Source organism: Segatella sinensis (assembly GCF_040095255.1).
Classification (GTDB): Bacteria; Bacteroidota; Bacteroidia; order Bacteroidales; family Bacteroidaceae; genus Prevotella; species Prevotella sinensis.
The window spans coordinates 1-57,671 of the sequence record NZ_JBBNGE010000015.1 but is presented as its reverse complement, the minus strand read 5'-3'; the positions used below and the strand labels follow the sequence as shown (position 1 = coordinate 57,671).

Genomic DNA, 57,671 nt, shown 5'->3' with positions numbered 1-57,671 from the left:
TTTAGGTCTATTTTCTAAAAAGTAGGGCATTTCATAAAGTTCAAAGCTCAATGTTCAAAGTTCAAAGTAAATAAACTATGGAAGAAAAAGATAATTTGCAGCTCCCCGAGAACGCATTCCGCGAACTCAAGGATGGGGAGGAATACAAGCCGCTGATGTCGCCAGACAAGGTTTATCCCGAGGTAAACGGATGGTCGGTGACTTGGGGTATCGTGATGGCCGTCATCTTCTCTGCCGCCGCAGCCTATCTGGGCTTGAAGGTGGGTCAGGTGTTCGAGGCAGCCATCCCAATCGCCATCATCGCCGTGGGCGTAAGTACTGCCACCAAGCGAAGCAAGGCGCTGGGCGAGAATGTCATCATCCAGAGCATCGGAGCCTGCTCGGGTGCCGTAGTGGCAGGAGCCATCTTCACCCTGCCAGCCATCTACATCCTGCAGGCTAAATATCCCGAAATGACAACTTCGTTTATGAAGATATTCATGGCTTCTGCCCTGGGAGGAGTCTCGGGAATTCTTTTCCTGATACCTTTCCGCAAGTACTTCGTAAGCGACATGCACGGAAAATATCCGTTCCCTGAAGCTACAGCCACCACGCAGGTGCTGGTGAGCGGAGCTAAGGGAGGTGACCAGGCTAAGCCCCTGCTCATCGCCGGACTGGTGGGTGGTCTTTACGACTTCATCGTAGCCAGTTTGGGATGGTGGAACGAGAACTTCACTTCCCGTGTGGTAAGTCTGGGATGCGACCTTGCCGACAAGGCGAAGCTCGTTTTCAAGGTGAACACAGGTGCAGCCGTATTGGGATTGGGTTACATCATCGGATTGAAATACGCATTCTTCACCTGCCTGGGTTCGCTCGTGGTATGGTGGCTGATTGTACCAGGCATGAGTGTCATCTTCCACGACAGCGTGCTGAGCGCCTGGGATCCCAGCATCGTAAAGACCGTGGGTGCGATGAGTCCGGAGGAAATCTTCCGTGCCTACGCGCGCAGTATCGGTATCGGCGGTATCGCCATGGCAGGTATCATCGGCATCATCAAGAGCTGGGGCATCATCAAGAGCGCCGTAGGACTTGCCGCCAAGGAGCTGAAGGGCAAGAGCGATGTGGATGAGAACGTGAAGCGTACCCAGCGCGACATCTCTTTCAAGATTATCGCCATCGGATCGCTCGTCACCATCCTCATCACCTTCCTCTTCTTCTGGTTTGGTGTGATGGATGGCAATCTGCTCTTCGCCGTCATCGCCATCCTGCTGGTGGCAGCCATCGCCTTCCTCTTCACCACCGTGGCAGCCAATGCCATCGCCATCGTGGGTTCCAACCCTGTATCGGGAATGACCCTGATGACGCTCATCTTCGCCTCTGTGGTGATGGTGGCTGTAGGCTTGCGAGGTCCTGGCGGAATGCTTGCCGCCCTGATTATGGGTGGTGTGGTTTGCACCGCTCTCTCTGTGGCAGGTTCGTTCATTACCGACCTGAAGATTGGTTACTGGCTGGGTACTACGCCTAAGAAGCAGGAGGGATGGAAGTTCCTCGGCACCCTGGTGAGTGCGGCTACCGTGGGCGGTGTGATGATGCTGCTCAACGAGACCTACGGATTCGCTTCCGGCTCTCTGGCTGCACCTCAGGCGAATGCGATGGCTGCGGTCATCGACCCGCTGATGAATGGTGTGGGTGCACCTTGGATTCTCTACGGCATCGGAGCCGTGATTGCCATCGTGCTTACCTACTTCAAGATTCCAGCCCTGGCTTTTGCCCTGGGTATGTTTATTCCATTGGAGCTGAACGTTCCGCTGCTGGTAGGTGGTGCCATCAACTGGTATGTTACTTCGCGCAGCAAGGATGCCAAGGTGAATGCGGAGCGTGGCGAGAAGGGTACGCTCATCGCCAGCGGTTTCATTGCCGGTGGAGCCTTGATGGGTGTGCTCAGCGCCCTGCTGAAGTTTGGCGGCATTGAGGCCAGCATCGCAGACAGCTGGTGGGTTAACCCAATGTCAGAGGTCTGCTCGCTCATCGCCTACATCTGCCTGATCGGCTTCTTCATCAGAGCCTCCAAAAAATAATCTGATTCTAAAAAAAATAATCTGATTAAAAAGAATAAAAACAAAAAGAGGGTGTGTCAAAAGTCCAAGACACACCCTCTTTTTCTTTTTTATCCCATTTCAGCAAATTCGGCAGGTTTCATGCCAAACTGCTTCTGGAAACATTTTGTGAAATAGCTAGGACTGCTGAAGCCCACCATGTAGCTCACTTCGCTGATGCGATAGTGCTTCTCACGCAGAAGGCGAGCAGCCTTCTTGAGCCTGATTACCTGAATCATCTCGTTAGGCGTAACATCAGCCAAACCGCGAATCTTGTTAAACAGCGAGCTTCGGCTCATTCCCAACCGGGCTGCCAGGAACGCCACGTTCATCTCCGGATTCGAGAGATTCTCCTCTATCACCTTCTCCATCTGCACCAGGAAATCATTATCAATCTTGGTTGGCGCAATCTCCTGGATAGGTTCCAGCGGCGTATGCGAAAACTTGCTCTTCAGCAGCCTGCGCATCTCTATCAGATGGTTCACACTCGCCTCCAGATACTTCATCGAAAAAGGCTTTTCGATAAAGATGTCGGCTCCGCAATTCATACCTTCTGCCTTGCTGGCATCATCGGTCTTTGCCGTGAGCATAATGAATGGCAGATGACTGGTCTTCGGATTCGTTCTTACACTACGGCAGAACTCCGGGCCATCCATTTCCGGCATCATCCAGTCGCTCACTATCAGCGTTACATCACATTTGTTCAGAATGCGCAGCGCCTGCTTGCCGTCTTCTGCCGTCAGCACCCGATACGTCTTGGCGAAATGTGCTTGCACGAAGTTCCTCATGTCCTCGTCATCATCCACTATCAGCATCGTAGGACGATAACCCTTCTGGGCATCTTTCGCATTCTCTGCGGTTGATGCATCTTCAGGATTTCCGTCTGCTTCCATCACCGTTTCAGCCTCCTCTGAGATAGGATTCTTCAAGGCATCCTCTTCCTTCTCTACCACGGCATCTTCCTGGTTAACAGGCAGGGTGACGATAAACGTGGCGCCCTTTCCTTCTTCCGATTTCACCTCAACCATTCCGTGATGAGCCTCCACCAGATTCTTCACGATGTTGAGTCCGATACCGGTTCCCGGCTTGTTGTCGTGAGCCTGATAGAAGGCGGCAAAAATCTTCTGCTGTTCGTCAGGACTGATTCCCATGCCATTATCCTCTACCGAGATGATGAAATGCTCGCCGTCTTCGGCAAGTCGGCACGAGAGATGCACGTAATCACGGGTGTACTTGGTGGCGTTGGTCATCAGATTACTGATTACCTTGGTAATCGCCTCGCTATCGATGATTGCCGAAAAATCGTCGGCAGGATAATCCACCTCCAGTCGGGCTCCCTTCTGCTGCAGGGTTGGCTCGAACCGTTCTGCCACCGCATGCATCAGCTTGGAAATATTCTGCAATCGGAAGTGAACCTGCAGTCCCTTCTGCTGCACCTTGTTGAAATCGAGCAACTGGTTGACAAGCGTCAGGAGTCGCTGGGCATTTCTGTCTATCACGTTCAGGGTCTGGTTCATCGCCTCACCATCCTTCACACTCTCGCTGATCTTCTGCCATTGCTCCTTCAGGTTCTCCAGCGGTCCGATGATCAGCGTAACCGGAGTACGGATTTCGTGGGCAATCATGGTGAAGAACTGCAGTCTGGCATCACGCATCTCCTGCTCCTGCTTCACCTCCAGTTGGTCGAGTTCCTCCTGATGGCGGCGCTTCTCTCTCTTCACCCTCGACTGGGTGTAGAACCAGATGAGCCAGCCGATAACCAGCAGATACAGAATCTTGGCAGGTAACGACCACCAGAAAGGCGGATGCACCACAATCTTGAGCTTCGCTTCATTCTGCGACCACACGCCGTCGTTATTGGCAGCCTTCACTCGGAACGTATAGGTTCCGGCTGGCAGATTGGTGTAGGTAGCACGATGCTCGCTCGTAGTAACCCAGTCCTTGTCGAATCCATCGAGCATGTAGGAATAGAGGTTCTTCTCCGGAGAAACATAACTCAAAGCCGCAAACGAGAGATTGATCATATTCTCATCATACGAGAGATCCAGCTGCTCGATGTGGTTCAGCGACTCCGGCAATTTCTCGGACCCCACTTCCACGTGTTTATTGAAAAGCTCGAGAGAGGTGATTGCCACCGGAGGCACCACGTGATTGATCTTTACCTGATAAGGATAGAAGGTATTGAATCCCTGCGTAGTACCCAGATACACTCTGCCGTCAGAAGCCAAAAGGCGGGCATTCGGCATAAACTGGTCGCAGGTGAGTCCGTCATAACGGTTGAACAGCAGCGTAGGTTCTCCGGGAATCCACTTGATGAGTCCCTTGTCAGAAGAGAGCCACATCTCATCCTGATTGATGATGATGGATGCAAAATCCTGACTAGGCGCATCGATGGCGATGCGGCGGAAGGAATCTGAGGATGGCTGATACTCGCACAATCCCATATTCGTAGCCACGAGAAGTCTGCCCTTGGAATCTTCCTGCACGCAGTTTACCTGATTGCTGCAGATAGAAGTGGTGTCATTCGCATCATTCAGATACTGCTTCCAGGTCTTGTTCCTCCGGTAGCACCAGAGTCCATTTCCCTGAGTAGCAAACCAGATGTTGCCCTTCTTATCTTCCTTGATGTCGATGGTAAGGCTATTGAATGATTTCACCATTCGGAATGCCTGATTGGTTTCATCCAGCATACAGGCTCCGCTCATGGAAGTAGCCCAGAGCTGGCGCCTGCTGTCTCTGAACAGGCAATAGCAGCTGCCGCTCAAGGCTTCATCTAAAGCAGGAAAAGGCTTCAGCGCCCCGGAAGACAGACTCATCCTGAAAACTCCGTTGCCATAAGTTCCTATCCAGAGATCATCCCCTTCAGCCAGCAATCCGTGTACATTATACCGTGCTATTGCCTGCTTGCCGGGGAAATCAACAAAGCCATCCGTTGCCGGATCAAAGCAATCCACTCCCGCATCATCGGTAGCAACCCAAATGCGATGTCGGGCATCCTCGGCAAATCTTCCTACCACATTACCTTTCTGTCCGCCAACTCCGGCTGAATGCATCTCGAATCGGTTTCTCATGGTAGGAGAAGGAATGTAACTTACTCCGCCATAGAAGGTTCCTATCCAGATGCCGCCCTCCTCATCCGAAGTGATGCTATACACGAATCGCTCGGCAGAACTGCGGCTCGGATTATCCACTTCCGAAACCATTCGCCAACTGCGTTTCTGGATATCGTATTCCACCAATCCATCATCGCTACCAATCAGCACGTTGATATTCCGGTCGTTATAGAGCTTATGGATGTGATGCACGGAATTGCTTACCGAGGCATTGATCAGCTGGGTGGTAGTACCATCGGTATCCACCTGAAACAACCCATCGTTCCAGGTTCCCACCAGAATGCTTCCATCCGAATTAGCGAGCATGGCTATTCCATAGAGCCGGGATGCATCTCCCTTTAAAGGTACCATCGCAAAGCTGTCATTCGCCTTATTGAGTCGGACAAGTGATGATGGAAGATGATTGCAGAGTGCCCACACTTGGTTGTTGACATCCACCAGGGTAGCCACTACTTCTCCCTTGCTTCCCTTAATCTGATAATTTCGACATTCATGGTTTATGAGATTGTATCTGAAGAGTCCCTGTCCTTGAGTAGAAACCCACACATTTCGATTTCCATCAATAGAAAAAGAAGTAATGGTGGAAGTTATCTTATCGCTTAATTTCTGAAACTGTTCGGTTTTAAAGTTAAAGAGGAAGGCACCCTTGGAAGTACCCACCAGCAGCCCTTCATCGCAGGCTTCCAGCGCACTTACATACTGGTCGAACTTCATTTGCAGGTTATAGAAATTCTGCACCTGATAGCCATCATACCGACAGAGACCGTTATCGGTACCAAACCAGATGAATCCATTCTTATCCTGCACGATGTTTCTCACGGCATTGCTCGGCAATCCCGTGTTCATCGTGATGGTACGCACTTGCGGCTCCCTCACCGCATTCCTGCTCCAGGCAGAAGCAGGCGTCATCGCCATCAGAAAGACGGCAGCTAGGATTGTTATGATCTTTCTCATTGTTCTTGTCTTTTCGATTATTGGTGCAAAATTACAAAATTATATTCAAAAGAAAGAGTTCTTAGAAAAGAAAATGACAAGAGATTAACCTATCATCTTTATTTGCTGTTTACCTGATTCCATTTCGGCGGATTCACGCCCAGCAGATTCTTCACAAAGAAGTCGTAGCGTTTGTGCTCGCCATAGAGTTCGCCCATGGTATGATGGGCTCCCGGAATCACCACGAGTTCGAAATCCTTGTTCGCCTTCTGCAGGGCATTCACCACCTGATAGGTGCTCGATGGATCTACGTTGTCATCTATCTCGCCTACCACCAGCATCAGAGGGCGCTCCAGCTTGTGGGCATTCTCCACGTTGCTGCACTCCACGTAACTGGAATCAACCGGCCAGCTCATCCATTGCTCGTTCCACCAGATTTTATCCATCCGGTTGTCATGACAGCCGCAGGCACTATAGGCAGCCTTGTAGAAATCGCCATGCAGCAATACGGCGGTAGTACTCTCCTGTCCGCCTGCCGAACAGCCATAGATAGCCACATTATCAGCATCCATATAAGGATACTTCTTGGCTGCAGCCTTGATCCAGAGCTCACGGTCTGGGAATCCGGCATCCTTCAGGTTCTTGTAGCAAACCTCCTCAAACTTCTTGCCGCGATAGGAAGTTCCCATCGCATCGAGCTGGACTACGATGAAACCGAGTTCGGCAAGCGAAGTGGTGTACCAGTTGTATGGCATGAAACTCTTAGGAGTATAGGCATCGCCCGGACCCGAATAGATGTATTCGATAACCGGATATTTCTTGTTCGGATCGAAATTAGTAGGACGCTGGATGATGCCCCACATATCGGTCTTGCCATCACGCCCCTTAGCCACAAACACCTCAGGAGCTACCCATCCGTGCTTCTTCAAAGTAGCAATATCAGCCGTCTCCAGGGTCTTGACGAGCTTGCCCGTCTGCGCATCTCTGAGCACGGTAACAGGAGCGGCATCCACATTAGAATAGGTATCCAGGAGATAACGGTAATCATAGGTATATTGGGCACTATGATTGCCCTCTTCAGGAGTGAGCGCCACCATATTCTTGCCGTCGATACCTATTTTATAATAATGTACCAGATATGGGTCCTCATTCCTGTTCACACCACTAGCCGAGAAATAGATTTCTCCCTTCTCTTCATCTACACGCTGGATGCCACGAACAAACCATTCGCCCTTGGTAATCTGTCGGATAACCTTCGACTTCTGCACATCGTAGAGATAGAGATGATTCCAGTTGTCGCGCTCGCTCATCCAGAGCAGCTGCTTGCCATCCTTGATAAACTGACGCCACAGACGACCATAGTTCACGAAAGTATTGGCACGCTCCTCTACCACGGTACGCAGCTTGCCGGTTTCGGCATTCATCGCCAGCATCTGATAGAGATGATGACCACGCTGGTTGTACTCCATTGTCACCTCCTTGCTGTCAGGTGTCCATTGCATCCACTCCAGTTCATACTGGTTTTCTATCTGATGCTTGTCAGCCTCCACCTTCTTTCCGGTAGCCACATCGATGATGACCGGATAGTGCTGTGGCAGAGCATCGCCCGGCTTGGCATACTCCTGCTTGTGGAGAATAGGCTGCAGCTGGTCGGCAGGCGAAGATTCTACGTAGTAGGCATAGCGTTTCTCTACCGGAACACGCTTGCATACGAAGATGTGCTTGCCGTCTGGGCTCCATTGGATGCGGTTGCTGTAATAACATCCGATGGTACCATCCTGAGTAAGGATTCGCTTGGCTTCGGTATAAGGTTTTCCTGCCTCATGAACCACCACGTTGTAACCTTCGATGTAGGCTTCCATCTTGCCGTCGGGCGAAAGTACCGGATAAGCCTCCTTCTCCTCATCTACCTCCATCCAATGGCGCTCGTGGTGTCTGCCAAACTGAGGCTTGTAGGCAGGACGAGGCTTGATGCCCAGCGCCTTCTCCATCGCTTCCTGCGAATCATAAGTCTTCATCTCATCCTTGTCGGCATCATAGGAAACGAACTTCCTGCCCTGAGGAGTAGAAATCTGATAATGCAGTACGTGGGTGGAATCGCACCAAGCCGATGATCGTGCCCAATGGAACACGGAGTCGGCAGAGAACTGATGACGAAGAGCATAAGCTCTGTTGTAATCTTCTAATGTGCCCTGGGCTGAAGCTGTAGCTGCCGGCATCGCCAGAGCTGCACTCAACAGCGAAAGACCTAAAATCTGATTCTTCATTATGTTTAAAATTTTACTTGTTGATTTCTTTATCGTATATGGGAAGTTAGAGAAGTTAAGGGAAACTTCTTTAACTTCTATCAATTCCCATCGCTTACAAAACTTGAATTATTTCCCAGTATAGAAATCGGTGATGCGTCGGATGGCACGCTGGCAAACCGGACAGAAATCATCCACTTCGTTGATTCGCATACGGCAGACCTGTGCCGGGCGGTAACATCCCTTGCTCTGGTTGCCCGCCCCCTCGAACACACCTATCTTGAAGACGGCTTCATTGAGTTTCTTCTGCTCCTTCTCGTTTCTGATATTCTTATGATCCGGAAGTTTGGCAAGCGGCGTAGGAATCTTCACGCCCTTCGGCATCATATCCGCCCACTTGCTCTGGAAATCCTTCAGCGTGGTGAGGTTCGGCTCCCAAGGCTCGGTATCACTAGGATACATCGGGTCGTACTCATCGGTACTGTACTCATCGCCCAAGCCCGCATAGCCATGACCGAACTCATGTACCAGTACCTTCTTGAACGTAGGATGATCAGAGGTAGAAAGCGTAACCTGGTTGTAGATGCCGCCGCCACCATACGTAGGAGAATTCACCAATACGATGATCTGCTCGAAAGGCACATTGCTCAAGGCATCATAGATGCGATGAATCTTGCTCGTAGTGAGATAACGGTTCGAATAGAAAGTATCGTAATGAGAGCAAGCCATCGTGTTCTTCCATTTCCCTTCGTGTGGAATACTTGGTCCCTCATCGAGCGATGGAGCCGCAACAGCCACCACGTTGAATCTCGACTTGAGCGAAGCGAAAGGTTCGCGCTCGAAGATGGCATCGGCAGCCCGCTGCGCATCCTGATAGAACTTATCCATCTGGTCCTGGCGATAACCCTCGGCGATGATGGCGAGGTCCACACAGTCGGCAGCCTCTCCGCTCTTCACGATGTAGCGGTAAGGGATGCCATTCTCGCCCAATGGTCGGATGAGGATATCCTGAGGATTGATGGTATGGCGCAGTTCTGCGGTCACCTTCTGATGCGTATCGCTCAGGGTGATGCTTACATCCACCGGCTTCTTCGGGAAAGGCACGAGGAAACTGCTCTCGAATGATTTCTGCAGATGCTTCGCCTCCTGTGTGAGCTGCCACTCCTGGAAGAGTGTAGAGAAGGTGTTTACATAAAGCACCTTGTTGGTGCCATGCTCATACACGGTCACCTGTCCGTTTCCGTTCAGGAATTTCTCATCCAGTCTTGTCTTTCTTCCCGCCCAGGTAGGGTTGCTGTAAGCTTGTTCGAAATAGATAGCCTGGTTCACGCTATCGCCCGCCACGATGTAATCCAGTCGCAGCGTCTTGTTTTCAAAGTTATCTTCAAACTTCTGTGCCTGCATCGGCATCGCCATCATCAGGGCGAGGGATGCAGTCAATAATCCTTTATTCTTCATGTTATATTTTTACAAAATTCCATTATAAAAAGAGATGCGCCATTACGTAAGCCTTTACAAATGTGTCATCAACCATTCTGCCAAAACCTTGCAGTAATGATCATGGTCTTCTACGAAAGGCATGTGGCGGCTTCCCACGAAGAGTTCCCATTTACTGTTAGGCAAAGCATCATGCATGGCCTTGGCGATGGCAGGAGTACAAAGATCTTCACTACCACTAATTACCAAGGTAGGGATGTCGATGCTCTTCATCTTCTCCAAATACTCAAAATCCTTTAAGTCGCCAGTAGCATTTAGCTCATTAGGTCCCCAACCATAAATATACGACAAGGTACCAGCCTTTTTCTCTCTTCTCAGGCATTCAGGCGAGTCGGCAGTAACAGGTGCAGCACAATGTTGCTCCATATAGTGAGCAATTGCACTTTTGTATGCCTTACTGTCAAAATCCCCCGTAGCCTCAGCCTTGGCTATGGCCTTTTGCTCTTTTTCCGGTAAGTATTTTACCAAGCGATGTTGCTCCTTTACCCACATCGAAGCCGATGGATTGGTACTGGAGAGAATGAGTGAGCGAATCCCATCGGGATGACGTTCATAGACGTACGCCAAAGCCAACATACCTCCCCACGACTGTCCCAAGAGATGTATTTGGTCAAGATGTAAGTATTTACGGAGCGCATCTAGCTCATCCACCCACGTCTCAGTCTTCCAAAGTTCCGGATGACCTTCTACATACGATTTTCCACAGCCCAACTGGTCGTACATAATGACCTGATGACCAGTCTCGGCAATTTGATCCAGCACCTCGAAATAGTTGTGGGTACTGCCTGGTCCACCATGCAGCAAGATGATAGGTGCCTTACCTTCCTGGCGTTCGCCCACAATTCGATAATAAACCTGATGTCCTCGGAAAGGCATGTATCCCTCCTCTACTTTCTGCTTTTGCCTGGTGAATGCAAAGTTCTTGGCACGCAACAAGTCTGTATAATCGCAAGTATAAATGTTTTGCTTCTTGTGCTTGCTTATCTGTAATTGAGTAGCAGGGAAATACTGTGCCAACAGATGATACATATCAGGATCCATCGCCAGCAATTCCTCACGGGTGTTAATCCAGTTATGCTTGCCGTCAGCACGTTGTACCTCAGCATTTACATTAAACCAGTCTTGTACAGCCTCTGCAAAATATTCCATCCCATTGTCCAATCGATAAGTATTGGCATAAATGCCACGAGCTTTCGCCTTGGCAAGAAGCGAGTCTAGCTTTTCATTGATGGTAGGATCCACCTGATAGATACCTATCAAATGAATGGAATGCGCAAACTCATGGATGAGGATATCCTCGGCATGATACTTATCTATTTGGTAAGCAAGGATGTTCTCTTCCGCACAGGTTGTGACAGGTACTTCCATCGTACCTTCCATTCCTCGAGCCCGCACATCCATATTCACCGTAGTGTCATTGATCATGAAATGATGTTCTGGGATGTCGGTCTCGCCCTCATATCTAGCCATAATAGCCACACGAGTTCCATGCTTTTTCATCGCTTCCAACACCTCTGGTTTTAACATACTCGTCATAGCATAGAGTGTATGATGCGCAGCCACTATACATGAGTCTGGCACTCGCCATGACGTTACGATCGGAATGCCATTCACATCCACGTATTTCTTATAAAATTTATCTAAATGCATAGATTTGGGTGGTGCCGTTATCTTGCATTCCGGGATGCGTAGCTCTGCATCCCCCGCATACTCTTTGAGTTGTTGCGCCTGCATCGGCAACGCCATCATCAAGGCGAGTGATGCCGATAATAAAGTCTTATTCTTCATTTTTTTTATTTCATTCTCTTTAATAATGATATTTACTTCACCCTTACCTCATAAGGGAATCGGCGGGAAGAAGGATCAAGCGAATGATTCGCAGGAGCACCCATCACCACGAGATAGAGCGCCTTGAGAGGCTGGGACTTTGGAGTCACAAGCGAAACCTTTCCATTCATCGCTTCGCCCATCGGGCTGTAGATGCATTCATCGGTATCGGCAGTTACTCCCACCAAACCATAACGGTAACCGATGGTTCGTGCCATCTTGTCCTTGGATGCCTTGAACACCTTACCATCGGCATCGAGGGCTCTGAAATCTACAGTAACCTTCTTGCTAGCTTTCGGGATTTCCAACTTGATGGCATTGAAACCATAGTTCTCAGGAACCGAAGCTGTATCCGGACGGAGATAACCATTCTTCTGCTTCAGCATCCTGGTATCAAAGGTGCAGGCATAAGGACGGGTCTCCTTACGGGCATAACCGAAATCGAAGTTCACGAGATGACGGTAGCAGTCGAACATCTCATCATTAAACTGCTTCTGACTCATCTTATACTTCCGCTTGTAGGTAACAACCGGGTCCTCTCCTACTTTTCCCTCACGATAGAGCTGTGCGATGCTTTCCAATCCATGCTTCTCTGCCCACCATTCTATCACGTATGGCGAATGATAGATGTTGTCCAGATGCAGATAACCCTTATGGGTAAGCTGTCTGAAGGCATCGAAATGATACTTCTCATCTGTTATCCAGTCGGGATTCACTCTCCAGAGCATCCATTGGGATGTCATCTCGAAGAAGCCGCTTCCTCCCCAGGCTTCGCCCGTTTTGTCTGCCATAATCTGAAGCTGGAAACTGTGTCCCAACTCATGAGCCAGACAATTGAGTTTTTGATCTTGAATACGATTAGGTGTTACCCAGAGCGCTCCGATAAAGTCATCGTAAGTTCCGCCATAAGCTGTTCCTTCCAGCGAATAGTTCACCATCACCATCATCTTATACTTATCGCAGATGCTGCCCGGCAGAGAAAACTTCAGGGTATCACGGAAGAAACGGTAGAATCGTTCTACCTGAGTCTGCAGATTACCCAAGTCGAATTTCATCGGCTTACCTTCGAGCGAAGGAGGATTCTGCGGATTGTCCCCGAATGGCTTTTCCCAAAAATACACGATATTCTGGGTCTGTGCACTATGTCGCCAGCACCATCTCTCATCATCCTTGTTGAAATCATAGGGTTTCAGGGAATCCGGTACGAAGATGAGTTTCTGTGGTGCAGAAACAGGATTTACGGGTCTGGTGGCAGGAGCCTCAGATGGATCCTGCTGTGCCATGGCTGCAGTAGCCCAAGGCAAGGTTGCCGCTGTGAGTATCAGCGATAAGAAGATTCGTTTCATTTCGGTTATGATTTTTGCGTTATATTTATATTTCGGCACAAAAGTACAGATAATCTCGCAAATACGGTCGCAATATCGTCTAAAATGATACAAATATCGTATTCCAGTACCATTTTGATGTATAATACGATGAGAAAAGATGTATAAAAAGAGGATCTTCCCCATTTTATCTATGTAAACAATATTCTTAAGAAAGTAAATCTGGCAAAAACACCCGAAAAATGGGGAAAGAAGAGATTGAGAATTTTTCCTTAAGGGTTTTTATTTTTTTCCTTAAGGGAAAATAGTTTTTTCCTTAAGGGAAATGATTTCTTCTCTTAAGATTTTTTCCAGGCACGCTTAAACTGTAAAGTAAAAATGGCAACCGGAACCCCAGTTGCCACTTTTTTACTTTCTAACTATTTAGCTTTCTTCGAAAGTCTCACCATCAATACACTATGAGCAGGGATTGTTGCCTTGGTATTCTGAGCTGTAGTACCAATGTCTTTATGTTTCCAAAGGTCTCTGATTACATATTCATTGGCATGAATGTTCACCTCGTTGGCAAAATAGATGGTCTGGGCTTTCCAGTTGTAGTCCAGTTTCCAAGGGAAATCGGTACGGTTCAGAAAGCAGACAGCCAGTTCTCCGTTGCTCAGAGGCTTTGCCCAGATTTCCTTCTCTCCCATATCCATGAATCGGCGTCCCTGCTCGCCCATAGGGTCCTGGTCAACGGCAATCACTTCCTTGTTGGTCAGTATCTCATGGGTATCCTTATCCATCTTGGTCAAGTCGTTGCCCGCCATCAGCGGAGCTGCCAGCATACACCACATAGAGAAATGAGTGATATACTCATCCTTGGTCATGCCACCATTACCCACTTCCAGCATCTCGGCATCATTCCAATGACCCGGTCCGGCATACGGATAAAGATCAGCCATCTTGTCAATGACGTTGAGTACTCCTACGCCACCCCAGTCGAAGAGACATTGGTAGCAATCTCTTATATCGGCAGTAACGCGCCACAGATGTCCGATACCCTTACCCCATTTCCAAGGTTCATGCTCGCCCCATTCGCAAATACTGAGAATCATAGGTCTTCCCGACTCCTTGATGGCATCACTCATCGTAGCATAAGCTGCCTGCGCATTCTGTCCCTCATCAGAGCACCAGTCATACTTCAGAAAATCCACACCCCATTTGGCATACATCAAGGCATCCTGAAACTGATGACCACGGCTGCCAGGGCGACCTTGACAGGTGTAGCTTCCGGCACAGGAATAAAGTCCGAACTTCAAACCCTTACTATGAATATAATCTGCCAGGTATTTCATTCCGTGAGGAAAACGGTCGGGATCTGCCTGAATGAAGCCAAGTGAGTCGCGTTCTACCTGCCAGCAGTCATCAATGACAACATACTGGTATCCCGCATTCTTCATACCCGTCTTCACCATCTTATCTGCCATGTCCATAATCAGCTTCTCGCTGACATTACAACCAAACTTATTCCATGAGTTCCATCCCATAGGAGGAGTTTGAGCCTGCGCCAGATAAGCAGAATCAGAAACTTCCTTTGGCTTTCCAAAGAACATCTGTGCCTGCATCGGCATCGCCATCATCAGGGCGAGCGATGCAGCTAGTAAAGTCTTATTCTTTTTCATTTTAAATATTTGTTTGCTTTTTCTCTAAATTATTGCTTTATTCAGAAGATACAATTTAATTACGAACTGTACAAACTAAAGAAAATGTCCCGTTACATGCCACAAAAGCGAAACATGTAACGGGATTTTTTCTCGAAATATAAAGGCAGATATACCTTTATTTATCATTAACGGTTAGAATCATAACCAGGATTCTGATTCAACTTACCGTTTGTTTCCAACGCTCTCAGCGGAATAGGGAAAATAGCAGTATGCCCATCTTTTACTGCTACATGATTAAACCAATTTTTGGTGCTATAAGTACCAAAACGAATCATCTGTGTACGACGCTGAGCTTCGCAAGCAAACTCAAATCCCCATTCATCATAAAGACCACCTAACAAGACTGGCGTTTGGTCTCCAGGATCATCTATATTATTATCCCAATCAAGAGTACCATACTTTATCCTTGTATCACCTTCCAGATCAGTTACAGTAACAGTTGCTTTGGCTGCATCATCGAAATCACGCTTGCGCAGTTCCGTAACTATTCTAGCAGCCTCTTCCTTATTCTGTCCTAACCTCAACAAACATTCAGCCTTATCAAGCAAGACCTCTGCATAACGAAAAAATGGAAAATCATTACTCCAACCTCCATTAGTAGTCTGAGGATCATTACCATATTTCCATACACGGTAGCCATAATCAACACTTGTATAATTCTGCCCATCCTTAATACATGTCAAAGAAGGAAGATAATTCTTGCAAGTCCAAATCAATTTACCATCTGCCGAACGCTGTTCACCCATCAGCCATGTATCTTCCAAGCGCTTATCACCTTCTTGGTAAGCATTGATAAATTGAGGGTTCGCGCAGCTGCCACCCCAAAAGTAATCAGAAGAATTACCAAAAACCAACTTAGCAGTAGAAGGGAACCACTTATGTTGCATATGGAATCCTTTGAATTTACTATCGTATGGAACAGCAAATATGATCTCTGGACAAGAAGATCCATTATCGTAAGCGAATATTGCCTTATAGCTGGTAGCCAGAGAGAATTTCTTACTCTTGATAATCTGCTCACAACACTCTAGACACTCTTTCCAATATTCTTTTCCGGTATACACCTTACCATTAAGGTATACACGAGCTAAAGCGGTAAGAGCTCCCCATTTGGTAAGACGCCCATAAGTAGCAGCATTAACTTCCTCGCTTAACAGCGGAATAACTTCCTTTAACTCATTTACGACAAATTCGAAAACTTGCTGACGAGTAGCCTGAACAGGCACTTCATCATCAAATTTAGTAACGATTGGCACATTACCATGCGTATCAAGCAACATCATGTACCATACGGCACGAATAGCGCGAAGTTCTGCTATAGTACTTTCTTTCAAATCACCTGTTTGTAATTCATTACTTTCAATCTGACTCAATATTCGGTTGGCATTGTTGATGGCTCCATATGGAGTATCATAAGCATTCTCACACTGCCATTGCTCAGAATTCCATTCATGCTGGTGCATACGACGATAAGTACCGCCATCATCCCAGCCATTTGGACGTGTCGGAGTTATGATAACATCTCCTGATTCCTCCTGTGCATCGAACAAACCCTGCCAGTCCATAATGTAAGTCAGAGGACTATAAGCACTGGCCATCAAAGAGGCTACATCCTGATCGGTGGGAGTAAAAGTAGATTCCGTAACCTCGGAATAAACACTCTCATCTAGGTTGAAACAGCTAGAAAAGCCTAGTAAGGTTAATGCCGAAAAGGCAAGAACACTAATTTTATATCTTTTCATAATCATATCAATTTAATGTTAGAATGTTACGTTAATACCAAAGGTAAAAGAACGTGTTGTTGGATACTTGTCACGATCATCTGTACCCGGTGTTAATCCGGTGATATCTACCTCAGGATCTATACCTTTATAACCCGTAATAGTACAAAGATTCAAACAACTTGCATACAAACGGAGATTCTGAATATATTTTACCTTCTTCATGTTAAAGGTATAACCCAATGTAATATTGTCAATCTTCCAGAAATCTCCATCCTCTACATATTCACTTACATAGCGTTGTGCATCAGCCAATCTAACAGATTTGCCTGTCTTAGAATAACTCTTGTTATCCTCAGAGATAGCTATTGAAGGACGCAGGTCAAATGCACTATTAAGCACATTATACTGAATAGTTGGATTAGCATAGAACATCTCCTGGAAGTTCAAAATCTGGAATCCAAACTGACCACGCATATTGATGCTCATGTCAAAGTTCTTGTAACGGAACGTATTGTTGAAGTTTACAAAGTGCTTTGGCACACCATTACCCAGAACCTGTCGGTCTTCTGTCGTTGCATTCTTTGCCAAGTCGTAATACTTGCCACCAGTCAATTCACCGTTAGCATCACGTTCCAATCGTTCTACAACCCATAAACCTGCTTCATTGACCCCAACAGACTTCAAACCATAGAAATTACCAATAGGATCGCCCACTTTTACACGATGGGTCTCTGTCTGGATTGGCTCTCCGGTATATCCAGTAGTAAACCAATCTGTAGACATCTGGAATTTATCATTACTGATAGACCGAAGTTCATTACTGTTGGTAGAATAAGAGAAGTTGGTGTTCCATTCAAAGTCTTTAGTACGAACAGGAATGGCATTCACCAATATTTCAATACCTTTATTACGGATCTTACCTACGTTAGCCATAATAGTACTATACTGGTATGGAGGAACGGGCACAGAATAATTCCACAATGCATCCTTGGTATCACGCTGATACAAATCGATAGCTCCACTCAAACGACCACCGAAAAGTTCGAAATCAAGTCCAAGATTATACTCATACTTTTTTTCCCAACGGAGATCAGGGTTAGCATTACGGGTTGGAGTCAAGATTTTTACCCACTCATTGTTATAGAGGAAATAACCATCATAGCCCAAAGAAGCCAATGATTTGTATGGATCATTGATATCAATACCTGTAATACCGAAACCCGCACGAATCTTCAGATTATCAATCCAGGTATATTTCTTCATGAATTTCTCATTATTGAGACGCCATCCTGCAGAAACTCCCGGGAAATTTCCCCACTTATGATCAGCACCAAACTTAGAACTACCCTCATGACGAATAGAGGCCATCAAGAGATAACGGTTGTCATAATTATAAGTAACACGACTGAATACACCAATCAATTTGGTATCATACTTGTAAGATTCAATGGTGGCAGTTCCATCTTGCAAGCCCTTACCTGATTCCATTTTGTTATAGCTATAGCTATCTGTTGGGAAATTTCGATTAGTAGCCCTATAATTTTCCGTACGATTATCCTCATAACTATAACCTACAATCGCCTCAAAACTATGTTTCTTTATCTTCTTATGAAAATTGGCCGTAAGTTCTACATTATTATAGATATAGTCTTCAGTATATCGAGATGCAAATCCATTGTAACCACTTTCTGTTGTAGTTGGATGTTTCTTAGTTTGATAGTAACCATTCAACACACTCTGTCCTTTACGGGTTACCGAACCTTTAAAAGACAACTCCTCAATAGGACGATAAATCATAGAGCCTGTAAAACGAATGTTTCTACGACGAGACATACCATTAGTTTCCTGCTGCAGAGATACCGGATTATCATAGAAATAAACAGGGCGCTCTACATAGGTACCATTCTCATCGTAAATAGGCTGTGTTGGGTTTTGGATACAAGCATTACGATAAGCAGAACCAACATTGTAACCATATGGAGATTTGCTCTCATAAGCCATAACTGCAATATTCGTAGTTAACTTGTCATCAAACATACGATGAGTCAAATCTAAACGAGCACGAATATTCTTACGATCAGTTTTCTTCATCGTTCCTTCACGCTCAGAATATCCCAAAGATGCCACATAGCTACTATTCCTGTTTCCACCACGATAAGTAAGATTGTGATTATGAGAAACAGCAGTACGACTCACTTCATCAAGCCAATCTGTTGAAGCACCATAATCCTGATCATTTGCTCCGGAAGGTGCATAAAGAGCATTACCGTTTTCGTCTTTTTCAGACCAACGATAACGAAGTTCATCTGCGCTTAAGAAATCTGGCTTTTTTGCCATTTTAGATATAGAGAGATAGCCATTATACTCTATCGTAGTTGGCATCTCGCGATTTCCTGCCTTGGTTGTTATGATAATTACACCATTTGTACCACGGGTTCCATAGATAGCTGTAGCTGAGCCATCCTTCAAGACATCAATTGATTCGATTTCCTCCGGGGCCACAGTAGAAAAACTACCAGGAACACCATCCACCAAGATTAAAGGAGCACTAGATCCCATCAAGGAAGAATTTCCACGAAGCATAACTGTTGTATTGCTTGTTGGGTCACCAGAAGGCAAAGAAATCTGCAAACCTGCCACCTTTCCCTGTACTAACTGACCGGCATCAAGCACAGAACCCTTATTAAAAGCATCTGCCTTCACACTAGCAACGGCACTAGTAACATCTGCTTTTTTCTGAGTTCCATAACCAATTACGACAACTTCATTCAAGTCACGAAGATCTTCTTGCAAAACTATATTTGATTTCTGACTTGCAAGGAAACTTTGGGCACGATAGCCAATATAAGTGACTTCGATGGTAGCTCCACGCTTAACGCTGAGACTATACTTACCATCGATATCTGTAACAGTACCATTCTTGGTACCTTTCTCCATAACAGTAGCACCGATAATCGGTTCTCCATTGGTATCCTTCACTACGCCCTTTACGGTAATTCCGTTCTGCTGAACATTTTCTACCTTTGGGCTTGATAAGGTCTCACTTGCTGCTAGAGTAGGTAATGCTCCTCCACATGCAAGGACCAAACACGCGATGGCTTTTACATAAGCTTGGCTATGTACAAAGCCTGAAATATTTTGTGTCTGTCTCATATTCTATTCATGCTAGGTTTATTTTAAATTTCGATTGCAAAGTAACACAATATTTTGCATATCGTGCCGTATTATCGTCTAAAAGAATGAAAATATCGTCCAAAACGAGCGATTTAGACGATATTTTCATTCTTTTAGACGATTTTGCTACTCTTAAATGTTGTTTATTCTAAATGATGTCTTTGTTGTCTTTAATGTTTTATTGTTTTGTTGTTTCTATGTCTTTATTGTTTCATCGCCTTCTTCAGTTTTCCCACAGCGGCATGAATCATATCGTGGGTTCCACTTCCGTCGGTCACGTACTTCTGAACCATTCTGCCATAACTGATAGCTTCCTTGAGTTCCTCGCTGGTGTTGTCATCCGGCCAGCCGGCACGGCGAAGCAGACCGGAGAGTTCTCGGAGGTCTTCCATCTCGGCAAGGTTGCCAGGGCGCATCGTGTTGATGGCACGGTTCAGGATGGCAGTAGTACCTTCCAGTTCATCCTGGGTTACCTTCTTCTTGCCCTTTGCCACCAGCTCTTGTGCCTGAGCCATCACTTTCTGCATGCGCTCATAACCGAATGGTGCCCATGGAGCATACTCCGGAACCTTCTGCGAAAGGGCATTCCACTTTTCCTGGTCAGCCTTGCGCTCTGCGGCAAGATTCAGGAGAGAATTCAGTTCGGTGAAATCTATCTTCACCTTCTTGCTCTTCTTGCTCTTGGCATCGGTCAGGTTGATGCGGTAGTAGTGGGTACTGTTAGCGTTGCGATAATAGTCTGGCTGGAATTCCTTGCCATCCAACTTCAGGGTAAGGAGATTGGCTCCTGCACCTGTGGTCACGCCGTTCGATTCGCCCACGGTGATATTACTCAATCGGGAGTCGATGTTCAGCGTAGCCTGATTCCAGGTCTGTGCGCCTGTACCCGCCATCACCAATGGTCCGTACATCAGGGTTCCTACCCAGGATGTCTTCAGCGGAGTACCGTCCAGACTTGCCACATCGCTCGAAAGCTTGTCGGCACCATATTCGATATGCTTGCTGAATGGCATGTCGATTTCTACGACATCTCCCACCTTCCAGTGCTTCTGCTCCAGTTCTACATAGGTGCTAGGCTGATAGCTCTTTGCCACTTCCTTGCCGTTCACCTTGATGGAGAAACCTTGCGTAGCCCAGTATGGTACACGGAGTTTCATGGTGAAATCGCCCTCGCCTTCCGTTATCTTGATGGCTGAATGCTGTGCCGGCCATAGGCAATCCTGCTTAATGGTCACGCCCTTCTCCTTCCAGTGGAGGGTGGTCGGCATATAGAGTCCCACCCAGAGGGTGTTGTCGTTGGCGAAATATGCCGACTGCTGGTACTTGGTATGGTTTTCAGAACCAGTACCGCCGCAGCAGGAGCTCTGAGGAGTCTCGTTGCCGAATGGTTTGGTGGCATTCAATCCTACCGCATACTGATAGCAGGTCTGATACTGGTCCGGATTGAGGGAACCGATAATCTGATTGTACAGCGTGCGCTCGATATAGTCGAGATACTGCGCATTATCAGGGTTATAACAGTTCAAATCCTTGCTCAACTTGACGAGGTTATACGCGCAGCAGGTTTCGTTGATATCCGGATAAGCCTCCGATTCGCCTTCCTGCAGTCCATTGGTTGCCATACTCAGAATCTGGGTATATGGCTGGCGGAACATCTCTCCATTTCCTACACCACCCATCGCATACATGTATCTGCCCTGCACCAGTCTCCAGAAGTTCTCAGCCAGATTGTAATAGTATGGCTTCTGATTGCTCTTGTAACTGCGCAGCGCTCCGATAATCATCGGAATATGCTGGTTGGCATGGCGGGTGCGGATGTCATCGATGTTCTTGCTCAGCGGATCATAGAACTTAGGCGCATCGAAACAGTTGGCAGCCTCGAGGAGTTTTGCCTTCTCATCCGGATTGGAAACCATCTCAGAAAGACGGGCGAGCGATTCGCTCATACCTCCCACCTCACCGGCGATGTACATGTCCCACATCTCGTAACGGTTGCCCGGCTTGGCTCTACGCTCATCCTGGGTGCCGTCCTGCTTTACGTAAGTGCGGTAGTGCATGCGGTTCCATACCCAGAGTCCCATATCCTTGGCGATGAGGAGAGCCTTATCGCAGATTTCCTTATCATCAAAGTAGGTAGCGATATCTATCAGACCGGCAAGTTGCTTGTGTACGCTATAATAAGGTGCCCAAACCCAATCGGAGTTGTTGTAAGCACGATACATTTCAATCAGAGCACAATGCTGAGCCGGAATGGCGTTGATATAGCCGTAACCATAAAGTTCAGGGTGCTTCTTATACTCATCAAAAGCAGCCCAGGTGCCCTTCATCTCCCGGAGTTCAGTCTCAGGAGCGAAATCACGAGCCTCCCAGTTGCGCTTCAGATCCTTGTTATATACAAAGGTCATCTCCTGATACTGTCGCAACTCATTCACCATCCGGGTGATATTCTTGCGGAGGATAGCCTTCTGCTCAGGATTGGTTGCCACGGCGTATGCCTGTGCGATAGCCGACATATAGTGACCTGATCCATGACCTTTGAGCTTGGTGTCTGGAGAATCCCAGCCATCGCTCTTGGTATAACCCTCCGTGCTCAAATCATAGGTATCGCGATAGTTGTAGAGCTGTTGGGTAACATCCCAGGAACAGATCTCACGGATAGCCTCATCACGGTTGTGGGTAAGTCGGTTGTCACCATCTATGCTCACATCAGCGAGCGAGAAGGTATGAGCCACTTCCTTTTCAGGAGTCTGATAGCCTTCAGCCACCACCTTGATTTGTGCCTTGACAGGATAACCATTGTCGGTAGTCTCATCACCTATCACAAAACCATCTATCTCATATTGGCTTCCCGCAGGATGCTTCTGCGCATCAGCCTCAGCCTGCTCATCAGCAAGCGGAGCGTTAGCCCAGCGTACCTGACGATACTCTGAATAACCATCAGAATAGGTTACCCACACGAGATTAGGAAGTCGGGGAACTGTGCCCTCCGGACAATCCACTGCTACCGCAGCCACCTTGGAGATGGTGCGATAAACAGTGGCTGCCGTTGTCAGGGATGGCAAACTGACTACACCTATCAATAATGTAAACTGCTTTAAATCCATATCTTCTAGGTTTATTATTTGTTTCGTTTAATTTTCTTACTGCAAAATAACTAAAAAAAAACGTTCCTTCGTAAAATTATCGTTCACAAAGATGATAAAATCGTCTATCGAATGCATTTGATACGATTTTTGCAGTCTTTTGGACTTTATTCCCATCCAATCACCTATTCTCTTTGTATTTTTGCAGCAGAAACGAAAAAGATTCGCCGAAAAGGCTAAAAAGTTTCCCACAATAAACAAACGTTTTCTCCAAATAAGCAAATAACAAAAAAGACAAAACATAATAAACCTAGAAAGTTATGGTAAAGAAACTCTTCTTCATCGCCACCTTATTATATATAGGGGCTACGGCATCAGCAGAAAACTATCAGGTGAAATCGCCTGACGGAAAGATTGTGGCTGAACTGAGCACTGACAAAGCTCTCTCATTAAGTTTTAAATACAACGGCTCCAAGCTCTTGCAGGAGTCTTCAATAGGTGTAGTGCTAAGCGATGGAATGGACTTGGGCAAGAACCCGAAGGTTGCGAGCCGCAAAATCTCCAACCACAGGGAAACCATCCAGGCACCGTTCTATCGCCAGCCAAGCATCGAAACCAGCTATCAGGAGCTGAATCTGAAACTGAAGAATGGTTTCGGCATTATTCTCCGAGCTTATGATGAGGGAGTGGCTTACCGCTTCTATACCCAGCGAAAAGGCAAGACCATCATTCTGAATGAAACCGCCGCCTACCAGTTTGGCAAGGACAAGAAGGCATGGTTGCCATACACTACGACTCCCGAAAAGCCTTTTGCCATGGCTTTCCAGAATATCTATCACGAGACTCGACTCGATACCGCCAAGCAGGATTTAGCCTTCCTGCCAGCAACCATAGATTGCGGCAAAGCAAAGGTCACCATCCTGGAGAGTGATCTGCAGAACTATCCGGGTATGTGGCTGAAGGCTAACGGCAGCAAACAGGATCAAGAGAAAGGAATCCTGAGAGCCGCCTTCGCTCCCTACCCTAAGGAAATGGCCTACTATCCATGGAGACACATGAGCTATGTGAAGAGTGCCAACGATTACATCGCCATAAGTTCTGGCAAGAGAAGCTATCCTTGGCGCATCTTCGCCATCACAGAACACGATACACAGATGCCGACCAACAATCTGGTGTATGCCCTGGCTGCTCCCAACAAGATTGGCGATACTTCCTGGATCAAACCGGGAAAGGTAGCTTGGGACTGGTGGAACGACTGGAATCTGAAAGGTGTGGACTTCAAGGCGGGCATCAATTTCGAAACTTACAAGTATTATATAGATTTTGCTCATAATCATGGTTTGGAATACATCGTCCTCGATGAAGGATGGTACAACTCGAAAGAGGGAAGTATTCTGAAACCAATAGAAGATATCCAGTTGCCTAAGCTCATAGAATATGGTAAGAGCAAGGGCGTGGATATCGTGCTCTGGGCAGTCTTCAACGTGATGGACGAGAATCTGGAAACCATCTGCAAGACCTATGCTGATATGGGCATCAAGGGATTCAAGGTGGATTTCATGGACCGCGACGACCAGACCGCCATCGAAATGGTAGAACGTCTGGCTGCCTGCACCGCCAAGCATCATCTCATCCTCGACCTGCACGGCATCTACAAGCCACACGGCTTGAACCGCACCTACCCCAACATCCTCAACTACGAGAGTGTTTTCGGTATGGAAGAGTGCCGCTGGACGGAAGCCAAGAATGATATGCCGCTCTACGACGTCACCTTCCCATACATCCGAATGATGGCAGGACAGGTGGATTTCACACCGGGAGCGATGAGAAACGGAACCCGCGACAACTGGAAGGCTATCTATACCAAACCGATTTCGATGGGTACCCGATGCCATCAGGCTGCCTGCTACATCGTACAGGACAGTCCGTTTACGATGCTCGCCGATACTCCTACCAACTATGAGGCGGATGAGCCATACACCCGATACATCGCTTCATTGCCAGTAGTCTTCGATAAGACCATCGTGCCACAAGGCGAAATCGGAAAGTATATCGTTACTGCCAGAAAGAAGGGCAACGACTGGTATGTAGGAGGTCAGAGCAACTGGGATGAGCGCACGCTCACACTGAAGTTCGATTTCCTTACGGATGGCGATTACGAAGCAATCGTTTTGAAGGATGGCATCAATGCCAACCACGATGCCGAGGATTACAAGATAGAGAAATCCGACATCCATCAGAATTCAGAAATGAAGATCCATCTTGCTTCTGGCGGTGGATTCGTCATCAAGGTAATCAAGAAATAAACATTTAAAAAAGAAGTTGATATGGTTAATAAGAATATAATTGTAACACTATTCGTAACAGCAGCTTTCTGGGCAGCGCCTGAGACAGGTGCTGCCCAGAAAGCTGCCTACAACACTCCGGGAGCAGGCAACCCTATCCTGCCTGGTTATTTTGCCGACCCAACCATCAAGAAGTTTGGTGACACCTATTATATATATGCTACTACCGATGGTAGCGGAGCCGGTTTCGGACCGGCACAGCTCTGGTGCAGCAAGGATTTCAAGAACTGGACCCTAATGCCGATGAACTGGCCGGACAGCCACTGGATCTGGGCACCGGATGTAATGCAGAACGAAACCGACGGCAAGTATTACTATCTCTACTGCCAGCCATGCAAGCTCCATCTGGGTGTGGGCGATACACCTCGCGGTCCTTGGAAGAATGTACTGGGCGAGAGCGAAGCTGTACTCGTACCGGATAGATTCGTAAAGAATGCCATCACCCTCGATGGTCAGACCTTCCGAGATGATGATGGTTCGGTCTATATGTATTGGGGCACCTGGGGTATATACAAGGGCTTCGGTTGCGGAGCAGGTAAGCTGAATCCTGATATGAAATCGTTCAGCGAAACCAAGCTTATCCCGAACACCGAGGTTACTCACTTCTTCGAGGCTCCTTTCGTCTTCAAGCGCAACGGTATCTACTACTTTCTCTACTCCTGCGAGCATTGCGAGGATGCCAGCTATCGTGTGGATTACGCCACAGCCAAGAGTCCGCTCGGTCCTTACACCTACCACGGAACTATCCTCAAGACCAATGCCGATGGAACCGTTCATGGTCCGGGACACAACAGCGTGCTCCAGGAAGGCGACAACTACTACATCGTATATCATCGCCACGACAATCCGCATTCCAACCGTGGATTCCATCGTCAGGTGGCAATCGATAAACTCGAATTCAATACAGACGGTACCATCAAGGAGGTCGTTCCAACCCACGAAGGCCTTGATCTGAAACCGGAAATGAAGGTGGCAAAGAACCTCGCCTTCGGCGCCAAGGTTACAGCTTCTTCCTATTACGACAACGATTTCCGTCCGGAATATGCGGTTGATGACAACAACGGCACACTCTGGCGCCCTCGCACCACCGGACCAGCCTGGATCCAGCTCGACCTGGGCAAGAAGCAGAGCATCAAGAGCATCTGGACTCAGTTTGAATACGGAACACAGTTCTATCAGTATCTCATCGAGACATCGAATGATGGCAAGCACTGGCAGACCTTCTCCGACAAGCGACAGAACCGTCTGGCTGGTTCGCCGATGGTAGATTTCGGAAATGCCAAGGCGCAGTACATCCGTCTCACCTATACTGGCGGACAGAAGAAAGGTTTCGGTGGCGCCATCTGGAACATCAAGGTTTACGGTTCCGTAGAAGATTCTGCCCCACAGCAGTGGCTCGGTCTGACAGCAGCCGATTTCGATGGTACAACCTGGCATAACAACGAGGGAATGCTTGCCGGCAAGTTCTCGCTCCTTCAGGGCACCGCCCTCAGAGAGCGCATGGCTGGCAAAGATGCCATCACCCTGCAACCGGGTGCCCAGCTGGTGATGACTCATCAGCAGCTCGGCAAGACACGCAAGCATACCCTTACCGCCCAAGCTTTCTACAACGGAAGCTGGCATCAGATAGATGAAAACGATCCTCGACTGAATCTTTCTGAAGGAAAACTGGAAATTCTTGCAGGCGAAAAACAATTTACCCTCACCAATCTCCGTTATTATAACTGGGAACAGGAGGCGGCAGAAAAGGCTTTCGATGCCCAGAGCAACATCGTGCGTGAGGCTGTAGCCGACAAGAACAGTCAGGGACTGGTGATAGATATCAGCGCTGACTACTACAACGAGGGCGATACCGTGCCTTACATCAAGAACGGCAGCCCGCTGAATGTTCACCTCAAGGGCGAGTTCGAGACGCAACACGATACAGCAGCCATCATCAAGACCATAGAGGGCAAGAAGGCATTCGCCTTTACCGGCAAGGAGAGTTACAGAAGCAACTTCATGCTCCCAGCCACTATCCGCGACAACGCACCATACACCATCGAGGCATGGATTCTGAATCCGGAGATTGCCGAGAATGAATGCGTAGCCGATTTCACCTCATCTCACGATGAACTGGAAAAGCTGATGCTGGTAAACGGCACCGAACCACGTTGCGGTGTGATGAACCACTACGGATGGTATGAGGATGCCGGCTACAAGGAGATGAAGACCCTGGAAGGCAAGTGGCAGCACGTATATGTCTGCTTCGACGGCAGAATCGAGAGCATCTACATCAACGACAAGCTCGTCAGTCAGAAAGACATCCAGCTCCTCGTCAAGCCATCACAGTTTATGCTTCTGGGCAAGAACGCCGAAGAAGCATGGCCTTTCTCAGGCTATCTGCACTCATTGAAACTTTGGGATGAATACATCCCTTACAACAAATAAACAAAATAAACTAGCAATACATGAAGAAAATTTTGATGACATCAGCCTTGGCAGCATTGGCATTGATGCCTGCTTCGGCACAGAAGGTGAACAAGAGCTCGGGTGGTTATCCTATCACACCGGTGCCTTTCACATCAGTAAAGGTTTGGAACAATACGTTCTGGGGACAGCGTATCGAGACCTCTCGCAAGGTAACCATCCCGCTGGCTTTCAGCAAGTGCGAATCAGAGGGCAGATACAAGAACTTTGAGCGCGCTGCACATCCTAGCGATAGTTACGATGTGGGCAAACTGATGCCTTACAGCTTCGACGATACCGACCCATACAAGACTATCGAGGGCGCTAGCTACGTGCTCCAGACTTATCCAGACCAGAAGCTAAAGGCTTATATCGACAGTGTGCTCGACATCATCGCTCCGGCTCAGGAGGCTGACGGATATCTCTATACCGCCCGTACACAGAACCCGAAGCATCCTCACTTCTGGGCAGGCGACAAGCGCTGGAGCATGGAGGAAGACTTGAGCCATGAGCTCTACAACCTCGGTCACATGGTGGAGGGTGCCGTGGCTCACTGGCAGGCTACAGGTAGCCGCAAGTTCCTCGATATCGCCATCCGCTATGCCGACTGCGTGGTTAAGGAGGTAGGTCCTAACCCAGGACAGGCTTGCGTGGTACCGGGACATCAGATTGCCGAAATGGCGCTCTGCAAGCTCTATCTCGCTACAGGCAACAAGAAATATCTCGAAGAGGCTAAGTTCTTCCTCGACTACCGTGGAAAGACATCGATCAAACAGGAATATTCTCAAAGCCACAAACCAGTATTGGAACAGGACGAGGCTGTAGGTCATGCCGTACGTGCCACCTATATGTATGCTGGTATGGCAGATGTAGCAGCTCTCACCGGCGATACCGCCTATATCCACGCCATCGACCGCATCTGGGACAACATCGTGAGCAAGAAGCTCTACATCACCGGAGGTATCGGAGCTACTAACAACGGCGAGGCTTTCGGCAAAAACTACGAGTTGCCTAATATGAGTGCCTACTGCGAAACCTGCGCAGCTATCGGCAATGTTTATGTCAACTACCGTCTCTTCCTTCTCCATGGCGAGAGTAAGTATTACGATGTATTGGAGCGTACCCTCTACAATGGTCTCATCAGTGGTGTGAGCATGGACGGCGGCGGCTTCTTCTACCCTAACCCATTGGAGAGTATGGGTCAGCATCAGCGCCAGGCTTGGTTCGGCTGTGCCTGCTGCCCAAGCAACATCTGCCGCTTCCTGCCATCCCTCCCAGGCTATGTATATGCCGTAAAGGATAAGAATGTATATGTCAACCTCTTCCTCAGCAACTCTTCTTCTCTGAAAGTGGCTGGCAAGAAGGTTTCCCTGAGTCAGGATACACAGTATCCTTGGAACGGAGATATCGCCATCAAGGTGGATGACAACAAGGCCGGTCAGTTTGGCATGAAGATCCGCATCCCTGGATGGGTAAAGGGACAGCCAGTTCCATCTGATCTCTACTACTACAGCGACGGAAAGCGTCTGGGCTATACCATCACCGTAAACGGCAAGAAGGTAGAGGCTAAGGTAACAGAGGATGGCTATTATACCATCAACCGTAAGTGGAAGAAGGGCGATGTGGTTCGCGTTCACTTCGATATGGAAGCACGCACCGTACGTGCCAACAACAAGGTAGAGGCAGACCGTGGCTGCATCAGCATCGAGCGTGGTCCTATCGTATATTGCGCAGAGTGGCCAGACAACCAGGGCTTCGACATCATGAGCATCCTGGAGAACCGCGAACCTCAGTTCGCTGAGGGCAAGCTCTCTTACGATGGTTTCATCGACACTAAATATAAGAATGTATTGACACTCTACAAGGGTCAGAACATGGAGACCTTGACCGAGAACGTGCAGACTCTCGCCTACGACAAGAGCGGCAAACTGAGCACCAAGGACCAGACACTGACCCTCATCCCATATTTCGCCTGGGCTCATCGTGGCAACGGCAACATGAAGGTATGGTTGCCACAGGATGTCAAGGCAGCAAAGCCATCAGCTCCTGCAACTCTCGCCGCACAGGCTAAGGTAGAATTCTCTTCTCCAGTGCCAGCCAAGAGCAGCATTACCGACGGACTGGTTCCTGCCGATGAGAACGACCGTTCTATCCCATACATCCACTGGTGGCCTAAGAAGAACACTACAGAGTGGATTACCTACACCTTCCCTGAGAGCAAGGAGATCAAGACCAGCACCGTATATTGGTACGACGACCAGCCATGGGGCGGTTGCAAGGTGCCAGACAGCTGGAAGCTCTACTATCAGGACGAGGCAGGCAACTGGAAGGAAGTTCCGGGAGCCGATGCTTATCCATGCAAGCGTGGTGTAGCCTGCATCGTGAATTTCGACCCAGTGAAGACCAAGGCTGTAAAGCTCGAGCTGAAGCAGCCAGAAACTCATTCCTGCGGTCTCTTCGAGTGGAGCGTGAAATAATATTTGTTGATAGTTTATAGTTTTACATGAGAAGGGTGCGTCATGGATTTATGACGCACCCTTTTTTTGAAGTCGTAAGCGGCTCCGCATTTATACCTTGCATCATTCAAATCCCGGCGGATTTGCCCCCCGCCAGGCGTTCCGGCGGATTTGCAATCCGTCGCAATAGCAAGCCACTTTCAAAAATACTCTTCACTCTTCACAGAAAGGTCATAAATATCTGTAGCTTAAAAACTTGCACGGATGAAGAGATTACGTCACTCTTCACCACTCTTCACCTCTCGCACCTCCAGTGTTTATCGGGGTTTCAGCCGATTTGGTGAAGAGTGAAGAGTAAAAAGAAGAGTGGTGCTTTTATAAAAAAAACTCACGACGTATCGTTTTGTGCCTGGCAATGGCAAGTTATTGCCCTGGTAAGGGGCAATGTTGTGCCATAGTGAGGCAATAAGCACTACAAGCCGCTTTACGCCTCGTCAGTACTATCATAGCGACCTCTCAGTAACGTCTTTGCGCCTTGTAAGTACTATCGTTGCAGCATCGGTTTTACATAAAAAGTCTTCAGAGTAACCTTTACTTATTTGCCGGAAGAATTAATAAAAACAATGCCGGCCCATCTTTTTCAAGATGCACCCGGCATTTTTTCTTTCATCCGATAGCGAATTCAAAAAAATATCCGTATCTTTGCAGCAGTTTTTAAATACAAAGAAAAATGAAAAAAGCAATATTCTCTTTGCTCCTCATGGCAGCATCTGTCATCGGAGCCAGCGCTCAGGGCAGCGCAACAACAGCCCAGAACCCACAGGATGTGGATGTACTCTATGCCAAGAATCTCCTGGCTGTAGGAACAGAGGCCCCAGCCTTCCCTGCTCTCAAGAAGGGAACATGGACGGTATTAGATTTCTGGGCTACCTGGTGTCCTGATTGCCGTAGAGAGATTCCTACCGTCAAGGAGATGTTCCAAAAGTACGGCACCCGTGCCAAGTTCATCGGTGTATCCATGGATACCGACAAGCAGAAGCTCGACAACTACACTCAGGCAAACGGTGTGGAATGGGAGCAGTACAGCGAGTTCAAGAAGTGGAAGGAAACCCAGATTTCCAAGGATTACAAGATTTCCTGGCTTCCTACCATGTACCTCATCAACCCGGAAGGCAAGGTAGTTTATACCACCGTACTCGCTGAGCGTATGGCAAAGAAACTGGCTGAAATCTTCCCAGAGAAGTAAGAAAGAAAAATGGCAACCGAATGAATTATTTCCGGTTGCCATTTTTTTGAGATAACATAGCAAAACGCTATTTCTTCCTCAAACTTTCGCGGTATTTCAATGGCGACATGTGGAGATGCTCTCTCACATACTTGCCAAAGAAAGATGTGTTGGAGAAACCAAGAATGCCTGAAATCTCCTTGATGGTCTTCGAGGTGGAACGGAGGAGATAAGTGATGTCGGCAAGCGTATATTCCGTAATCCACTCTATCGCCGTCTTGCCCGAATGGCGCTTGCAGATGATGGAGAGATACTTCGGAGTGATGCAGAGTTTGCGGGCGAAATTCTCCACCGGCTGATGCTTCACCTCCGCCTGCTGCAACAGCTCCAGGAACTGGTCGAAAAGTTCGCTAGAACTGGAATTCAGCTCTTCCTTCGGCATATCCTCCAGCAGCATGTTGCTCACCGCCAGGAGCGCACTCTTCAAGAGCGTCTCCACAATCTCTCGGCGATAAGGCTTCCACGAAGTGCGCTCGCTGAACGATGGATCCAGGCATAGACGCACCAGATCGGTGAACTTGGCATAGAATACCATATCCAACTCGTTCATCTTCAGCACAGACACCTTGCTCACATACATCGCCCGATTCCATACCGAAATATGAGAACGAAGGATATTCAGCATGCCGTGATTGCTCACACACATCGCCGTGCACGCAAAATCGCCCGACACTTCCACGATGTCGAGTGTAGAGTTGGAAGGACAGATAAAGATATCGCCCTTCTCTACCAAGAGGATATTGCCATTATACTCTACTTTCAGACTGCCACGCAAGCAGGATGCAATCATGTTCATCTGCAATCTTACGGGGTCTGGATTCTGCAACACCTTGACATTGTCTATGATCAGGATGTCTTCGTCGAGATAACTGGCAGAAATCTCGGCGCTCTGTGCAAATTCGCCTTCCTCTACGCGCTGTTTAAAATCCTTCAGTTCCTGTTTTGCCATAATTCTTATTTTATATCCACTCCGGAAACCATGGTTTCTAGAATGCCTCTCGATACTTATTCTCGTCCTTATCTTCGAGCATAGAGAGATAGCTCTGATAGCGGCTGGCAGCAATATAATGCTCCTCCACAGCCTTGATGACGGCACAGCCCGGTTCGTGGGTGTGGGTACAGTCGGAGAACTTGCAGTTCTGCGAAAACTTGAAAATTTCCTTGAAATAGCTGGTGAGTTCCTCCTTCTCGATATCAAAGGTACCGAAGCCCTTGATGCCCGGAGTATCAATGAGATAGCCCCCTTCCGGCAGTTCCAGCATCTCGCTGAAGGTGGTGGTATGCATACCGCTGTTATGCGCCTCGCTGATTTCGGCGGTGCGCTGTCCGGCATCCGGAATGAGCTGGTTGATGAGAGTTGACTTGCCTACGCCACTGTTGCCGCTGAGCAGCGACTTCTTGTCTCGGATGAGCGGACGCAACTCATCTACGCCCTCACCGGTAGCAGCCGAAATCTCTACACACTGGTAACCAATGGTCTCATAGAGGGTGCGCATCATTTTCTCGTAGCGCAGCTCTTCTTCGGTTAGAAGGTCGCACTTGTTGAACACGATGATGACGGGCACTCTGTATGCCTCGGCTCCAGCCAGGAATCGGTCGATGAAGGTGGTGGAAGTCTCAGGGTAATTCACGGTAACCACAAGCAGTGCCTGATCGAGATTAGCCGCAAGGATGTGACTCTGCTTGCTGAGGTTGGGTGATTTACGGATGATATAGTTCTGGCGGTCTTCGATGGAAGAGATGAACGCCGTGCCCTCCTGGTTGGTGATGAGCTGCACATAGTCGCCCACAGCCACAGGATTGGTGCTGCGGATGCCCTTCAATCGGAAATTGCCCTTGATTTTGCTTTCAATCAGCTGGCCATCGTCAGTCTTGACGGTGTACCAGCTGCCTGTATTCTTAATAACGAGTCCTCTCATTATCACATATTAATAATGTAAGTCTGATAAACATAACGTCTTTCTAGACAGTCATGATTTCCTTTTCCTTCTCGTCCATCAAACCTTCGAGCTGCTTGATGTACTTGTCGTGAAGCTTCTGCAAATCATTCTCTGCATCCTTCTCCAAGTCCTCTGAAAGACCATCCTTGATAGCCTTCTTCAGCTTCTCCTTGATTTCCTGACGCACGTTGCGAACCTCAATCTTGGCACGCTCCGCAATCTTGTTGCACTGCTTAACCAGCTCCTTACGGCGCTCACCAGTAGGCTGAGGGATTCCGAGGCGTACGATTTCACCGTTGTTCTCTGGTGTAATACCCACGCCACTGTCCATGATAGCCTTCTCGATATCCTTGATAGCCTTCTTGTCCCAAGGGCGGATGGCGATGGTGCGGGCATCTGGAGTGGTTACGGTAGCCACCTGGTTCAATGGAACCATGCTGCCATAGCTGTTAACACGCACGCCGTCGAGGATAGCCACGTTGGCGCGACCAGCACGAATATGAGAGAGCTCTTCTGCGAGATACATTGCAGCCATCTCCATACGCTCTGCTGCAGAATTCAAAGTTTCTTTTACGTCGATCATAGTCTGTATATATTTTTTTGTTTATTATTTTATTAATTCCAATCGTTTCAGTTCTTCGCCTACATAGTTGGTGAGTTCCACAAACTGCTGGATGCTGAGCTGCTCTGGGCGCTTGGTCATGATGTCGGTGGTGTAGAAATCCTCACGTGGGGTTACACCCGGGAACATCTGTTTGAGGCTTACTCGGAGCATCTTGCGGCGCTGGTTGAACACGGTCTTCACCAGTCGCTTGAAGAGTTTCTCTTCACATCCCAGATCGGTCACCTCGTTACGGGTCATGCGGATGACGGCACTCTTCACCTTTGGCGGTGGATTGAACACTCCCTCATCTACGGTGAAGAGATACTCCACATCATACCATGCCTGGATGAGTACGCTGAGGATACCATACGCCTTGTTGCCCGGCTCGGAAGCCATGCGCAAAGCCACCTCTCGCTGAATCATACCCGTGCAGCAAGGAATGAGATCCTTGTAATCGAGCATCTTGAAGAAGATCTGCGAAGAGATATCGTATGGATAGTTGCCCGTGAGCACGAACTGCTTTCCATCGAATATCTGGTTGAGATCCATCCTCAGGAAATCCTCTCCGATAATGTTATCCTTCAGTGTCGGGAAATTCTCGTGGAGATATGCTACCGACTCAGAATCGATTTCCACCGCCTTTACCGGGCGAGGCTTCTCTACGAGATATTGGGTAAGAACGCCCATACCCGGTCCAATTTCAAGAACAGGTATATCAGGGCAGGCATCCACCGTGTCGGCGATGCGCTTGGCTATGTTGAGGTCAGTAAGGAAGTGCTGACCTAGATTTTTCTTTGGCTTTACAGCTTTCATACGTTCTAAACGATATTGATATATTTATTTTGCAAAAATACGATTATTTTTCGAGAAATCACCCCCTTGAATGCTTTTTTTTTCATCTTTTATATAAAAAAGAGGAAATAAAAAGGAGTCTAACCGTTTATTTATGCTAAAAATATGCGAAAGTAGTGCCATATAAGCGATAAAAGTGTTACCTTTGCAGCTATGATGGAAAAGAAAAAGATAGCAAACAATATTTGGCAGGTGGCACTCTCCTTGTTTCTGGGCGGTGCCATCCTCTATTGGATGTATCGCGGATTTGATTTCAAGCAGGTGGAGGAGGTACTGCTCCACAAGATGAGCTGGACCTGGATGCTGCTGTCGTTCCCCTTCGGTATCTCGGCACAGCTCTTCAGAGGATGGAGATGGAAGCAGGCGCTGGAGCCCATCGGCGAAAAGTCGCGCAGCAGCGTAAGCATCAACTCCATATTCCTCTCGTATGCCCTGAGCCTCGTCATTCCCCGCTCGGGTGAATTTGCAAGATGTGCCGTACTGAAGAGATGGGACGGCGTTTCGTTTCCGAAAGCACTGGGTACCGTGGTGACCGAGAGAGCCATAGACTCGCTGCTCGTACTACTTATCACAGGACTGGTGTTCCTGATGCAGATTCCCGTCTTCCTGAACTTCTTCGACAAGACGGGCACGAGCATGGACAGCATCCTGGGCAACTTCACAGCCACAGGATACCTGGTTACCGCCATCTGCGGCATCGCCGTACTCTTCCTGGCTCACATACTGCTCAAGAAACTGGCTATATATAATAAGGTGAAAGCTACGCTGAGCGGACTCTGGCAGGGAGTAATCTCGCTGAAGGGCGTGAGAAACGTACCGCTCTACATCGCCTTCACCCTGGGCATCTGGCTGAGCTACTTCCTGCACTATTATCTCACCTTCCAGTGCTTTGAATCTACGAGCCATCTCAATCTGATGTGCGGACTGGTGACCTTCATCGTGGGAAGCATAGCTGTAATCGTACCTACACCCAATGGAGCGGGTCCATGGCATTTCGCAGTGAAGACGATGCTTATTCTCTATGGCATCCAGCAGAACGACGCCCTCTACTTCGTGCTCATTGTTCACTCCGTACAGACCCTGCTCGTCATCCTGCTGGGCATCTACGGATGGATAGCACTAGCGTTTACGAAGAAGCTTCAAATTCAGAAATAAGCGATGTTTTCGAACACAGGAACAAGAAGCATAACATTCAAAAACAAATAGAACATTAACAATTTAAATAAAGATATTATGGCTGACATTAAGAATCTTAGTCCAGTGGAAATCTGGCGTAATTTCGACAAGTTGACACAAGTTCCACGTCCATCAGGACATTTGGAGAAAATTCAGGCTTATTTGCTCGACTGGGCAAAGGAAGCTGGCGTAGAGGCTTTCCAGGATGCTGCCGGAAACATCGTGATGCGCAAACCTGCTACTCCAGGCATGGAGAACAGAAAGGGTGTTATCATGCAGGCACACATGGATATGGTGCCTCAGAAGGCTCCTGAAAGCAACCACGACTTCGAGAACGACCCAATCGAGACCATCATCGACGGTGACTGGGTACGTGCCAATAAGACCACCTTAGGTAGCGACGACGGCCTGGGTGTAGCTACCATCATGGCTGTGATGGAGGCTAAGGACCTGCAGCACGGACCAGTAGAGGGTCTGATCACTGCAGATGAGGAGACAGGTATGTTTGGTGCCAATGGTCTTCCTGAAGGCGAATTGAACGGTGACATCCTCCTGAACCTCGATACAGAGGTATGGGGCGAGTTCGTAATCGGCAGCGCCGGCGGTATCGACATTACAGCAACACTCGACTATAAAGAGGTAGAGACAGACAAGGAAGATGCAGCCGTGAAGGTTACCCTGAAGGGATTGAAGGGCGGTCACTCCGGCATCGAGATCAATGAAGGCAGAGCCAACGCCAACAAGTGCATGGTTCGCTTCGTACGCGAGGCTATCTCTGAGCTCGATGCACGTCTGGCTTCATGGCAGGGCGGCAACATGCGCAATGCCATCCCATTCCAGGCACAGGTAGTACTCACCCTGCCAAAGGAGAACGTAGAGGCACTGAACGACATGGTAGCCGACTGGAAGGACGAGATCTGCGATGAGTTCAACGGCATCGAAAACACCGAGAACATTGAATTCTTCACCGAGAACGTAGAGACTCCAGCTACAGAGGTTCCTGCAGAGATTCAGGACAACCTGGTAGATGCCATCTATGCCTGCCACGACGGCGTATTGCGTATGGCTCCATCTATGCCAGGCATCGTAGAGACATCTTCTAACCTCGCCATCATCGAGATTGGCGGCGGCAAGGCAGCCATCAAAATCCTGGCTCGTTCCAGCCACGAGTACTACAAGATGTATCTCGCTACCATGATGGAGAGCTGCTTCAACATGGCTGGCATGAAGGTAGAGTTCAGCGGCGCTTACGGCGGCTGGAACCCTAACCCTAAGAGCGACATCCTGGAGCATGTACTGAAGGTTTACAAGGAGCAGAACGGCAAGGATGGCGTAGTACAGGCTGTTCACGCAGGTTTGGAGTGCTCTATCATCCTGGGCAAGTATCCTCACCTCGATGTAGTATCATTCGGCCCTACATTGCTCAGCCCTCACACAGCCAACGAGCGCTGCCAGATTAGCTGCGTAGCTCCTTTCTGGAACCTGATGAAGCAGCTCCTGGCTGAGATTCCTGCTAAATAAGAAACAAGAAATTACAAAAAGATGAAAAAAGAAAGCCGAGAAAGAAATTTCTCGGCTTTTTTGTTCCTTTTCTCAATTAAAATCATTACCTTTGCAGGCGATTTGGCAAGAACTGTAAAACTGCGAAGAACAAAATACAGAAAAGCTTGCAGATGTTTCATTAAATAACAACCAAAATGGACGATTATCACGCGGAGAACAATAACGAATTGTAAGGCGTGGAGATTCAGCAACCGTAAACCCACAAGAAGGGCGCAACCCTATGCTCATCTCCATACCCAAACCTTTTATTATTTGGAGATTAGCAAACAATGAAGACTTTCTGGAATATCGATAAGAATCTGACTGCACTCAATGAGTGGCAGCCAAACTGTTGGGTACAGGTAACATGTCCAACCGATGAAGACCAGCGACTGCTGGAAGAAGAATTCAAGATCCCTGATTATTTCCTTTCGGATATCAGCGATACCGATGAGCGTGCCCGCTACGAATACGACGACGGTTGGATGCTCATCATCCTCCGTATCCCTTACGTCAAGGAAATACGTAGCCGCACCCCATATACCACAGTGCCGCTAGGCATCATCCACAAGCGCGACGTAACCATTACCGTATGCTTCTACGAAACCAATATGATGATAGACTTCGTAAGCTATCAGCAGAAACGCGGCGAAGGATTCACCGACTATGTGGATATGATATTCCGACTCTTCCTCTCTTCTGCCGTATGGTATCTGAAACGACTCAAACAGATCAATTCGCTCATCGAGAAGGCCAAGAGAAATCTTGACCACGGCGTGAACAACGAGAGCCTGATAGGCCTTAGCCGCCTGCAAGACTCCCTCACCTACTTCACCACCTCTATCCGCGGCAACGAAACCCTGCTCTCTAAACTGAAGTTCAAGCTGCAGGTGGATGAGCTGGATGCTGACCTGATCGAGGACGTAAACATCGAGATGACGCAGGCTAGGGAAACCACCAGTATCTACTCCGACATTCTGGAATCTACGATGGATACCTACTCGAGCATCATCAACAACAATATGAACACCACGATGCGTACCCTCACCAGTATCAGTATCGTCATGATGTTGCCAACGCTGATTTCATCCTTGTTCGGTATGAACCTGATCAACGGCATGGAAGAGAGTCCTTACGGATTCGCCTTCGCCCTGGTGCTCTCGTTCATCGTCTCAGGCTTAAGCTGGGGCTTCCTGAGATACAAGCGACTGTTATAAACATTGGAACAATTATAGCTGGAAAATACAGTCCTAAAGGGCTTCTATTGTTATAAAAGTATAAAAAATCGAATATCTTGACTAGATATTCGATTTTTTTGTTTAAGTTTGCAGAATTAATATAATAAATATTTTTGTGGGTCGAATCGTCTGAGACGACTACCGGCCAAAGAAACTCGAATCATAAACTAAACAAAGTGACATGATGGACTCTCAAGAAAACGCTCTGTTGCAGCAGAGCACCCTGGATCCTGCCAAGAAGGCATACGCCACCAAGCAGGAAGTACTCGAAAGAGTAAAAGAAATTGCTCATAGTGCAGAAGTTCCTAACAAAGAGGAGCTTGATATGCTGAAGACAATTTTCTACAAGATTCATCTCGCAGAAAGAGATGCGCAGACAAAAGAGTATCTCGCAGCAGGTGGTGATCCTGAAAAGTATGTTCTCTTACCAGATGACACAGAAGAAGCCTTCAAGGCCGAAATGCAGATTATCAAGGAAAAGAGAGCCAAGATCTTCCTTCAGCAGGAAGAGGAAAAGCAGGAAAACCTTGCGAAGAAACTTGAGATTATCGAAAAGATCAAAGCAATGACCACTTCGCCAGAAGAGGCCAACAAATCATATCAGGAATTCAAGACCCTACAGCAGGAATGGAAGGAAATCAAGGCTATCCCTGCCGACAAGGCAAACGAGGTATGGAAGAACTACCAGCTCTACGTGGAGCAGTTCTACGACCTTCTGAAACTCAACAACGAGGCTCGCGAATACGACTTCAAGAAAAACCTTGAGGCAAAGACCAAGCTCTGTGAGGCTGCCGAGAAGCTCGCAGAAGAGCCAGATGTAATCTCAGCCTTCCACCAGTTGCAAGACCTGCATCAGGAATACCGCGAAATCGGTCCTGTAGCAAAAGAGCTGCGCGAGGAAATCTGGACCCGCTTCAAGAACGCAAGCACCGTAATCAACAAGAAGCACCAGCAGCACTTCGAGGATCTGCGTGCCAAGGAGGAGGAGAATCTTGCCAACAAGACTGCCCTCTGCGAAAAGATTGAGGCTATCAATCTGAAGGAGAAGAAGCAGGCTTCCGATTGGGAGGATGCTACCAAGGCTATCATCGAGATTCAAGGTGAATGGAAGAAGATAGGCTTTGCTCCTCAGAAGATGAACGTGAAAATCTTCGAGCGCTTCCGAATCGCCAACGACGAATTCTTCAGCAAGAAGGCTGAATTCTTCAAGAATATCAAGAGCCAGTATGCAGAGAATCTCGAGAAGAAACAGAAGCTCGTGGAGAAGGCTAAGCAGTTGGCAGATAGCACTGAGTGGAAGAAGACCGGTGACAAGCTGATTCAGATGCAGAGAGAATGGAAAAACATCGGCTACGTGCCTCGCAAGCAGGGCAACCAGCTCTGGAAGGAATTCCTCGGCGCATGCAATAAGTTCTTCGATGCACGCAACAAGCTGAATGCCGGTGCACGCAGCGAGGAGCATGCCAATCTGGACAAGAAGCGTGAGATCATCGCTAAGCTCAACGAGTTGGTTGAGAATGCCGGCGAGCACCTGCAGAAGAATATGCAGGACCTCATCGCAGAGTACAACGCTGTAGGTCACGTACCATTCAAGGAGAAAGACAAGGTTTACCAGGAGTATCACGAAGTGATGGACAAGCTCTACAAGACCTTACGTTCCAACAATGCCAAGCGCCATATCCACAACTTCAAGAACAACCTCAAGAATGTTGCCGAGAAAGGTGTCAACGCATTAGACAACGAACGTGGCAGACTGCTGCGCCGCTACGATCAGCTGCGCGCTGAGATTACAACCTACGAGAACAACCTCGGCTTCCTCAATGCAGCAAGCAAGAAGGGTAATAGCCTGGTAGAGGAAATGAACCGTAAGGTAGAAAAGCTCAAAGAAGACTTGAAGCTCGTAAAAGAGAAAATCAAGGCTATTGATGCAGAGAACAAGTAAAAGATTTTATCGAAATCAAATAAGAGGGTGTGTCATAATTCCACGACACACCCTCTTTTCTTTTGAAGAAGATAGTAGAAAGCGAAGTTCTCCCCAATCCCCAAAAGGTAAATATACGAAAAAAGCATCTTTCGAAATGAAAGATGCTCTCTAGTTGGGATACCCGGACTCGAACCAGGAATGACAGGACCAGAATCTGTAGTGTTACCATTACACCATATCCCAATTTTGCTTAAAAGAGAAGAATGCCTGAATGATGAAGTTGGGATACCCGGACTCGAACCAGGAATGACAGGACCAGAATCTGTAGTGTTACCATTACACCATATCCCAATATCATTGCAATCTCAAGCATATTGTTTCTCAATTGCGGGTGCAAAGGTACAACTTTTTTTTGAATCACCAAAATTTTTCGGCACTTTTTTCTAAAAAATCTCAATTTTTTCTGTTTTCTATGGCTTTTTCGGGTATTTAGCGTATCTTTGTACCATAATTACATATAATAAGGTAGTAAATAAAGAAAATAAAAAAATAAAGAAAGATTAAATGAACACAGTTAAACAACTCGTAGAGACTATTAAGGAAGGAATACAGGAGAAAAAAGGTCAAGACATCGTGATCGCCGACCTCAGTGAAATGGATGGCACCATCGCCAAATATTTCATCATCTGCCAGGGTGGATCACCAACACAGGTAGAAGCCATCGCAGAATCAGTGGGCGATATGTGCCGCAAGAACCTTGGCGAAAAGCCGGTGAATGTGGCAGGTCTGGGCAACGATCAGTGGGTGGCTATGGACTTTGTGGATGTTCTCGTTCACATCTTCCTGCCAGAGGTACGCGCCTATTACGACCTGGAGCATCTCTGGGCAGACGCCAAGCTCACCCATATTCCGAATCTCGACTAATTCCCAAGAATGCCGAACATGGCAGCAGACTCTACAGATGCTTCAAGAACGGCATTAAGGAAGATGATGCACTAAAACAGCGCATCAAGAGAGAAAAAAGAGCATACATCAAATAGAAATAAACAATAACAATGGAACAAAGCAACAACTTCAATAATCCTGGCGGAGGAAAAGGTCCGAAGATGCCTAGGTTTAACATGAATTGGCTCTACACCATTATCCTCATCGCCCTCATCGCTTTGTTTTTCAGTGGCGGTGGTGATGCCTTGGGCGGAAGCGCAGCCAAGGAAGCCACCTATACCGAATTCAAACAATATGTAGATAAGGGATACGTGCTGAGCGTAGTAGCCAACAAGACGGAAAGTACTCTCAAGATATATATCAACCCGAAATATACGAGAGATGTCTATAAAATGAGCGCCCAGAGCGTAGGACCGAATCCTTACGTCAAGGTACAGTTCGGATCGATCGACGAGGTAGATCGCTACGCCAACGAAATGGTGAAGGAGAAGAAAATCCGTTCATTCAGTTACGATAACCAGAAGAGCAATGATTTCTGGAATCTCGTAATGAGCGTTGCCCCTCTCCTCCTCTTCTTCCTCTTCATCTACTGGATGTCGGGCAGAATGGGAAGCGGTATGAGTAACATGGGCGGCGGCATCTTCAATGTAGGTAAGAGTAAGGCAAAGATGTACGAGAAGGGAAATTCCCTGGGAATCACCTTCAAGGATGTTGCCGGACAGGAAGGTGCCAAGCAGGAAGTAGAGGAAATCGTGGAATTCCTCAAAAATCCGCAGAAATATACCGATCTGGGTGGTAAGATTCCTAAGGGCGCATTGCTCGTTGGTCCTCCAGGAACCGGTAAGACTCTCCTGGCAAAGGCTGTAGCTGGCGAAGCTGGCGTACCATTCTTCTCCATGAGCGGTTCAGACTTCGTAGAGATGTTCGTCGGCGTGGGTGCATCGCGCGTACGCGACCTCTTCCGCCAGGCAAAGGAGAAGGCTCCTTGCATCATCTTCATCGATGAGATCGATGCTGTGGGCCGTGCCCGCAGCAAGAACCCGGCAATGGGCGGAAACGACGAGCGAGAGAACACGCTCAACGCCCTACTTACAGAGATGGACGGTTTCGGTACCAATAGTGGTGTCATCATTCTGGCAGCTACCAACCGTGTAGATATGCTCGACAGCGCCCTGCTCCGTGCCGGCCGTTTTGACCGAGAAATCCACGTAGATCTCCCAGGCTTGAACGAGCGTAAGGCAATCTTCCTGGTTCACCTCAAGCCTATCAAGATAGATGACACTGTGGACGTGGACCTCCTGGCTCGCCAGACCCCTGGCTTCTCGGGTGCTGATATTGCAAATGTATGTAACGAGGCAGCCCTCATTGCTGCCCGTCACGACAAGAAGGCGGTATGCAAGCAGGATTTCCTTGATGCCGTAGATAGAATAGTAGGCGGACTGGAGAAGAAGACCAAGGTGATGACTGCCGATGAGAAACGAAGCATCGCACTCCATGAGGCAGGCCATGCAACCATTTCCTGGTTCTGTCAGTATGCCAATCCACTCATCAAGGTTACGATCGTGCCTCGTGGTCAGGCACTCGGAGCAGCCTGGTATCTCCCTGAGGAGCGACAGATTACCACCAAGGAGCAGATGCTCGATGAGATGTGCTCGCTGATGGGTGGACGTGCAGCCGAGGAACTCTTCACCGGTCATATTTCTTCCGGCGCGATGAACGATCTGGAACGCGCGACCAAGAGTGCGTATGGAATGGTGGCTTATCTGGGTATGAGCAAGACTTTGCCAAATATCTGCTATTACAACCAGAACGAGTATTCATTCCAGCGTCCATACTCAGAGACTACAGCCCGCGAGATAGACAAGGAGGTTCTGCAGATGGTGAACGAGCAATACACCCGTGCCAAGAACATCCTGATGGAGCACAAGGAGGGTCACAACGCCCTTGCCGAGCTGCTGATTCAAAAAGAGGTGATTATGGCCGAAGACGTGGAGCACATCTTCGGCAAGCGTCCTTGGCTGAGCCGTTCTCAGGAAATCATGGAGGACGAACAGCCTAAGATTGATGATGCCGTAAAGGATATGCCTGAGGTTCAGGCAGCCATCAAGGAGCATGAAGAGGCAAAGAAAGCTTCGAAGGAGGAGGCTGAAGAGAATACTTCAGAGAAAGCTCCCGCAAAGGTTTCTGAGGATACAGAAGAGAAGGGTTCCGAAAAGACTTCAGATGATGCTTCAGAGAAGGGGTACGAGAAAACTTCTGGAAACAAGAAAAATAACGAATAAAAAGCAAGACCATGACTGAGAAACAAAAAAATCTAGTAATTAGATCCATCACAGGCGTACTCTTCGTTGTGTGTATGGTATCTTGCTTCCTGAATCCTAGGGCAATGGTATTCCTGTTCGCCCTGATTACAGGCCTAAGCATCTGGGAGTACTGCGGACTGGTGAACCAAAAGGAAGACGTAACCGTCAACCGATTCATTACCACCGTGGCAGGAGTATATTTCTTCCTTGCCGTAGCTGGATTCCGCACAGGTATCGTGGGCAACTTCGTGGTATTCGTACCATACTTGCTCACCATCATCTACCTCTTCATCGGAGGGCTCTATACAGCTAACAAGAACGCCATCAACGACTGGGCTTACACCATGCTTTCGCAAATGTACATTGCCCTTCCATTCTCGATGATCAACGTGTTGGCATTTGAGACTTCAGCATTCGATGGTCAGATTCATTACGACATGCTCTTGCCTCTGAGCGTATTCATCTTCCTCTGGACCAATGATACGGGTGCTTATTGCAGCGGTTCACTTTTCGGCAAGCATAAGCTGTTTCCTCGCATCAGTCCGGCGAAGAGTTGGGAAGGTAGCATCGGTGGTGGTATCTTCGTAATTATCGCAGCCATCATCATCGGTTACATTGCCAACGATGGCGAGGCTCACCGCCTCAGCATTCTCGGATGGGTAGGTTTAGGAGTAGTTGTAGCAGTTTTCGGAACCTGGGGAGATTTGGTAGAAAGTCTCTTCAAGCGCACCCTGGGAGTAAAGGATAGTGGTAATATCCTGCCGGGCCATGGCGGAATGCTCGACCGCTTCGATTCATCACTCATGGCGATTCCAGCTGCTGTGATTTATCTCTACACCCTCCAGCTTTTCGGATAGACTCCATTCTGAAAAAGTACAATAAGAAAAAATCCAAGCCAGATTCATTCTAGCTTGGATTTTTTAATTTATAACGGTACCCATAGAGCAGCTATTTCAATTCCTCCTGCTGCGACTCATTAAGCTGTTCTTCTGCCCTTCTGGCTCTTTCGGCTTCTTCATCTGCCAGTCTTCTAGCCTCTTCCGCCTTCCTTCTTGCCTTTTCGGCTTCCTCTTCCGCTCTTCTTCTTACGGCCTCAGCCTGTTGTTCCGCTTTCTTTTTTGCAGCTTCAGCTTCAGCCAGGGCTTTCAATCGGGCACGCTCGGCGGCTTCGGCAGCAGCCTTGGCTTCTGCTTCGGCTCTCTCCTTGGCAAGTCTAACCAGCATTTCACGACGCTTGACCAAGAGATCGAACATGATGGCAGCAGCCTCATCAGGAGCAACCTGGTTACCCAGACGCTCTCTCACCTCACGATATTCAGAAAGCATACGCTCCCTGCCCTCCTTGCCTGGCAAAATCTGATAAAGCTGGTCGGCGATGGCATCCACCTGAAAACGGTCGGCAAACATCTCCTGCACCACTTCCTTGTCGGCAATCAGATTCACCAGCGAAATATACTTGCACGACATCACATGCTTAAACGCAAGGCGAACTAGACGCGGCAATGGAGTTTCATAGCAAACCACCTGCGGAACCTCGAACAGCGCCGTCTCCAAAGTAGCCGTACCACTCGTTACCAAAGCCGCCGTACTGTGACTCAGGAGCGGATAGGTCTTATTGCGCACCATCTTGACTGGCGTACTCTTCAGGAACTTCTCATAATAAGAATCCTCGATGGAAGGAGCTCCTGCAAGCACCATCTGGTAATCCTCAAACCGCTCTGCCACCTCAATCATGGCAGGCAGATTATCCTTAATCTCCTGCAAACGGCTTCCGGCAAGCAAAGCAATAATCGGGCGATGCCTGTCCAGATTATTCTCTTCACAAAACTCCACGAAATTCTGATGATATTCCGACCGAAACTCATTCACCTCTTCTGCCGTAGGATTACCTACATAATGGATAGGATAACGGTGCTTTTTCTCGAAGAAAGGCACCTCGAAAGGCAGGATGGAGAAAAGTTCGGCGATATCACGCTTGATACTTCGGATTCGCCATTCCTTCCACGCCCAGATTTTAGGCGAGATATAATAGTACGCCGGAATATTAGTCTTCTTTTTCAAGAACTTAGCGATATTCAGATTAAATCCAGGATAATCTACAAGGATTACCACATCCGGTTTCCATTTCACAATATCTTCCTTGCATCTTTTCATATTAGAAAAGATGGTACCCAGATGCATCAGCACAGGAACAAAGCCCATATAGGCAAGTTCCTTGTAATGCTTGACACGAGTGCCACCTTCGGCAGCCATCAAGTCACCACCGAAGAACCTAAATTCCGCAAACTCGTCAACATTTTTTAGCGAACGCATCAATCTGCTAGCATGCAGATCACCACTCGCCTCTCCTACTATCAAATAATACTTCATGATACTTTGAACTTGATACTTTGAACTTGGAACTTTATGATATGCTTTAACTTGGAACTTTCAATATTAAAGTTCAATATTAAAGTTCTTGATCCAATCATAATCCGTGATATCAATCTTGGTCGGCGTGATGGCAATATAGCCATGATTCACCGCCCATTGATCTGTATCTGCAGCATCCGGTTCGTCATTGCGATAATCGCCCACCATCCAATAGTATTCATACCCATGAGGGTGCGTACGATGTTCCACCTCGTTGATCCACGAGCCATGTGCCATTCTGCAAGCTTTGAAGCCCTTGAACGGAGGCTGTGCCGGGAAGTTGACATTCAGGCAGGTATATTTCGGCAAGCCCTTCTCCAGAACCATCTTTACCACCTGGGCTACACCGTCTCGCAAAGGCGAGAGATCGGCATTCTCATCATAGTTGCAACTGCTGAAGGCAATGCTAGGAATGTGCTGCATACATCCCTCCTTGGCTACGCCCATCGTACCTGAATAGTGATTGTTCACACTGGAATTATCACCATGGTTGATACCGCCGATTACGAGATCAGGGCGACGGTCCTTGTAGAACTGGTCGAGCGCCAGTTTGACACAATCCACCGGCGTACCGCTGCACGACCAAACCTCCACATCTTCGCCCATATTATGACGGCGCTTCAGTCGCAGCGGAGTGGTAGCCGAGAAGGCACAGGCGAATCCGGAGCGGGCACTTTCGGGAGCCACAACGAGTACGTCGCACCAGTCTTTCAGAAAGCGCACGAGGGTCTTGATACCATTGGCATGATAGCCATCATCATTTGAAATTAACACTAAAGGTCTCTTATTTTCCATAAAAATATCTTTCTTTTTGGTGCAAAAGTACGAAAAAACCTTTAAAGAAACATATTTCTCGCATATTTTTTGTATCTTTGCCGAAAAATTCTGTGCGCAAAAGCCATTATTAGACTCGCAGGCGCACACTTCAGGTTATTATATAGACTTTAAAAATGGGAAAAATCATAGCATTAGCTAATCAGAAAGGTGGCGTCGGAAAGACAACAACCACCATCAACCTGGCTGCATCGCTTGCTACCCTGGAGAAAACGGTACTCGTCATCGATGCCGACCCTCAGGCAAACGCATCCAGCGGTCTGGGTGTGGACATCAGCGAGGTAGATTGCTCACTCTATGAGTGCATCATCAGCCATGCAGATGTGCGTGATGCCATCTACACTACCGACATCGACGGACTCGACATCGTGCCGAGCCACATCGATCTTGTAGGAGCTGAGATAGAAATGCTCAACCTAAAGAATCGCGAGAAAGTAATCAAGAAACTGCTCGATCCCATCCGCGAAGAATACGATTATATTCTCATCGACTGTTCCCCATCGCTGGGTTTGATAACAGTGAACTCGCTTACCGCCGCAGACAGCGTGATCATCCCTGTGCAGTGTGAATACTTTGCACTGGAAGGAATCAGCAAGCTGCTCAACACCATCAAGATCATCAAGAGCAAGCTGAATCCGAAGCTCGAAATAGAAGGTTTCCTGCTGACGATGTACGACAGCCGCCTCCGACTCGCCAACCAGATTTACGACGAGGTGAAGCGCCACTTCCAGGAATTGGTATTCAAGACTGTCATCCAGCGCAACGTGAAATTGAGCGAGAGTCCGAGCCACGGTCTCCCAGTCATTCTCTACGATGCAGAATCAAATGGTGCCAAGAACCACCTGGCACTGGCAAAGGAAATTATCAACAAGAATAGATAAGATTTGGAAATTGAACCCATCAGGAAAGTTCAATGTTCAAAATTCAAAGTTCAAAGCAAAAATGGCAGTACATAAGAAATTCAATAACGGCATAAGAAACAACGCCCTGGGCCGCGGACTCGACGCCCTCATCTCGACAGAGGGAGTACGTACTCAGGGCAGCAGCACCATCAACGAGATACCTCTCGATCAGATCGAGGCAAACCCGAACCAGCCACGACGGGAGTTTGACGAAGAGGCGCTGCGCGAACTCGCCGATAGCATCAGTGCCATCGGCATTATCCAGCCTATCACCCTGCGACAGATTTCGGAAAACCGATTCCAGATTATTGCGGGAGAAAGACGATGGAGAGCTTCACAACTAGCTGGACTCATGGCAATACCTGCCTACATCCGCACCATCAGCGATGAAAACGTGATGGAGATGGCGCTCGTGGAGAATATCCAGCGCCAGGACCTCAACGCCATAGAAATTGCACTTGCATATGAACATCTTCTGGAAAACGAGGGAATGACTCAGGAAAAAATTTCCGAGCGTGTGGGCAAAAGCCGTGCTGCCATTGCCAACTATCTCCGACTTCTGAAGCTGCCGGCACAGGTGCAGATGGCACTCCAGAAGAAAGAAATCGATATGGGACATTGCAGAGCGCTCCTAGCACTCGACAGTCCGTCGCTTCAGATCAAGCTCTTCAAGGAAATCCAAAAGAACGGTTACTCCGTGAGAAAGGTGGAAGAGATGGTACAGCGACTGAAAAGCGGTGAAGACGTGGAAAGCGGCAAGAAAACCATCACTGCCAAGACACAGATACCCGAGGAATTCACCATGCTTAGAGAAAAGCTCTCCAAATTCCTCAATACCAAGGTGCAATTCACCTGCTCTGCCAAGGGCAAGGGAAAAATCAGCATCCCATTCAGCAATGAAGAGGAACTGGAGCACATCATGAACGTTTTCGATAAACTGAAACAGGAATAAATCTTTTTTTATATAGAAAGAAATAAATTATTTCGATAAACAGGAACAGCTTCATCTGTTCCGAATAAGATATAGAAGAATAAAAAAGTGAATTTAAGATTATCACATATTTGCATTTCGGCTTTACTGCTGGCAACCTCGCTCCAAGTTTCGGCTCAGAAACAGAAGGCGAAGGCAGAAGTAGCCGTTCCTGACTTCGCTGCTGCCGACTCGGCAAGGATGGCGACAGAAGCGGTAAAGACTTCGGTTGATTCTGCCATCACAGCCAAGGACAGCATGAATCTGGCTAAACTCAACAGTTCGCTCAGGCCGATGCAGAAGAAGAAGCGCGATTGGGCTACCTGGCGACCAGATGCCAAGCGCGCCATGTGGCTTGCACTGATTTTGCCCGGAGCAGGACAGATCTACAACCGCAAATACTGGAAACTACCTATTATATATGGTGGTTTCGTAGGCTGCGCTTACGCCATCACCTGGAACAACCAGATGTATCACGACTACTCGCAGGCCTACCTCGACATTATGGATGATGACCCGAACACGCAGAGCTACAACCAGTTTCTGCATTTGGGAGCCACAATCGATGCCTCTAACATAGAACGCTACAAGGAAATCTTCCGTAAGCGTAAAGACAAATTCCGCCGCTGGAGAGATATGGGAACCTTCGTGATGATTGGCATCTACGCCTTCTCCGTCATCGATGCATATGTAGATGCATCGCTCTCAGAATTCGACATCTCCGACGACCTCAGCCTCAGAGTGGAGCCTGCCGTGCTCAATAACGGCAGATACAACAACCCGCTGCGTTCAGGCGCACTCGGACTGCAATGCTCACTCACATTCTAAAAGTAACCATCAGAAAACTAAACGAAAAAGAAGCATATAATTAAAATAGAAAACAATAGACATTAGATAATGAAGAAAATAATCATCATGGCAGCAGCGATGCTGTTTAGCTGGCAGGGCATTCAAGCCCAAAACGACAATGCAGAAGACAAGGACGATGTGATTACCGTAACAGACAAGGACGGTAAGCTGGAGGAAATCGAAGTTCCTGAAGGTTTGGAAGACAACCTCGACAGCCTTCTTCACCTCTACAATACACAGGCTTACATGATGGCCGACACCTCTTGCAAATACCGTGATGTGAATCCAGTTTTCGAAACACAGGTATATATCGACCGATTGAAGCGACTCCCTACACTTATTGAAATGCCATACAATGAGGTAGTACAGAAGTTCATCGACCGCTACAGCGGCAAACTTCGTCGCTCTGTAAGCTTCATGCTGGGTGCCAGCAACTTCTACATGCCTATCTTCGAAGAGGCATTGGAAGCATACAACCTGCCACTGGAGCTGAAATATCTGCCGGTTATCGAGTCGGCACTCAACCCCAAGGCTGTTTCCCGCGTAGGAGCCACAGGTCTCTGGCAGTTCATGCTGAGCACAGGCAAGCGCTACGGTCTGGAGGTGAATACCCTCTACGATGAGCGCCGCGACCCAGTGAAAGCATCTTATGCCGCAGCCCACTACCTGCGCGATCTCTACAAGATCTTCGACGACTGGAACCTCGTTATCGCAGCCTACAATTGCGGACCAGCCAAGGTAAGCAAGGCAATCCATCGTGCCAAGGGCGAGACTGACTACTGGAAGATTTATCCATACCTGCCAAAGGAGACACGTGGATATGTACCAGCTTTCATCGCAGCCAACTATATTATGAACTATTACTGCGACCACAACATCTGTCCGATGGTAACTGAGTTGCCAACCAAGACAGACACCGTGGAAGTGAATCAGGATGTTCATATCGAGCAGATTGCCAAGGTTCTCAACATCGATGCCGAGCATCTTCGCAACCTGAACCCACAGTATCGCCACGACATCATCAACGGCAGTCACAGGCCAATGCCTGTACGTCTGCCGGAATCACTCATCGGAGCCTTCATCGACAACAAGGATTCCATCTTCAGTTACCGTGCTGATGAGCTTCTGCTGAAGCGTGATGTGGTAGAAGTCAACGACGATGAACCAAACTACAGCCGCTCCCGCAGCAGCCGTTCCCGCAGCAGCGTATCATCTTCACGTAGCAGCCGAAGCAAGTCTTCACGCTACAGCCGCAGTAAGAAGGGCAAGAGAAAGAACTCTAGAGGCAAGAGCATAACCATCAAGAGCGGAGATACACTCTCGGAGATTGCTGCTCGCAACGGAACAACCGTGAAGAAGCTCAAGAAGCTGAACAAGATTTCGGGCAACAGTATTCGTGCCGGAAAGAAGATCAAAGTGAAATAAAAAATAAAATCTATATACTGAAGCCCACGCCCAGGATCGTGGGCTTCAGTAATACATCATTAATCATTTTATAAATAGGAGGGTACAGCTATGGATGACCAGAACTTGAAAGACCTAGAAAGAGAGCAGGCCGACAACAAACTGATCGGTGATGCCTTTCAGCATTTACTCGACACCTACCTCAGCTCGCGACACCGCAAGAAGGTAGATATCGTGACAAAAGCCTTCAACTTCGCCCGTCAGGCGCACAAGGGCGTGCGCCGATTGTCTGGCGAACCGTATATCATGCACCCTATCGCCGTGGCACAGATTGCCTGTGAGGAAATGGGATTGGGTTCTACCAGCATCTGCGCAGCACTGCTCCATGATGTGGTAGAAGATACAGACTATACGGTAGAAGACATCTCCAACATCTTCGGTGCCAAGGTGGCACAGATTGTGGATGGACTCACAAAAATCAGTGGTGGCATCTTTGGAGACCAGGCTTCTGCACAGGCAGAAAACTTCAAGAAGTTGTTGCTCACCATGAGCGATGACATCCGAGTGATTCTCATCAAAATCTGCGACCGACTGCACAATATGCGCACCCTGGAATCGCAGCCAGCCAACAAACAATACAAGATTGCAGGCGAGACCTTATATATATATGCGCCACTCGCCAACCGTCTCGGACTTAACAAAATCAAGACCGAACTGGAAAACCTCAGCTTCCGCTACGACCATCCACAGGAGTATGCCAACATTGAGCATAAGCTTGCAGATACCGAATCGCAACGCGACACCCTCTTTGCACAATTCACCGCTCCTATCCGTGAGGAACTGGATAAGCTGGGTGTGGATTACAAGATCAAGGCACGTGTCAAGAGCCCTTATTCCATCTGGAACAAGATGCAGAACAAGCACGTTTCTTTCGATGAAATCTACGATATTCTTGCAGTTCGCATCATCGTGACTCCAAAGAGCAGAACCAACGAGGTGAACGAATGCTTCAATGTCTATGTTGCCATCAGCAAGATATACAAGAGCCATCCCGACCGTCTGCGCGACTGGCTGAACCATCCGAAAGCTAACGGATACCAGGCTCTCCACGTTACCCTGATGAGTAAGCAGGGACGCTGGATAGAGGTACAGATCCGCTCCGACCGCATGGACGAGGTGGCAGAAAAGGGATTTGCAGCCCACTGGAAATACAAGGAGGGTGGCGAATATACTGAGGATGAAAACGAGTTGAACGACTGGCTGAGCACCATCAAGGAGATTCTGGACGATCCGCAGCCTGATGCGATGGACTTCCTCGACGCTATCAAGCTCAACCTCTATGCATCTGAAATCTTCGTCTTCACCCCGAAGGGAGAAATCATCACGATGCCAGCCGGATGTACTGCACTCGACTTCGCCTTCCAGATACATACCTTCCTGGGCAGCCACTGCATCGGAGCCAAGGTAAACCATAAGCTGGTACCTCTGAGCCACAAGCTGAATAGCGGCGACCAGGTAGAGATCCTTACCTCCAAGAGTCAGCACGTACAGCCTGCATGGGTGAACTTCGTAAGCACAGCCAAGGCTAAGAGCAAGATCATGGCGATATTGCGACGTGACTCCCGCGAAGTGCAGAAAAAGGGTGAGAGCATCCTCACCGAATGGCTGCAGAAGAACAATATGGAGATGACCAACTCGGTAGTGGACAGGCTCTGCGAACTCCACAATATCCAGAAGCGCGACAACTTCTTCCAGTCACTGGGCGAACACTGTATCCTGCTCGGAGAGAAAGACCTCGATGAACTGCAGGGCAAGCCCAAGAAGCAGAAGCAATCATCGAGCTGGCGCGACTACATTCCATTCCTGGGCAAGAACAAGCAGAAGGAGGAAACGGGCGGCATCGTAAAGCCACAGGAACTCTTTGTGGTGGGCAAGGACTTCAACAAGAAGAAGCCGCTCATCCTGACCGAAGAAAACATCAATCAGTTTATCTTCCCTTCCTGCTGCCACGCCATTCCGGGCGACGACGTGATGGGATTCATCGATAACAAGAACCGCATCGAGATTCACAAGCGTTCGTGCAATGTAGCTGCCAAGCTGAAATCAAGCTATGGCAACCGCATCGTGGATGCCAAGTGGGATATGCACAAGCAGATGCTCTTCGATGCAACCATCGAAATCAAGGGTATCGACCGCAAGGGCATGCTCCTCGATGTGAGCAAGATTATCAGCGACCAGCTGGGCTTCAACATCCACAAGCTTACCATCAGCAGCGACAACGGTATCTTCGACGGAACCATCGAACTTCGTATTCATGACCGTGATGAAGTGAAGATCATCATGGATAAGCTCAAGACGATTGAGGATCTGCAGGAAGTGCAGAGAATCTTATAATCTGAAAAGAACAGAGATGGTATCATCATCAAAAAAGAACAAAGATGATATCATTTGAAATCTGGAGCTGGAAGCCTACTGCTTCCGGCTCCAGAATTTCATCAAGCCAAATAAACTACAATCATTAAAACAAAAACAAACAAAACAATGAGTTGATAAGGTATATTTGGGTCGTCCTTGGCGCCCATACGCCAAGACCCTCTTCATGGTCTGGAGCCACCAGCTCAGCAAGAAAGAAGCCAGCAAGATTACCATCGCCGAGGTTTTCGGCGAAGAATGCTGGTAATCCCCTACACTTTACTAATCATAAAGTTCAAAGCTCAATGTTCCAAGTTTAAAGTATTAAACCAGTCCGTCTAGCTGTTTCTTGAGTTCCTTGAGCTGATCTCTTACAGAAATGAGGGTGTCGAGAACGTCAGACGATTTCTCGGCACCCGTTCTGTTTTGACTCAGATACTTACGTGCCGCAGCAATCTTGAATCCCTTCACCTTGATCAGGTTATAGATGAGTTTCACCTGCTCAATATCCTTGTCAGAATATTGACGCACCTTGTTCACGCCCACCTTAGGCCTGAGGAAAGGAAACTCCTTTTCCCAATAACGGAGAGTTGACTCCGTTACACCCACTTCCTCAGCCACTTCCTTGATGGAATAGTACAATTTTACGTTTTTATCTGTATTTAAAGCCATTTTTCCAAACTTTAATTTCAAAAATAATTAATTTTGTTGCAAAATTAAGCAATTCTTCTTATCTTTGCAAAGTTTTTCGGAAGAAAATGCCCTTAAGGGCAAAAAATAATCAAAACAGAGGAGAAATACAGCCTCTGAAACAGCATTTGAGAATTAAAAAAGATTAATATAAAAGATAATATGATGACAGCTAATGAAGTACGCGAATCCTTCAAGAAATTCTTCGAAGGTAAGGGTCACAAGATTGTTCCATCAGCACCTATGGTTATCAAGGATGACCCAACGCTGATGTTTACAAACGCTGGTATGAACCAGTGGAAAGACATCATCCTCGGTACAAAGGACCCAGGCAAGGATGTTCGTCGTGTTGATACTCAGAAATGTCTCCGTGTAAGCGGTAAGCACAACGACCTCGAAGAGGTAGGTCACGATACTTACCACCACACCATGTTCGAGATGCTCGGTAACTGGAGCTTTGGCGACTACTTCAAGGAAGGCGCCATCGATATGGCTTGGGAGTATCTTACTGGAGTTTTGAAGCTCAACCCTGCCGACCTCTACGTTACCGTATTCGAGGGTAGTAAGGAGGAAGGTCTGGAACGCGACAACGAGGCTGCGGGCTACTGGGCTAAGCACGTGCCAGCCGACCACATCATCAATGGCAACAAGCACGACAACTTCTGGGAGATGGGCGATACAGGTCCTTGCGGTCCTTGCTCTGAGATTCACGTGGATTCACGTACTCCAGAGGAGAAGGCTCAGGTGCCAGGCCGTGAGTTGGTAAACAAAGATAACCCACAGGTCATCGAAATCTGGAACATCGTGTTCATGCAGTACAACCGCAAAGCTGACGGTTCTCTCGAACCTCTCCCAATGCACGTTATCGATACAGGTATGGGCTTCGAGCGCTTGGTTCGCATGTTGCAGGATAAGCACTCTAACTATGATACAGATATCTTCCAGCCAATCATCAAGGAAATCGAGGCTATCTCTGGCAAGAAGTATGGCTTCACTACTCCTACTGGTGAGAATGGTGAGGGTAAGGATGAGCAGGAGAAGATCGACATCGCTATGCGTGTTTGCGCCGACCACCTCCGTGCCGTAGCCTTCTCTATCGCCGACGGCCAGTTACCAAGCAATGCCAAGGCTGGTTACGTAATCCGCCGTATCTTGCGCCGTGCCGTACGTTACGCTTACACATTCCTCGGCCAGAAGCAGGCATTCATGTACAAGCTCGTCAATGTATTGGTAGAGCAGATGGGTGCAGCCTTCCCAGAGTTGCCAGCTCAGCAGGAGCTCATCACCCGCGTGATGAAAGAGGAAGAGGATTCATTCCTCCGCACCTTGGAGAAGGGTATCAACCTCCTCAATGGCGATATGGACGAACTCAAGGCTCATGGCGAGACTCAGCTCGACGGCGTAAGTGCATTCCGCCTCTTCGATACATACGGTTTCCCTCTCGACCTTACAGAGCTCATCTGCCGTGAGAATGGTTACACAGTAGATGCTGCAGGCTTCGACGAGGAGATGAAGAAGCAGAAAGAGCGTGCCCGCAATGCTGCTGCCGTAGAGAACGGCGACTGGGAGGTTTTGAAGGAAGGCGACCAGAACTTCGTGGGTTACGACTATACAGAATATGAGTGCCACATCCTGCGCTACCGCAAGGTGACTCAGAAGAAGAACACTTTCTATGAGTTGGTACTCGACAACACTCCATTCTATGGTGAGATGGGTGGACAGGTTGGCGACAAGGGTGTACTCGTTAGCGAGGATGAGACTATCCAGGTTATCGACACCAAGCGCGAGAACAACCAGAGCATCCACATCGTAAAGGAGTTGCCAAAGGATGTAAACGCTGATTTCATGGCTTGCGTTGATATCGAAAGCCGCGAGGGAAGCGCTGCCAACCATACAGCTACCCACTTGCTCGACTACTGTTTGAAGCAGGTTTTGGGCGAGCACGTAGAGCAGAAGGGTTCTTATGTAGATAAGGACACCTTGCGTTTCGACTTCTCTCACTTCCAGAAGGTAACTGATGAGGAGCTCCGCAAGGTAGAGCACATGGTAAACGAAATGATCCGTGCCGACTATCCATTAGATGAGCACCGCGATACTCCTATCGAGGAGGCTAAGGAGCTTGGCGCTATCGCCCTCTTCGGCGAGAAGTATGGCGACAAGGTTCGTGTGGTTCGCTTCGGTCCATCTGCCGAGTTCTGTGGTGGTATTCACGCCAAGAGCACCGGTAAGATTGGTTTCTTCAAGATTATCTCTGAGAGCAGCGTAGCAGCCGGCATCCGCCGTATCGAGGCTTTGACAGGCAAGGCTTGCGAGGAGGCTATCTACGGCTTGCAGGATACCATCGTAGCGTTGAAGGGCTTGTTCAACAATGCCAAGGATCTTGAGGGTGTCATCAGAAAGTACATCGACGAGCACGATGCCTTGAAGAAGGATGTTGAGAAGTTCCAGGCTCAGGCTGTGGAGCGTGCCAAGGATAAGCTTGTAGAGAATGCAAGAGAAATCAATGGTGTGAAGGTTGTTACAGCCGTATTGCCAATGGAGCCAGCAGCTGCCAAGGATTTGGTATTCAAGGTTCGCGAGGCTTTGCCTGAGAACATGATCTGCGTAGTAGGTTCTTACTTCAACGATAAGCCTATGCTCAGCGTGATGTTCAGCGATGATATGGTAAAGGATCACGGTTTGAACGCTGGTAAGATGATTCGCGAAGCTGCCAAGTTGATTCAGGGTGGCGGTGGCGGTCAGCCTCACTATGCTCAGGCTGGCGGTAAGAACAAAGACGGTTTGAGCGCTGCAGTAGATAAGGTTGTAGAGTTGGCTCAGCTGTAATAAGCCTCCTCAAAGAAGTATATAATAGAGTTATCTTAACTCTTATATATAATAAGGTATAAAGGGTTGTAATCCATCTTTTCGAGGATTGCAACCCTTTTTTTATTGACATTAGAGGAGTCTCCATGTCATAATTATCAATTTATGATAATCATCAAATGATAAAATTCCTTATTTCATTATCATTTTATGATAATCACTTTATGATAATCGGAATAAAAGTTGTATCTTTGCAGAAGATAAGCTGCACTCGGCAATTTGTAAGCAAGCTTACATTGCGCTCGTTTGCATTATCTTTGCAAAAGAATTGCAAACGTAGAATATATAATAAGGTATAAATATGGTAATGAAGAATCCTTTTGTCACAAATGGTTACGCCGGTCCGGAATACTTCTGCGACCGTGTGGAAGAAACCCAGCACATCACAGAGATGCTGACCAATGAGAATAACATGGCTCTGATTTCCCCTCGACGCATCGGAAAGACAGAGCTGATTAACCATTGCTTCGCCCAACCAGCCATCCAAAAAGATTATTAGGGTCACTTGCAAAAGCGTGTGGATAGCATAGCACAATAAAAGCAAGCAGGTGTACGTTTATAGAGTAAACGTTAGA

General features: G+C 48.0%; 34 protein-coding genes, 2 tRNA genes and 1 pseudogene. 19 read left to right on the top strand and 18 right to left on the bottom strand.

Annotated features, from left to right (window positions below):
- Positions 1-77: 77 nt before the first annotated feature.
- Positions 78-2,057, top strand: coding sequence for an OPT family oligopeptide transporter (locus AAAT87_RS06205; RefSeq protein WP_349225938.1), 1,980 nt, complete (start codon positions 78-80; stop codon positions 2,055-2,057).
- A gap of 89 nt (positions 2,058-2,146) precedes the next feature.
- Here the strand turns inward: AAAT87_RS06205 and AAAT87_RS06200 are convergent, their stop codons facing one another.
- From AAAT87_RS06200 to AAAT87_RS06160, 9 genes are all read right to left on the bottom strand, one after another.
- Positions 2,147-6,142, bottom strand: coding sequence for a two-component regulator propeller domain-containing protein (locus AAAT87_RS06200; protein WP_349225937.1), 3,996 nt, complete (start codon positions 6,140-6,142; stop codon positions 2,147-2,149).
- A gap of 98 nt (positions 6,143-6,240) precedes the next feature.
- Positions 6,241-8,388: a S9 family peptidase gene (locus AAAT87_RS06195; protein ID WP_428848568.1), complete on the bottom strand. Its 2,148-nt coding sequence runs from the start codon at positions 8,386-8,388 to the stop codon at positions 6,241-6,243.
- A 108-nt stretch (positions 8,389-8,496) separates the two neighbouring features.
- Positions 8,497-9,825 (bottom strand): M64 family metallopeptidase, encoded by a 1,329-nt coding sequence (locus AAAT87_RS06190; RefSeq protein WP_349225936.1) that lies wholly within the window; start codon positions 9,823-9,825, stop codon positions 8,497-8,499.
- A 54-nt stretch (positions 9,826-9,879) separates the two neighbouring features.
- Positions 9,880-11,652 carry a proline iminopeptidase gene (pepI, locus tag AAAT87_RS06185; protein ID WP_349225935.1) on the bottom strand — a complete coding sequence of 591 codons (1,773 nt, stop codon included), beginning with the start codon at positions 11,650-11,652 and terminating at the stop codon, positions 9,880-9,882.
- 32 nt (positions 11,653-11,684) lie between these two features.
- Entirely contained in the window at positions 11,685-13,037 is a 1,353-nt protein-coding gene (locus AAAT87_RS06180; RefSeq protein WP_349225934.1) for a DUF6055 domain-containing protein, read from the bottom strand.
- A 398-nt stretch (positions 13,038-13,435) separates the two neighbouring features.
- Positions 13,436-14,677, bottom strand: coding sequence for a glycoside hydrolase family 27 protein (locus AAAT87_RS06175; RefSeq protein WP_428848567.1), 1,242 nt, complete (start codon positions 14,675-14,677; stop codon positions 13,436-13,438).
- Positions 14,678-14,844: 167 nt separating this feature from the next.
- A complete protein-coding gene (locus AAAT87_RS06170; RefSeq protein WP_349225933.1) occupies positions 14,845-16,461 on the bottom strand; it encodes a RagB/SusD family nutrient uptake outer membrane protein in 1,617 nt (538 codons plus the stop codon).
- 18 nt (positions 16,462-16,479) lie between these two features.
- A complete protein-coding gene (locus AAAT87_RS06165) occupies positions 16,480-19,530 on the bottom strand; it encodes a SusC/RagA family TonB-linked outer membrane protein (protein WP_349225932.1) in 3,051 nt (1,016 codons plus the stop codon).
- A 290-nt stretch (positions 19,531-19,820) separates the two neighbouring features.
- Positions 19,821-22,721, bottom strand: a complete 2,901-nt coding sequence (locus AAAT87_RS06160; protein ID WP_349225931.1) for a beta-L-arabinofuranosidase domain-containing protein — start codon at positions 22,719-22,721, stop codon at positions 19,821-19,823.
- Between the two features lie 299 nt (positions 22,722-23,020).
- Between AAAT87_RS06160 and AAAT87_RS06155 the strand changes: the two genes are divergently transcribed.
- From AAAT87_RS06155 to AAAT87_RS06140, 4 genes are all read left to right on the top strand, one after another.
- Positions 23,021-25,006, top strand: coding sequence for a retaining alpha-galactosidase (locus tag AAAT87_RS06155; RefSeq protein ID WP_349225930.1), 1,986 nt, complete (start codon positions 23,021-23,023; stop codon positions 25,004-25,006).
- 21 nt (positions 25,007-25,027) lie between these two features.
- The gene (locus tag AAAT87_RS06150) at positions 25,028-27,475 is read left to right on the top strand and encodes a family 43 glycosylhydrolase (protein ID WP_349225929.1); all 2,448 of its coding nucleotides are present in this window, start codon (positions 25,028-25,030) and stop codon (positions 27,473-27,475) included.
- 20 nt (positions 27,476-27,495) lie between these two features.
- Positions 27,496-29,970 (top strand): glycoside hydrolase family 127 protein, encoded by a 2,475-nt coding sequence (locus tag AAAT87_RS06145; RefSeq protein ID WP_349225928.1) that lies wholly within the window; start codon positions 27,496-27,498, stop codon positions 29,968-29,970.
- 709 nt (positions 29,971-30,679) lie between these two features.
- Positions 30,680-31,195, top strand: coding sequence for a TlpA family protein disulfide reductase (locus AAAT87_RS06140; RefSeq protein ID WP_117661452.1), 516 nt, complete (start codon positions 30,680-30,682; stop codon positions 31,193-31,195).
- 67 nt (positions 31,196-31,262) lie between these two features.
- On the opposite strand, the gene AAAT87_RS06135 is transcribed toward AAAT87_RS06140, so the two are convergent.
- The 4 genes from AAAT87_RS06135 to rsmA are packed head-to-tail and all read right to left on the bottom strand — an operon-like array spanning position 31,263 to position 34,591.
- Complete coding sequence (locus tag AAAT87_RS06135) at positions 31,263-32,183, bottom strand: helix-turn-helix domain-containing protein (RefSeq protein ID WP_296971529.1); 921 nt, start codon at positions 32,181-32,183, stop codon at positions 31,263-31,265.
- A gap of 37 nt (positions 32,184-32,220) precedes the next feature.
- Positions 32,221-33,153, bottom strand: coding sequence for a ribosome small subunit-dependent GTPase A (rsgA, locus tag AAAT87_RS06130; protein ID WP_089544857.1), 933 nt, complete (start codon positions 33,151-33,153; stop codon positions 32,221-32,223).
- Between the two features lie 43 nt (positions 33,154-33,196).
- Positions 33,197-33,757: a ribosome recycling factor gene (frr, locus tag AAAT87_RS06125; protein WP_089544858.1), complete on the bottom strand. Its 561-nt coding sequence runs from the start codon at positions 33,755-33,757 to the stop codon at positions 33,197-33,199.
- A 24-nt stretch (positions 33,758-33,781) separates the two neighbouring features.
- Positions 33,782-34,591, bottom strand: coding sequence for a 16S rRNA (adenine(1518)-N(6)/adenine(1519)-N(6))-dimethyltransferase RsmA (gene rsmA, locus AAAT87_RS06120; protein WP_349225927.1), 810 nt, complete (start codon positions 34,589-34,591; stop codon positions 33,782-33,784).
- Between the two features lie 195 nt (positions 34,592-34,786).
- On the opposite strand from rsmA, the gene AAAT87_RS06115 reads away from it, so the two are divergent.
- The 4 genes from AAAT87_RS06115 (at position 34,787) to AAAT87_RS06100 (ending at position 40,528) form a co-directional block, all read left to right on the top strand.
- Entirely contained in the window at positions 34,787-35,785 is a 999-nt protein-coding gene (locus AAAT87_RS06115) for a flippase-like domain-containing protein (protein WP_153128469.1), read from the top strand.
- Between the two features lie 78 nt (positions 35,786-35,863).
- Positions 35,864-37,327: an aminoacyl-histidine dipeptidase gene (locus AAAT87_RS06110; protein WP_295023751.1), complete on the top strand. Its 1,464-nt coding sequence runs from the start codon at positions 35,864-35,866 to the stop codon at positions 37,325-37,327.
- A gap of 311 nt (positions 37,328-37,638) precedes the next feature.
- Positions 37,639-38,565: a magnesium transporter CorA family protein gene (locus tag AAAT87_RS06105; RefSeq protein ID WP_089544862.1), complete on the top strand. Its 927-nt coding sequence runs from the start codon at positions 37,639-37,641 to the stop codon at positions 38,563-38,565.
- 202 nt (positions 38,566-38,767) lie between these two features.
- A complete protein-coding gene (locus AAAT87_RS06100; protein WP_295023752.1) occupies positions 38,768-40,528 on the top strand; it encodes a DUF349 domain-containing protein in 1,761 nt (586 codons plus the stop codon).
- 154 nt (positions 40,529-40,682) lie between these two features.
- Here the strand turns inward: AAAT87_RS06100 and AAAT87_RS06095 are convergent.
- Both AAAT87_RS06095 and AAAT87_RS06090 read right to left on the bottom strand, forming a co-directional pair.
- Positions 40,683-40,753: transfer RNA gene (locus AAAT87_RS06095), tRNA-Gln, on the bottom strand.
- A gap of 37 nt (positions 40,754-40,790) precedes the next feature.
- Positions 40,791-40,861: transfer RNA gene (locus AAAT87_RS06090), tRNA-Gln, on the bottom strand.
- 213 nt (positions 40,862-41,074) lie between these two features.
- Here AAAT87_RS06090 and rsfS point away from each other — a divergent pair.
- The 3 genes from rsfS to AAAT87_RS06075 all read left to right on the top strand — a co-directional run bounded on the left by rsfS (position 41,075) and on the right by AAAT87_RS06075 (position 44,615).
- Entirely contained in the window at positions 41,075-41,434 is a 360-nt protein-coding gene (rsfS, locus tag AAAT87_RS06085; protein WP_089544864.1) for a ribosome silencing factor, read from the top strand.
- Between the two features lie 131 nt (positions 41,435-41,565).
- Complete coding sequence (gene ftsH / locus AAAT87_RS06080; RefSeq protein ID WP_228115551.1) at positions 41,566-43,737, top strand: ATP-dependent zinc metalloprotease FtsH; 2,172 nt, start codon at positions 41,566-41,568, stop codon at positions 43,735-43,737.
- Positions 43,738-43,748: 11 nt separating this feature from the next.
- Entirely contained in the window at positions 43,749-44,615 is an 867-nt protein-coding gene (locus AAAT87_RS06075) for a phosphatidate cytidylyltransferase (protein ID WP_089544865.1), read from the top strand.
- A 370-nt stretch (positions 44,616-44,985) separates the two neighbouring features.
- Here the strand turns inward: AAAT87_RS06075 and lpxB are convergent.
- Together lpxB and surE are read right to left on the bottom strand one after the other, a co-directional pair.
- Positions 44,986-46,128, bottom strand: a pseudogene (lpxB, locus tag AAAT87_RS06070) (lipid-A-disaccharide synthase); the annotation flags it as partial.
- 66 nt (positions 46,129-46,194) lie between these two features.
- Positions 46,195-46,965 (bottom strand): 5'/3'-nucleotidase SurE, encoded by a 771-nt coding sequence (gene surE / locus AAAT87_RS06065; protein WP_293505653.1) that lies wholly within the window; start codon positions 46,963-46,965, stop codon positions 46,195-46,197.
- Between the two features lie 155 nt (positions 46,966-47,120).
- Here surE and AAAT87_RS06060 point away from each other — a divergent pair, with 155 nt between their 5' ends.
- The 5 genes from AAAT87_RS06060 to AAAT87_RS06040 all read left to right on the top strand — a co-directional run bounded on the left by AAAT87_RS06060 (position 47,121) and on the right by AAAT87_RS06040 (position 53,523).
- Entirely contained in the window at positions 47,121-47,885 is a 765-nt protein-coding gene (locus tag AAAT87_RS06060) for a ParA family protein (protein WP_295023755.1), read from the top strand.
- A 61-nt stretch (positions 47,886-47,946) separates the two neighbouring features.
- Entirely contained in the window at positions 47,947-48,858 is a 912-nt protein-coding gene (locus AAAT87_RS06055; RefSeq protein ID WP_089544894.1) for a ParB/RepB/Spo0J family partition protein, read from the top strand.
- 87 nt (positions 48,859-48,945) lie between these two features.
- Entirely contained in the window at positions 48,946-49,704 is a 759-nt protein-coding gene (locus AAAT87_RS06050) for a DUF5683 domain-containing protein (protein WP_427876042.1), read from the top strand.
- A gap of 69 nt (positions 49,705-49,773) precedes the next feature.
- Entirely contained in the window at positions 49,774-51,150 is a 1,377-nt protein-coding gene (locus tag AAAT87_RS06045; protein WP_349225926.1) for a lytic transglycosylase domain-containing protein, read from the top strand.
- Positions 51,151-51,240: 90 nt separating this feature from the next.
- Entirely contained in the window at positions 51,241-53,523 is a 2,283-nt protein-coding gene (locus tag AAAT87_RS06040) for a RelA/SpoT family protein (protein WP_295023757.1), read from the top strand.
- Positions 53,524-53,865: 342 nt separating this feature from the next.
- On the opposite strand, the gene AAAT87_RS06030 is transcribed toward AAAT87_RS06040, so the two are convergent.
- On the bottom strand, positions 53,866-54,213 hold the full coding sequence (locus AAAT87_RS06030) for a MerR family transcriptional regulator (protein WP_089544872.1): 348 nt from the start codon (positions 54,211-54,213) through the stop codon (positions 53,866-53,868).
- 180 nt (positions 54,214-54,393) lie between these two features.
- On the opposite strand from AAAT87_RS06030, the gene alaS reads away from it, so the two are divergent.
- Entirely contained in the window at positions 54,394-57,057 is a 2,664-nt protein-coding gene (gene alaS, locus AAAT87_RS06025) for an alanine--tRNA ligase (RefSeq protein ID WP_349225925.1), read from the top strand.
- Between the two features lie 346 nt (positions 57,058-57,403).
- Positions 57,404-57,595 carry a hypothetical protein gene (locus tag AAAT87_RS06020; RefSeq protein WP_428848566.1) on the top strand — a complete coding sequence of 64 codons (192 nt, stop codon included), beginning with the start codon at positions 57,404-57,406 and terminating at the stop codon, positions 57,593-57,595.
- The last annotated feature ends 76 nt before the right edge of the window (positions 57,596-57,671 follow it).

Bases quoted from the DNA above. Each gene is read 5' to 3' on its own strand.
- AAAT87_RS06205 (WP_349225938.1), top strand. From the start codon at position 78: ATGGAAGAAAAAGATAATTTGCAGCTCCCCGAGAACGCATTCCGCGAA.
- AAAT87_RS06200 (WP_349225937.1), bottom strand. From the start codon at position 6,142: ATGAGAAAGATCATAACAATCCTAGCTGCCGTCTTTCTGATGGCGATG.
- AAAT87_RS06195 (WP_428848568.1), bottom strand. From the start codon at position 8,388: ATGAAGAATCAGATTTTAGGTCTTTCGCTGTTGAGTGCAGCTCTGGCG.
- AAAT87_RS06190 (WP_349225936.1), bottom strand. From the start codon at position 9,825: ATGAAGAATAAAGGATTATTGACTGCATCCCTCGCCCTGATGATGGCG.
- pepI (WP_349225935.1), bottom strand. From the start codon at position 11,652: ATGAAGAATAAGACTTTATTATCGGCATCACTCGCCTTGATGATGGCG.
- AAAT87_RS06180 (WP_349225934.1), bottom strand. From the start codon at position 13,037: ATGAAACGAATCTTCTTATCGCTGATACTCACAGCGGCAACCTTGCCT.
- AAAT87_RS06175 (WP_428848567.1), bottom strand. From the start codon at position 14,677: ATGAAAAAGAATAAGACTTTACTAGCTGCATCGCTCGCCCTGATGATG.
- AAAT87_RS06170 (WP_349225933.1), bottom strand. From the start codon at position 16,461: ATGAAAAGATATAAAATTAGTGTTCTTGCCTTTTCGGCATTAACCTTA.
- AAAT87_RS06160 (WP_349225931.1), bottom strand. From the start codon at position 22,721: ATGGATTTAAAGCAGTTTACATTATTGATAGGTGTAGTCAGTTTGCCA.
- AAAT87_RS06155 (WP_349225930.1), top strand. From the start codon at position 23,021: ATGGTAAAGAAACTCTTCTTCATCGCCACCTTATTATATATAGGGGCT.
- AAAT87_RS06150 (WP_349225929.1), top strand. From the start codon at position 25,028: ATGGTTAATAAGAATATAATTGTAACACTATTCGTAACAGCAGCTTTC.
- AAAT87_RS06145 (WP_349225928.1), top strand. From the start codon at position 27,496: ATGAAGAAAATTTTGATGACATCAGCCTTGGCAGCATTGGCATTGATG.
- AAAT87_RS06140 (WP_117661452.1), top strand. From the start codon at position 30,680: ATGAAAAAAGCAATATTCTCTTTGCTCCTCATGGCAGCATCTGTCATC.
- AAAT87_RS06135 (WP_296971529.1), bottom strand. From the start codon at position 32,183: ATGGCAAAACAGGAACTGAAGGATTTTAAACAGCGCGTAGAGGAAGGC.
- rsgA (WP_089544857.1), bottom strand. From the start codon at position 33,153: ATGAGAGGACTCGTTATTAAGAATACAGGCAGCTGGTACACCGTCAAG.
- frr (WP_089544858.1), bottom strand. From the start codon at position 33,757: ATGATCGACGTAAAAGAAACTTTGAATTCTGCAGCAGAGCGTATGGAG.
- rsmA (WP_349225927.1), bottom strand. From the start codon at position 34,591: ATGAAAGCTGTAAAGCCAAAGAAAAATCTAGGTCAGCACTTCCTTACT.
- AAAT87_RS06115 (WP_153128469.1), top strand. From the start codon at position 34,787: ATGGAAAAGAAAAAGATAGCAAACAATATTTGGCAGGTGGCACTCTCC.
- AAAT87_RS06110 (WP_295023751.1), top strand. From the start codon at position 35,864: ATGGCTGACATTAAGAATCTTAGTCCAGTGGAAATCTGGCGTAATTTC.
- AAAT87_RS06105 (WP_089544862.1), top strand. From the start codon at position 37,639: ATGAAGACTTTCTGGAATATCGATAAGAATCTGACTGCACTCAATGAG.
- AAAT87_RS06100 (WP_295023752.1), top strand. From the start codon at position 38,768: ATGATGGACTCTCAAGAAAACGCTCTGTTGCAGCAGAGCACCCTGGAT.
- rsfS (WP_089544864.1), top strand. From the start codon at position 41,075: ATGAACACAGTTAAACAACTCGTAGAGACTATTAAGGAAGGAATACAG.
- ftsH (WP_228115551.1), top strand. From the start codon at position 41,566: ATGGAACAAAGCAACAACTTCAATAATCCTGGCGGAGGAAAAGGTCCG.
- AAAT87_RS06075 (WP_089544865.1), top strand. From the start codon at position 43,749: ATGACTGAGAAACAAAAAAATCTAGTAATTAGATCCATCACAGGCGTA.
- surE (WP_293505653.1), bottom strand. From the start codon at position 46,965: ATGGAAAATAAGAGACCTTTAGTGTTAATTTCAAATGATGATGGCTAT.
- AAAT87_RS06060 (WP_295023755.1), top strand. From the start codon at position 47,121: ATGGGAAAAATCATAGCATTAGCTAATCAGAAAGGTGGCGTCGGAAAG.
- AAAT87_RS06055 (WP_089544894.1), top strand. From the start codon at position 47,947: ATGGCAGTACATAAGAAATTCAATAACGGCATAAGAAACAACGCCCTG.
- AAAT87_RS06045 (WP_349225926.1), top strand. From the start codon at position 49,774: ATGAAGAAAATAATCATCATGGCAGCAGCGATGCTGTTTAGCTGGCAG.
- AAAT87_RS06040 (WP_295023757.1), top strand. From the start codon at position 51,241: ATGGATGACCAGAACTTGAAAGACCTAGAAAGAGAGCAGGCCGACAAC.
- AAAT87_RS06030 (WP_089544872.1), bottom strand. From the start codon at position 54,213: ATGGCTTTAAATACAGATAAAAACGTAAAATTGTACTATTCCATCAAG.
- alaS (WP_349225925.1), top strand. From the start codon at position 54,394: ATGATGACAGCTAATGAAGTACGCGAATCCTTCAAGAAATTCTTCGAA.
- AAAT87_RS06020 (WP_428848566.1), top strand. From the start codon at position 57,404: ATGAAGAATCCTTTTGTCACAAATGGTTACGCCGGTCCGGAATACTTC.